Origin of the sequence: Parasutterella secunda, from assembly GCF_016901835.1 — a bacterium.
Classification (GTDB): Bacteria; Pseudomonadota; Gammaproteobacteria; order Burkholderiales; family Burkholderiaceae_F; genus Aphodousia; species Aphodousia faecavium.
The window spans coordinates 57,672-115,342 of sequence record NZ_JACJKX010000002.1 but is presented as its reverse complement, the minus strand read 5'-3'; the positions used below and the strand labels follow the sequence as shown (position 1 = coordinate 115,342).

Annotated in this window: 52 protein-coding genes and 4 tRNA genes (1 of these 56 only partly in view); 15 read left to right on the top strand and 41 right to left on the bottom strand. The window is 48.8% G+C overall.

Annotated elements, in window-relative coordinates:
- The 3 genes from H5985_RS01870 to thiM form a co-directional block, all read right to left on the bottom strand.
- A protein-coding gene (locus H5985_RS01870; RefSeq protein ID WP_205049625.1) for a DUF2868 domain-containing protein crosses the window boundary here: on the bottom strand, positions 1-1,412 show its 5' portion. It extends 40 nt beyond the left edge of the window; the window shows 1,412 of its 1,452 coding nt (coding positions 1-1,412); its start codon is at positions 1,410-1,412; its stop codon lies off the left edge, out of view.
- 76 nt (positions 1,413-1,488) lie between these two features.
- Positions 1,489-2,139: a thiamine phosphate synthase gene (gene thiE / locus H5985_RS01865; protein ID WP_205049624.1), complete on the bottom strand. Its 651-nt coding sequence runs from the start codon at positions 2,137-2,139 to the stop codon at positions 1,489-1,491.
- 13 nt (positions 2,140-2,152) lie between these two features.
- Entirely contained in the window at positions 2,153-2,941 is a 789-nt protein-coding gene (thiM, locus tag H5985_RS01860; protein ID WP_205049623.1) for a hydroxyethylthiazole kinase, read from the bottom strand.
- 98 nt (positions 2,942-3,039) lie between these two features.
- Here thiM and lgt point away from each other — a divergent pair, with 98 nt between their 5' ends.
- Entirely contained in the window at positions 3,040-3,828 is a 789-nt protein-coding gene (gene lgt / locus H5985_RS01855) for a prolipoprotein diacylglyceryl transferase (protein WP_205049622.1), read from the top strand.
- A gap of 1 nt (position 3,829) precedes the next feature.
- On the opposite strand, the gene H5985_RS01850 is transcribed toward lgt, so the two are convergent.
- Positions 3,830-4,423 (bottom strand): epoxyqueuosine reductase QueH, encoded by a 594-nt coding sequence (locus tag H5985_RS01850; RefSeq protein ID WP_205049621.1) that lies wholly within the window; start codon positions 4,421-4,423, stop codon positions 3,830-3,832.
- Between the two features lie 73 nt (positions 4,424-4,496).
- On the opposite strand from H5985_RS01850, the gene H5985_RS01845 reads away from it, so the two are divergent.
- A complete protein-coding gene (locus H5985_RS01845) occupies positions 4,497-5,192 on the top strand; it encodes a YggS family pyridoxal phosphate-dependent enzyme (protein WP_205049620.1) in 696 nt (231 codons plus the stop codon).
- A 9-nt stretch (positions 5,193-5,201) separates the two neighbouring features.
- The gene (proC, locus tag H5985_RS01840; protein WP_205049619.1) at positions 5,202-6,017 is read left to right on the top strand and encodes a pyrroline-5-carboxylate reductase; all 816 of its coding nucleotides are present in this window, start codon (positions 5,202-5,204) and stop codon (positions 6,015-6,017) included.
- A 47-nt stretch (positions 6,018-6,064) separates the two neighbouring features.
- Here the strand turns inward: proC and H5985_RS01835 are convergent, their stop codons facing one another.
- From H5985_RS01835 to H5985_RS01825, 3 genes are read right to left on the bottom strand one after another with little or no spacing between them, the layout of a single operon-like run.
- Positions 6,065-7,021, bottom strand: a complete 957-nt coding sequence (locus H5985_RS01835; protein ID WP_205049618.1) for a LysR substrate-binding domain-containing protein — start codon at positions 7,019-7,021, stop codon at positions 6,065-6,067.
- Entirely contained in the window at positions 7,022-9,076 is a 2,055-nt protein-coding gene (gene recG / locus H5985_RS01830; protein ID WP_205049617.1) for an ATP-dependent DNA helicase RecG, read from the bottom strand.
- Positions 9,077-9,093: 17 nt separating this feature from the next.
- Positions 9,094-9,471 carry a RidA family protein gene (locus H5985_RS01825; RefSeq protein ID WP_205049616.1) on the bottom strand — a complete coding sequence of 126 codons (378 nt, stop codon included), beginning with the start codon at positions 9,469-9,471 and terminating at the stop codon, positions 9,094-9,096.
- Between the two features lie 651 nt (positions 9,472-10,122).
- Between H5985_RS01825 and H5985_RS01820 the strand changes: the two genes are divergently transcribed.
- From H5985_RS01820 to H5985_RS01805, 4 genes are all read left to right on the top strand, one after another.
- Positions 10,123-12,108, top strand: coding sequence for a fumarate reductase flavoprotein subunit (locus H5985_RS01820; protein WP_205049615.1), 1,986 nt, complete (start codon positions 10,123-10,125; stop codon positions 12,106-12,108).
- Between the two features lie 14 nt (positions 12,109-12,122).
- A complete protein-coding gene (locus tag H5985_RS01815) occupies positions 12,123-12,929 on the top strand; it encodes a fumarate reductase iron-sulfur subunit (RefSeq protein WP_205049614.1) in 807 nt (268 codons plus the stop codon).
- A gap of 195 nt (positions 12,930-13,124) precedes the next feature.
- Positions 13,125-14,525, top strand: coding sequence for an aspartate ammonia-lyase (locus H5985_RS01810; protein WP_205049613.1), 1,401 nt, complete (start codon positions 13,125-13,127; stop codon positions 14,523-14,525).
- A 179-nt stretch (positions 14,526-14,704) separates the two neighbouring features.
- Positions 14,705-16,039 (top strand): anaerobic C4-dicarboxylate transporter family protein, encoded by a 1,335-nt coding sequence (locus H5985_RS01805; RefSeq protein WP_338124944.1) that lies wholly within the window; start codon positions 14,705-14,707, stop codon positions 16,037-16,039.
- A gap of 738 nt (positions 16,040-16,777) precedes the next feature.
- On the opposite strand, the gene H5985_RS01800 is transcribed toward H5985_RS01805, so the two are convergent.
- From H5985_RS01800 to H5985_RS01785, 4 genes are all read right to left on the bottom strand, one after another.
- Positions 16,778-19,114 carry an MMPL family transporter gene (locus H5985_RS01800; RefSeq protein ID WP_205049611.1) on the bottom strand — a complete coding sequence of 779 codons (2,337 nt, stop codon included), beginning with the start codon at positions 19,112-19,114 and terminating at the stop codon, positions 16,778-16,780.
- Entirely contained in the window at positions 19,101-19,718 is a 618-nt protein-coding gene (locus H5985_RS01795) for an outer membrane lipoprotein carrier protein LolA (protein WP_205049610.1), read from the bottom strand. Before H5985_RS01795 ends, H5985_RS01800 begins: the two co-directional genes overlap by 14 nt.
- A gap of 159 nt (positions 19,719-19,877) precedes the next feature.
- The gene (locus tag H5985_RS01790) at positions 19,878-20,357 is read right to left on the bottom strand and encodes a hypothetical protein (protein WP_205049609.1); all 480 of its coding nucleotides are present in this window, start codon (positions 20,355-20,357) and stop codon (positions 19,878-19,880) included.
- A 22-nt stretch (positions 20,358-20,379) separates the two neighbouring features.
- Positions 20,380-20,889 carry a glycine zipper 2TM domain-containing protein gene (locus H5985_RS01785; RefSeq protein WP_205049608.1) on the bottom strand — a complete coding sequence of 170 codons (510 nt, stop codon included), beginning with the start codon at positions 20,887-20,889 and terminating at the stop codon, positions 20,380-20,382.
- A 135-nt stretch (positions 20,890-21,024) separates the two neighbouring features.
- Here H5985_RS01785 and greB point away from each other — a divergent pair, with 135 nt between their 5' ends.
- The 3 genes from greB (at position 21,025) to H5985_RS01770 (ending at position 21,780) form a co-directional block, all read left to right on the top strand.
- On the top strand, positions 21,025-21,552 hold the full coding sequence (greB, locus tag H5985_RS01780) for a transcription elongation factor GreB (protein WP_205049607.1): 528 nt from the start codon (positions 21,025-21,027) through the stop codon (positions 21,550-21,552).
- A 64-nt stretch (positions 21,553-21,616) separates the two neighbouring features.
- Positions 21,617-21,692, top strand: a tRNA-Ala gene (locus tag H5985_RS01775).
- A 12-nt stretch (positions 21,693-21,704) separates the two neighbouring features.
- Positions 21,705-21,780 (top strand) — tRNA-Glu (locus tag H5985_RS01770).
- A gap of 87 nt (positions 21,781-21,867) precedes the next feature.
- Here the strand turns inward: H5985_RS01770 and H5985_RS01765 are convergent.
- The 7 genes from H5985_RS01765 to H5985_RS01735 form a co-directional block, all read right to left on the bottom strand.
- On the bottom strand, positions 21,868-23,196 hold the full coding sequence (locus tag H5985_RS01765) for a sodium-dependent transporter (RefSeq protein ID WP_205049606.1): 1,329 nt from the start codon (positions 23,194-23,196) through the stop codon (positions 21,868-21,870).
- A 149-nt stretch (positions 23,197-23,345) separates the two neighbouring features.
- The gene (locus H5985_RS01760) at positions 23,346-24,689 is read right to left on the bottom strand and encodes a sodium-dependent transporter (protein WP_205049605.1); all 1,344 of its coding nucleotides are present in this window, start codon (positions 24,687-24,689) and stop codon (positions 23,346-23,348) included.
- Positions 24,690-24,846: 157 nt separating this feature from the next.
- Positions 24,847-25,635 (bottom strand): ATP-binding cassette domain-containing protein, encoded by a 789-nt coding sequence (locus H5985_RS01755; RefSeq protein WP_205049604.1) that lies wholly within the window; start codon positions 25,633-25,635, stop codon positions 24,847-24,849.
- 18 nt (positions 25,636-25,653) lie between these two features.
- Positions 25,654-26,535, bottom strand: coding sequence for an ABC transporter permease (locus H5985_RS01750; RefSeq protein WP_205049603.1), 882 nt, complete (start codon positions 26,533-26,535; stop codon positions 25,654-25,656).
- 54 nt (positions 26,536-26,589) lie between these two features.
- Complete coding sequence (locus tag H5985_RS01745) at positions 26,590-27,576, bottom strand: ABC transporter substrate-binding protein (protein ID WP_205049602.1); 987 nt, start codon at positions 27,574-27,576, stop codon at positions 26,590-26,592.
- A gap of 302 nt (positions 27,577-27,878) precedes the next feature.
- Positions 27,879-29,213 (bottom strand): sodium-dependent transporter, encoded by a 1,335-nt coding sequence (locus H5985_RS01740; protein ID WP_205049601.1) that lies wholly within the window; start codon positions 29,211-29,213, stop codon positions 27,879-27,881.
- A gap of 73 nt (positions 29,214-29,286) precedes the next feature.
- Positions 29,287-30,630 (bottom strand): sodium-dependent transporter, encoded by a 1,344-nt coding sequence (locus H5985_RS01735; protein ID WP_205049600.1) that lies wholly within the window; start codon positions 30,628-30,630, stop codon positions 29,287-29,289.
- A 158-nt stretch (positions 30,631-30,788) separates the two neighbouring features.
- Here H5985_RS01735 and H5985_RS01730 point away from each other — a divergent pair, with 158 nt between their 5' ends.
- On the top strand, positions 30,789-32,120 hold the full coding sequence (locus tag H5985_RS01730; protein WP_205049599.1) for an MATE family efflux transporter: 1,332 nt from the start codon (positions 30,789-30,791) through the stop codon (positions 32,118-32,120).
- A 59-nt stretch (positions 32,121-32,179) separates the two neighbouring features.
- Here the strand turns inward: H5985_RS01730 and H5985_RS01725 are convergent, their stop codons facing one another.
- From H5985_RS01725 to dcuC, 12 genes are all read right to left on the bottom strand, one after another.
- Positions 32,180-34,447, bottom strand: coding sequence for a RelA/SpoT family protein (locus tag H5985_RS01725; protein ID WP_205049598.1), 2,268 nt, complete (start codon positions 34,445-34,447; stop codon positions 32,180-32,182).
- A gap of 126 nt (positions 34,448-34,573) precedes the next feature.
- The gene (gene rpoZ, locus H5985_RS01720) at positions 34,574-34,777 is read right to left on the bottom strand and encodes a DNA-directed RNA polymerase subunit omega (RefSeq protein WP_205049597.1); all 204 of its coding nucleotides are present in this window, start codon (positions 34,775-34,777) and stop codon (positions 34,574-34,576) included.
- Positions 34,778-34,822: 45 nt separating this feature from the next.
- Entirely contained in the window at positions 34,823-35,455 is a 633-nt protein-coding gene (gmk, locus tag H5985_RS01715; protein WP_205049596.1) for a guanylate kinase, read from the bottom strand.
- 41 nt (positions 35,456-35,496) lie between these two features.
- Complete coding sequence (locus H5985_RS01710; protein WP_205049595.1) at positions 35,497-36,123, bottom strand: Maf family protein; 627 nt, start codon at positions 36,121-36,123, stop codon at positions 35,497-35,499.
- 11 nt (positions 36,124-36,134) lie between these two features.
- Positions 36,135-36,602: a 23S rRNA (pseudouridine(1915)-N(3))-methyltransferase RlmH gene (gene rlmH, locus H5985_RS01705; protein ID WP_205049594.1), complete on the bottom strand. Its 468-nt coding sequence runs from the start codon at positions 36,600-36,602 to the stop codon at positions 36,135-36,137.
- Positions 36,603-36,652: 50 nt separating this feature from the next.
- Positions 36,653-37,084, bottom strand: coding sequence for a ribosome silencing factor (gene rsfS, locus H5985_RS01700; protein WP_205049593.1), 432 nt, complete (start codon positions 37,082-37,084; stop codon positions 36,653-36,655).
- Between the two features lie 47 nt (positions 37,085-37,131).
- Entirely contained in the window at positions 37,132-37,743 is a 612-nt protein-coding gene (nadD, locus tag H5985_RS01695) for a nicotinate (nicotinamide) nucleotide adenylyltransferase (RefSeq protein WP_205049592.1), read from the bottom strand.
- 47 nt (positions 37,744-37,790) lie between these two features.
- Positions 37,791-39,068, bottom strand: coding sequence for a phosphoribosylamine--glycine ligase (gene purD, locus H5985_RS01690; protein WP_205049591.1), 1,278 nt, complete (start codon positions 39,066-39,068; stop codon positions 37,791-37,793).
- Positions 39,069-39,093: 25 nt separating this feature from the next.
- On the bottom strand, positions 39,094-39,819 hold the full coding sequence (locus H5985_RS01685; protein ID WP_205049590.1) for a YebC/PmpR family DNA-binding transcriptional regulator: 726 nt from the start codon (positions 39,817-39,819) through the stop codon (positions 39,094-39,096).
- Positions 39,820-39,940: 121 nt separating this feature from the next.
- Positions 39,941-42,415 (bottom strand): excinuclease ABC subunit UvrA, encoded by a 2,475-nt coding sequence (locus H5985_RS01680; protein WP_205049589.1) that lies wholly within the window; start codon positions 42,413-42,415, stop codon positions 39,941-39,943.
- Between the two features lie 102 nt (positions 42,416-42,517).
- Complete coding sequence (locus H5985_RS01675; RefSeq protein WP_205049588.1) at positions 42,518-43,792, bottom strand: amidohydrolase; 1,275 nt, start codon at positions 43,790-43,792, stop codon at positions 42,518-42,520.
- A 137-nt stretch (positions 43,793-43,929) separates the two neighbouring features.
- The gene (dcuC, locus tag H5985_RS01670) at positions 43,930-45,207 is read right to left on the bottom strand and encodes a C4-dicarboxylate transporter DcuC (RefSeq protein WP_205049587.1); all 1,278 of its coding nucleotides are present in this window, start codon (positions 45,205-45,207) and stop codon (positions 43,930-43,932) included.
- Positions 45,208-45,515: 308 nt separating this feature from the next.
- Between dcuC and H5985_RS01665 the strand changes: the two genes are divergently transcribed.
- Together H5985_RS01665 and H5985_RS01660 are read left to right on the top strand one after the other, a co-directional pair.
- Positions 45,516-46,784: a Zn-dependent hydrolase gene (locus H5985_RS01665; protein ID WP_205049586.1), complete on the top strand. Its 1,269-nt coding sequence runs from the start codon at positions 45,516-45,518 to the stop codon at positions 46,782-46,784.
- Positions 46,785-46,828: 44 nt separating this feature from the next.
- A complete protein-coding gene (locus H5985_RS01660) occupies positions 46,829-47,500 on the top strand; it encodes a response regulator (protein WP_205049585.1) in 672 nt (223 codons plus the stop codon).
- A gap of 3 nt (positions 47,501-47,503) precedes the next feature.
- Here H5985_RS01660 and H5985_RS01655 read toward each other — a convergent pair whose 3' ends face one another.
- The 3 genes from H5985_RS01655 to upp form a co-directional block, all read right to left on the bottom strand.
- The gene (locus H5985_RS01655) at positions 47,504-47,851 is read right to left on the bottom strand and encodes a DUF4156 domain-containing protein (RefSeq protein WP_205049584.1); all 348 of its coding nucleotides are present in this window, start codon (positions 47,849-47,851) and stop codon (positions 47,504-47,506) included.
- 113 nt (positions 47,852-47,964) lie between these two features.
- The gene (locus H5985_RS01650) at positions 47,965-48,756 is read right to left on the bottom strand and encodes a fumarate reductase cytochrome b subunit (protein ID WP_239481529.1); all 792 of its coding nucleotides are present in this window, start codon (positions 48,754-48,756) and stop codon (positions 47,965-47,967) included.
- 301 nt (positions 48,757-49,057) lie between these two features.
- On the bottom strand, positions 49,058-49,705 hold the full coding sequence (upp, locus tag H5985_RS01645) for a uracil phosphoribosyltransferase (protein WP_205049583.1): 648 nt from the start codon (positions 49,703-49,705) through the stop codon (positions 49,058-49,060).
- Positions 49,706-49,923: 218 nt separating this feature from the next.
- Between upp and H5985_RS01640 the strand changes: the two genes are divergently transcribed.
- Positions 49,924-50,382 carry a hypothetical protein gene (locus tag H5985_RS01640; RefSeq protein ID WP_205049582.1) on the top strand — a complete coding sequence of 153 codons (459 nt, stop codon included), beginning with the start codon at positions 49,924-49,926 and terminating at the stop codon, positions 50,380-50,382.
- Positions 50,383-50,448: 66 nt separating this feature from the next.
- On the opposite strand, the gene H5985_RS01635 is transcribed toward H5985_RS01640, so the two are convergent.
- The 7 genes from H5985_RS01635 to H5985_RS01605 all read right to left on the bottom strand — a co-directional run bounded on the left by H5985_RS01635 (position 50,449) and on the right by H5985_RS01605 (position 54,885).
- A complete protein-coding gene (locus tag H5985_RS01635) occupies positions 50,449-51,102 on the bottom strand; it encodes a methionine ABC transporter permease (protein ID WP_205049581.1) in 654 nt (217 codons plus the stop codon).
- On the bottom strand, positions 51,099-52,148 hold the full coding sequence (locus tag H5985_RS01630; protein ID WP_205049580.1) for a methionine ABC transporter ATP-binding protein: 1,050 nt from the start codon (positions 52,146-52,148) through the stop codon (positions 51,099-51,101). The genes H5985_RS01635 and H5985_RS01630 overlap by 4 nt, the downstream gene beginning before the upstream one ends.
- A gap of 89 nt (positions 52,149-52,237) precedes the next feature.
- Positions 52,238-52,313, bottom strand: a tRNA-Thr gene (locus H5985_RS01625).
- Between the two features lie 85 nt (positions 52,314-52,398).
- The gene (locus H5985_RS01620; RefSeq protein ID WP_205049579.1) at positions 52,399-52,875 is read right to left on the bottom strand and encodes an EVE domain-containing protein; all 477 of its coding nucleotides are present in this window, start codon (positions 52,873-52,875) and stop codon (positions 52,399-52,401) included.
- 300 nt (positions 52,876-53,175) lie between these two features.
- On the bottom strand, positions 53,176-54,027 hold the full coding sequence (locus H5985_RS01615; protein WP_205049578.1) for an undecaprenyl-diphosphate phosphatase: 852 nt from the start codon (positions 54,025-54,027) through the stop codon (positions 53,176-53,178).
- A gap of 18 nt (positions 54,028-54,045) precedes the next feature.
- Entirely contained in the window at positions 54,046-54,768 is a 723-nt protein-coding gene (trmB, locus tag H5985_RS01610) for a tRNA (guanosine(46)-N7)-methyltransferase TrmB (protein WP_205049577.1), read from the bottom strand.
- Between the two features lie 43 nt (positions 54,769-54,811).
- Positions 54,812-54,885 (bottom strand) — tRNA-Gly (locus H5985_RS01605).
- A gap of 110 nt (positions 54,886-54,995) precedes the next feature.
- Here H5985_RS01605 and mscL point away from each other — a divergent pair.
- Positions 54,996-55,478: a large conductance mechanosensitive channel protein MscL gene (mscL, locus tag H5985_RS01600; RefSeq protein ID WP_205049576.1), complete on the top strand. Its 483-nt coding sequence runs from the start codon at positions 54,996-54,998 to the stop codon at positions 55,476-55,478.
- A 98-nt stretch (positions 55,479-55,576) separates the two neighbouring features.
- Here mscL and rbr read toward each other — a convergent pair whose 3' ends face one another.
- Positions 55,577-57,625 carry a rubrerythrin gene (gene rbr / locus H5985_RS01595; protein ID WP_205049575.1) on the bottom strand — a complete coding sequence of 683 codons (2,049 nt, stop codon included), beginning with the start codon at positions 57,623-57,625 and terminating at the stop codon, positions 55,577-55,579.
- Positions 57,626-57,671 lie beyond the last annotated feature (46 nt).

Below are 57,671 nucleotides of genomic sequence, written 5' to 3'. Positions count from 1 at the left end.
GTTTGTTGATCGGGGCGGACACCGCAGTGATAAAACACGACCGGTAAACCGATACTTTCGCAGAAGTTTCTCCAAAGTTCTTTTCGGGATTCAATTCGGTCTCCGAAATCACCGAAACGGGCCATGTACGATGACATGTCAACCAAAACCACCAGATGAACAGAACCTAATTTTTCTTTAACTTTTCTCAATGCCTCGCCTTGGACTTCCTGCTCGGGCGTCGTAGTGGCATTCATCAGTGCCCAAACCTGCTGAGACTGATTTTGGGCAGTGAGCGTGATCGGAGCATCATCAATTTCAGGGTTCCAATGATGCGTTTTGACTTCCGAGAGGTTAAAGCCGAGTTCTTCGGCAAACCGGTATACGCTTTCGATGTTGTGCGGATTGTCGCTGTGCTCGGAAACCAATACTTCAAGAGTCATCTCTTCAGAGCGCCAGGTGCGCAAAATGTCTGCGTAGTAACGGTCAGAAAGATCCAGCGGGAAATTTTTCTCCAGTTTTGAAATTTGCAGTGAGTGTTTCAGAGCCAAAGCCAGGCGCGGGATGGCAACGAAAACAGCCAACATAAAAATCATTCGCAAAAGCCATAAACCGGCCGAAATATCGACGGCATTGACGGCCAGGCGGTCAAAACGCATGTTGGCAATATCGAGAATGTTGGGCATCGGGCCCAGGAAATTGGTCAAGATGCCGTAGGTAAGAGCGATGATTTGGTAAACCACTTCAGGGTTGTTGGCAAACCAGGTGCTTTCCCACCCCACCGTATAAGCCGTTCCCACGCCACGCAGCAAAACGCTGGCGATCATGCCCAATACAAAGGCAAAGGCAGCAAAATGAAAAGCCCGTGCCACGAAATGCATGATGTACGGTTGCAGAAGTGAAGTGATCGATTGGGTCAGGCGGACCTGTTTAAAGGTGAGCGATTTTTCGATGATGCCCAAAACCGTCCGTAATCCCAAGAAATCCCGTTTTGACTGATGCCGCAGTCCTGAAATAAAGAGCATGACGTAAACGACAATGTTCCAAATCAAGACACCGAAAAACGGCAATGAGAGTAAGTTGATGCGCGAGCTCTCTGAGGCAATTTGATCGGTAAAAAGGCCCAGGAAAAAGGCAACGCCGATTAACGCCCCGTTTATCCAAGCTGGAGGTCTGAAATTCAGACTGATAGGTTTGACCGAAGGATTTTTTGCCACGATCATCTTTTCAACGATGCGGGCGCGAGCCACTAAAAAGGAGGCTGCACTGGCTTCTTCTCCGACAGCTAGTGCGGCTTGTCGTGTGGCACGATTGGCGTCACTGCTCTCCCAACTGAGAGAGGGATTCTCTTCGAGCAGCTTAGCCGCAGTGATCGTTTCCGCATCTTTGAGGGAAAGGCGACCCTGTTCAATGTTTTTATAGGCCTCAGTCATGTGTATCAAATGATTGAAATAGTTTATCCCGTTAATTTTAGCTGTTCATGCCGCATATAAGCGTCAAAGAAAAGAGCTATTTGCTCTCAGAATGTAATTTCCACAAAGAATAAAGGTTTCGGGCGCATTCTTTGGGCTGATCTTGTCCGCAAATGGCCGATACAACAGCCACTCCTTGGGCGCCGGCTTTGACAATGTGCTCAATGTGTTCAGATTTGATACCACCGATAGCCACTGCAGGGACGGGGCAAATTCGCATCAGCTGCTCTAAACCGTTTACTCCTATCGGAGCCTGAGCATCCGGCTTGGTACTCGTTGCGAAAATCGGTCCTACGCCGACGTAATTCACGATACTGGGATCAACCGACTTCATTTGATCTGCATTGTTAACGGATAAACCGATGATTTTTCCTTGTCCCAGAAGCTGTCCCGCCACATGAGCCGGCAAGTCCTGTTGCCCCACATGAACACCGTCAGCGTCACAAGCAAGGGCCACATCCACATCATCATCGATAATGAGCGGAATGTGATAAGGCTCAAGAACTTTTTTCAGCTCCAGTGCACATTCGTAGCGTGCTCTTTTCTTCCACTGAGGGGCGCGAAGCTGCACGACGGTGGCTCCGCCCTCTACAGCCAACCGCGCAGTTTCAGCCATGCCGATTTTTTCAGTCAGAATCGGATCAAGAACTAAATAAAGAGAGAGGTCCAAAACTTTGTTTAACTTCATAGTGCTAATAGTGCTAAAAATGATTGCGAGCCAGGCGATAGAGTGCATCCAGGTAAGCGGGGTGAAAGCTTCCCGGGCCCTGAGAGACTGAGGCTGCCGTTTCCGAAGCAAGCTTAGCCATCTTCAAAGCGGCCGCCGTTGCTTCAAGCGGACAATCGCTTTGTGCGCAATAAGCGGCCACTAGAGCCGATAATGAGCAACCGGTTCCGACAACCAATGTGCTCATTACATCACCGCCGGAGACACTCAGCAGGCGCTTACCATCGGTCACAAAATCCGTTTCACCCGTCACGGCAACAACACAGTCATAGCGTTTTGCCAGTGCTGCAGCCCCATTGACTGCATCTCGGCTGTCGTCTTTGCTGTCCACACCGTGTCCGCCTTGACCCATTCCCGCCAAACTTAAAATTTCACTGGCGTTGCCGCGAATCACCGTCGGTTTTTTCCGAGCAAGTTCTGAGACACGTTCATCTCGCCAAGGTAAAAGCCCTGCTGCGACCGGATCCAGAACCCAGGGTTTTGAGTGCCTGCAGCAGGCTTCAACGGCAAGCAACATGGCTTTGTAACGATCATCGGTCAGGGTGCCGACATTAACGAGTAAACAATCGGCAATCGCTGCAAAATCAGCGCTTTCGTGTTCGTCGATGATCATGGCAGGAGAGGCTCCTGCGGCTAAAAGCACATCGGCTGTGATTTCCTGAACCACATCATTGGTCATACAGTGAACCAGAGGATGGGTCTGCACGAGGTGTGAACAGTAGCGATCAAAATCGTCTTTAGAAAAAGTTTGGATGTTCAACATTTGGGGAAAACAAAACAGAAAAAATACCGATTGACGATACCACAAAGAGATTGGCTCGGTACAATGCTTGCGAAGAAATTTTGAAACAAAAAACTCTTATGTTGGTACACCCTCAATTCGATCCGATTGCCATCTCCATCGGTCCCTTGTCTGTGCATTGGTATGGTCTGATGTATTTGGTGGGTTTTGCTCTGTTTTGGTTTTTGGGCAATTGGCGCGCAAAAAAAGATGCCTGGCGCATGATGGATGCTCAAAAAGTGGAAGATCTTCTCTTTTTCGGTGTGTTGGGAGTTATCTTAGGCGGTCGTTTGGGGTATTGTTTTTTCTACCAACCGGAATTCTATTTTTCTTATCCCTCGCAGATCATTCGGATTTGGGACGGAGGAATGAGTGCTCACGGCGGCATCATCGGTGTGATTTTGGCAATGTTTTATTTTGCCAAAACCCGTGCGATGCGATTTTTGGATGTTGCTGACTTTGTGGTCCCCCTGGTTCCATTGGGACTGTTTTTCGGAAGAATCGGCAATTTCATCAATGGCGAGCTCTGGGGAAGAGTGTGTTCGGCGGATTTCCCCTTGGCGATGATTTTCCCGCAGGCAGCCGACGGTTTACCTCGCCATCCGTCTCAACTTTATGAAGCAGGGCTCGAAGGGTTGCTTCTTTTTGCTGTTTTGTGGATTTATTCAACAAAACCCAGGGCAAGAGGAACGGTGGCAGCATTATTTTGTCTGGGTTACGGAATCTGCCGCTTTGCCGTGGAGTTTTTCCGCGAACCCGACTCGTTTTTGGGCCTGCAGGCGCTGGGCTTAAGTCAAGGACAATGGTTGTCGTTACCCATGATTGTTTTGGGTGGATGCGTTTGGGGCTGGGCTGCCAGAAAACATTGACTTAAATTTCGTCGGGCGTTTGCTGCTTGAGAATCAACTCGCAGCTTTCTGCCGGTAGCCGCCTCATCGAAAATTCACAACCGCAGTAGAGTTGGTTGTAAAAACCGTTGATTTTCAGCAATTCGTTGCGACGTTGTTGAAGGCCGCCCTTTCTCCAATTTTTATCCCAAAATTGTGTCTGCGGATAAAGCGATTGCGCAGCCAATCCGGCCCGGTTGATTTGCTCGATATCTTTCCAACGGCTCGAAGCCAGGGTGGTCGTAAAAAGCTTGATTTTTTCCCGGTCTGCCACACGGGCCGTTTCTGTTAATCGGTAGTTAAAACAGACCTGACAGCGCTCACCCCTTTCGGGTTGCATCTCAAGACCTCGCACCGCTTCACGCCACTTACTGTGATCATAGTCGCCGTCTATGACCCGAATTCCCAAATGTTCAGCGTAGCGCTTTAATTCATTTTTACGAATCACGTATTCGGAATTCGGGTAAATATTGGGATTGAAGTAAAAGAGGGTCGGCCGATAATCATTTTGCATGAGCCACTCCAGTATGGCACTGGAGCAGGGTGCGCAGCAACAATGCAATAAAACATCAGTCATAAAAAGGCCCTACCTCGCAACGATTTCTTTGTCGCAATTGTATACTGCTGAAATCGACGGAGGTTTGATTTTTATGAGCAGTATTTCTGACAATATTGCCAGGATTCGGGAAAATATTTTTAAAGCGGCTCACGGGCGTGAAGTCAAGCTGTTGGCCGTCAGTAAAACGTTTCCCTGTGGGGCCATTGCCGAAGCCATAAAGGCCGGCCAATTGTGCTTTGGCGAAAATTACGCTCAGGAGGCGGTCGAGAAGGTGGATTTTTTCCACCTCAACAGTCCCACTGTACCGCTCGAATGGCACTTTATCGGTCCGCTTCAATCCAATAAAACCCGAATGGTAGCAGAACATTTCCAGTGGGTTCAGAGTGTCGATCGATTCAAAATCGCCCGCAGACTCAACGATCAACGTCCGCTTGATCTGCCGCCTTTAAACATTTTGGTTGAGGTCAATATTGATGAGGAAGACAGCAAAAGCGGTGTTTCGGTCAATGAGCTTGAAGACTTATTGCCGGAATTGATGACACTGCCGCGGCTCAGACTCAGGGGACTGATGTGTATTCCGAAAGCACAAGCATCGGAACTTGCAAAACGCAAAACATTTGCCAAAATGAAAACATTGTTTGACCGATTCAATAACCAAGGATTTAAATTGGATACGCTTTCGATGGGAATGAGTGCTGATTATGTCTGGGCCATCGAAGAGGGAGCCACACTCGTGCGTGTCGGCTCATCCATTTTCGGTCAAAGAAATTATTCTTCAAAAATTTAAGGAGTAGGAATGCAAAATCGAATTGCCATGATCGGCGGTGGAAATATGGCCGGAGCTTTGGTGGCGGGGTTAGTTGCGGCAAACTACCCCGGTGAGTTTATCGACGTGATGGATCGCAATCCTCCGAAGTGCGAGCGATTGCACAAAGACTACGGCGTTAACACTCATCTCGAAGCCGGCGATTGGTTAAAGTCGGCAGATATTGTTGTGCTGGCTGTTAAACCCCAGGGAATGCGTCAAACCATCGAATCGATTCGTCCTTTTTTAAATTCGAAGGCTTTATTCATCTCCATCGCTGCCGGACTACGCATTAAAGACATTGCCCGTTGGTTGGGCAGCGACAACTTGGTTCGTGCAATGCCTAACACACCCGCATTGGTCAAAGCCGGTGTCGTCGGACTGTATGTGCCCTCGGCTCTGGAAACGAAAAAAAAACTTGCCCAGTCGGTGCTCAGTGCCATGGGAGAAGTGATCAATGTCAAGAGCGAAGAAGAGTTGGATTTGCTCTCGACGGTTTCCGGATCGGGGCCGGCTTATGTATTTCGTTTCATTGAAGCATTGGAAGAGGCTGCCGTAAAGCGTGGCTTTGACAGTGAGGGTGCTCGCCGTATGGCCATTCTCACGGTGTTGGGTGCAGCAAAACTGGCTGTTTCCAGTACCGATTCTCCCGCCCAGCTACGGATTAATGTGACGAGCAAAGGCGGAACCACGGCAGAGGCTTTGCGTGTGATGCAGGAAAAAGGCTTTATGGAAATGATGGATGAAGCTGTCCAGGCTGCCTATGATCGCAGTCAGCAGCTGGCCGATGAGCTCGGGCGACTTTGATTTTTGACTGAAGCGAAACGGGGACCGGCAGGATCCCCGTTTCGTAATTAATTGACGGATGAAACAGAACTCACCGGAGGTAAATTCAGCGTCTTGCAGCCTTCCAAATTCAAGCTGTTAACGGCTTTCTTAATGGTTTCAATAGCCGGCATCCGATTAAAACTCTTTCGCCAGGCGATGATGACGCGACGAGTGGGGGCCGGTTTTTCAAAGGGAATGGCTTTGATCAATTCATCGCCATTTGTCTCCTTCAGAGCCGAGCTTGGCAAAACCGTGATGCCCAATCCCTGAGCCACCATATGGTGAATAGTCAGTAAAGATGAACCTTCGACTGTCCGTTGGAGGGTTGTCGCGCCGTTTTTCCTGGGAATGGACTCCGGACAGGCTTCAAGAATCTGATCGCGAAGGCAGTGCCCCTTACCCAAAAGTAAAAGTTTTCCGGAGCGGACCTCATCGCGGTGAATTTCAGAGCGCTCAGCCCACGGGTGATCATGAGGCACAGCAACCACGAAATCCTCATCATACAGAGGCATAAACATCAGTCCCGGTTCGGTGATAGGCAGGGCCATGATGGCAACATCGATTTCACCCGAACGAAGTTGTTCAAGGAGATTGGCCGTGTAGTTTTCCGACAGAATCAAAGGCATTTTAGGTGCCAGTTGAAGCATTTTATGCACGAGCCCCGGCATGAGATAGGGACTGATTGTGAAGATGGCGCCGAGCCGCAAAGGTCCGCAGAGAGGATCTTTACCTTGGATAGCCAATTCTTCGATACGGCGCACTTCTTCAAGAACTTTCTGGGCTTGTTCGACAATGTTTTCGCCTACGGGTGTAAGGGAAACTTCCTGAGAACGACGCTCGAAAATATGCACGCCCAGTTCTTCTTCCAATTTTCTGACCGCCACGGACAGTGACGGTTGGGAGATAAAACAAGACTCTGCCGCACGGCCGAAATGGCGTTCTCTGGCAACGGCAATGATGTATTTCAATTCTGTGAGTGTCACTTATGCCTCCAAAAACTCTTCGTAACCGCTAAACCAACGTTTGGCATGACGCTTGGCATTGTCGGAATCCTCTCTGAGCCACCGATCGGCAAAGTCTCGGGCTGATTCAAGCAATTTTGCATCGGTTTCCAAATCGGCAAAGCGCAAAAGCGGGACACCGGACTGGCGGGCTCCTAAAAATTCTCCGGGACCTCGGATTTCCAAGTCCCGTCGTGCGATCTCAAAGCCATCGTTCGTCTCCCGAATGACTTTGAGTCGCTCACGACCCGTTTCAGATAACTCTCCGTAGAGTAGCACACAAAAACTTTTTTCGGCCCCCCGACCGACACGGCCTCGCAATTGGTGCAGTTGTGCTAAACCGAAACGCTCGGCGTGCTCAATCACCATAAGTGTCGCGTTCGGAACATCCACTCCCACTTCAATGACGGTGGTTGCCACGAGTACGTCTAATTGACCGTCTTTAAATGTTTGCATGACGGACTGCTTTTCTTCGGCATTGAGAGCGCCGTGGACCAGACCGATTCGTAAATTCGGCAAATAGGAGCGCAACTCTTCGAATGTTTGCGTGGCAGCGGTCAGGTCGATTTTTTCACTCTCTTCAATGAGCGGACAGACCCAGTAGACCTGTCGGCCTTGACGAACCTGATCGTTAATGACCGACATGACTTCATTTTTACGATTCAAGCTGATGAGTTTGGTGGTAATGGGTTTTCTGCCAGCCGGTAATTCATCAATAACGGAGATGTCAAGGTCGGCTAAATAGCTCATGGCTAGAGTCCGAGGGATCGGCGTGGCAGAAAGCATCAGCAGATGCGGCATGAGGCTTGCGTGGTTTTGACGCAGTGCCAGGCGCTGTGCGACCCCGAAACGGTGCTGTTCGTCCACAATAGCCAGTCCTAAGTTGGCAAATTTCACACTGTCTTGGATGAGTGCGTGAGTGCCGACCACCAACTGTGCTTCGCCCGAGGCGATGCTCGAGAGAGCTTCACTGCGCTCTTTTGCCTTTTGTTTACCGGCTAGCCACACAATTTTGATTCCAAGGGGTTTGAGCCACTGAGAAATCTTTTCAAAATGCTGTTCGGCCAATATTTCTGTCGGGGCCATTAAGGCAGCTTGAAAGCCCGCATCCATACAAAGCGTTGCCGCAAGGGCAGCTATCACCGTTTTACCGCTTCCTACGTCGCCTTGAACCAGGCGGTTCATCGGGATGATTCGGGCCATATCGCTTTTGATTTCATCAAAAACTCTGACCTGTGCCCGAGTCAGTGAGAAAGGCAGTTGATCGAAAAGTCGATCTGTGCTCGGATGTAATTCGGGGGCCAACTGAGGGGCACGGTAGACTGATCTGAGCGAACGGGAGTATTTAAGTGCGATTTGTTGAGCAACCAACTCGTCGAATTTCAAACGTATCCAGGCAGGGTCCGTTTTTGCTTGCAATGCTTCCAGGCTTGCTCCGACCGGAGGATGATGGATGAAATGTAAAGCGTCTGAAAGAGTAGGAAGCTTCAATTCGGACAAAACAGGTCTTGGAATCAGATCCTTGATTTCGACATCGAGCAGAGCTCGGGCAATTCGCTTTCTCAGCCACGTCTGAGTGATACCTTCTCCGGCCGGATACACAGGGGTAAGGCTTGTCGGAAGAGCGGCGCCGGTGAGAGCGGTCCGAATTTTCGGGTGCATCATCTCCAACCCGAAATAACCTTCGCGAACTGCACCGTAGAGTCTTACTTTTTGCCCAACGCTCAACTGTTTGACTTGAGAGGGGTAAAAGTGCAGCAGTCTGACGTACAGGGAGCCTGTAGGGTCAGAGACCACTGCTTGAAGTTGTTCACCGGATGGCCGCCGAATTCTCTCGCAACGAATGACCTCTCCCTCGCACTGTTGAGTGCGGCCGGCCTCCAATCGGGCAATCGGAGTCAAAGAAGTTTCGTCTTCATAGCGAAGGGGTAGATGCAAAACGTAGTCCCAGTCCTTATTGAGTCCGAGTTTTGCCAGACGCTCGGATAAGGGAGCTAGTTTTTCACCTTTTTTTCGAGGATAGGTGGCCATCGGCATGAAAGTTCTCGCGAAGTTTAGACGCTGGCGATCGCTTCAACTTCAACGGCGCCGCCCTTAGGTAAAGCAGCAACGGCAAAGCAGCTGCGAGCCGGGTAGGGAGCGCGGCAGTATTGCTGCATGACTGTATTGACAGCGGGGAAATTGGCCATGTCTGTTAAAAAGATCGTGATCTTCATGACGTTATCCATTGTGCCGCCGGCGGCTTCTACGATAGCTTTGACGTTTTCAAAAGCCTGACGAGCCTGTTCGGTGAAATCTTCAGGTAATTCACCGGTAGCAGGGTTAATGCCCAATTGACCCGAGGTGAAAAGATTGGCGCAGCCCTTGGTGGCTTGAGAGTAAGGGCCGATTGCAGCAGGGGCCTTATCGGTATGAATGATTTCATGAGTCATGATGTTCTCCTAATAAATAGTTAGCGGTGACCTTTATTTTAGCGTTTGCAAACTGTGTTAAGTCGTTTGAAGAGGTACTGTTTTTTGTCAAAAAGTTTTGGGAAATTGATTTCGGACAGTGTGAACGTTCTACGTGTTTTTATAGTTTGGTGTAAACTTCGGGTTAATCCCAATGGGTGTCTTGTACGTTGCTCTCTAAACTGCAACCCGTTTTCGGGTGTTTTTGAGCCGCTGACGTTCAGGAACACGAATGGAGAAAGATATGTTTAGTCTTTAAGCATTATTTCGTTTCGGGCTTCTGAGTATGACCGAGACGTTCTGTTGTGCTTAAAGATCGGACCTATTTTTGTTACGGCTGACTCCACAGTGGATCCTGTTGCAAATTGACAACTTGTGACAGGCGGTTTCGGCCCAGTATTTGTCCGTGCTTAACACGTGAGAACCTGTCCCCTTCAAATGTGCCGAGGGTATTTGCAGATGTGAATGCTGTCGGTGAGAGAGAATGAGCATTCTCTTGGGTTTCCCGAGGTGGACGGTTCGGTAGTAACGGTTGAGACGAACGAGGGGAACCTTTTTAAGAAGACCCCTGCCGGTTAGGTTTTAGAGAAAACTCAACCGGTGGCCCTCTTGGATCAAGGAGACCAAGTAATTATGAAAATCATCTACACCGACGTGCTGGTGGTTGGTGCCGGCTTGGCTGGTTTGCGTATGGCAGTTGCTGCCAAGCGTCGCGGTCAAGACACCATCATCTTGTCGCTGGTGCCGCCCAAGCGCTCTCACTCGAAGGCCGCTCAAGGTGGTATGCAAGCATCTTTGGGTAATGTGATTAAAGGTTTGGGCGATAACGAAGACGTCCACTTTGCCGATACGGTTAAGGGTTCCGACTGGGGCTGCGATCAAGACGTTGCCCGTTTGTTCGTGAATACCTCTCCGAAGGCTGTTCGTGAATTGGCTGCTTGGGGCGTGCCCTGGAGCCGTATTACCCCGGGTGATCGTCAAGTGATCATCAACGGCGAACGCGTGACCATTACCGAACGTAAAGAAGCCGCCGGCTTGATCGGTCAACGTGACTTCGGTGGTACGAAGAAGTGGCGTACTTGCTTCGTGTCCGATGGCACGGGTCATGCCATGTTGAACGCTGTGAGCGATCGTGTGATCGCCGAACACATTCCTGTTGTGGAACGTGTTGAAGCCATCGCTTTGATTCATGATGGCAAGCGTTGCTACGGTGCTGTTGTCCGTGATTTGATCACGGGCGAATTGATGGCTTACGTTTCTAAGGCTACGGCTATCGCCGCCGGTGGTGCCGGTCGCTTGTTCCGTGTGACCACGAACGCTGTGATCTGCGAAGGTACGGGTCACTCCTTGGCTTTGGAAACCGGTGTTGCCACGTTGGGTAACATGGAAGCCGTTCAGTTCCACCCGACCGGTATTTTCCCGGCCGGTATTCTTGTGACGGAAGGCTGCCGTGGTGACGGTGGTTTGTTGCGTGACGTTGATGGTCACCGCTTCATGCCGGATGTGGAACCTGAAAAGAAAGAATTGGCTTCCCGTGACGTCGTGAGCCGTCGTATGGAAGAACGTATCGCTCAAGGTAAGGGTGTGAAGAGCCGCTTCGGTGAACACATCTGGTTGGACATCACCTTGTTGGGCGAACATCACATCAAACACAACCTCCGCGAAGTGTATGAAATCTGCCACTACTTCTTGGGTGTTGACCCGGTGAAGGAATGGATCCCTGTGCGTCCTGCTCAGCACTACACGATGGGTGGTATCCGCACGAACTACACGGGTGAAAGCCGTCAATTGAAGGGCTTGTTCGCCGCCGGCGAATGCGCCTGCTGGGATATGCACGGTTTCAACCGCTTGGGCGGTAACTCTGTGGCTGAAACGGTTGTGGCCGGTATGTTGGTTGGCGAATACATCGCCGACTTCTGTGAAAAGCCTGAAAACGTCATCGATATTCCGACGTCTATCGTCTATGACTTCATCAAGCGCGAACAAGCCAAGCTTGATCGCTTCTGCGACGGTCATGGTACGGAAGACCCGGCCAAGTTGCGTGCCCGTATGCAAGACATCATGACTTCCAAGATCGGTATTTTCCGTCGCGGTGCTGATATGGAAAGCGCTGTGAGCGAATTGGAAGATCTGTACAAGCGCTCCTTCAATTCTGCTTGTAAGTCTCAACTCGGTGCTAACACCGAATTGACCTATGTCTATCGTACGCAAAAGATGTTGCGTTTGGCCTTGACGATTGCTTGCGGTGCTTCCGCCCGTACGGAATCTCGTGGTGCTCACTTCCGTGAAGACTACCCGGTTCGTGACGACAGCAAGTGGCTCAAGCGCACGTTGGCTGCCTGGAAGGACGAAAACGACACGTTGCCGACGCTCTCTTACGAAGAACTCGACGTCAACAAGATGGAATTGCCCCCGGGCTGGCGTGGTTACGGTGCCAAGAATTACATCGATCACCCGGATACGGCCAAGCGTCAAGCTGAAGTCGATGAAATCCGTGCGAAGATGGAAGCCGAAGGCGCCGATCGTTTCGCTATCCAAAACGCTTTGATGCCGTACGCTCACCTCTTGCCGAAGCGCTTGCAAGGTAAGAACGAACGTATTGACGAACCCTTGGCCTAAGGAGCTGACGAAAAATGGCTGAAAACAATACCCAAAAACAACATCGTCTGCTCAAGATCAGCATCTTGCGCTACAACCCTGCTGATCCGGCTAGCGTGCCGCACATGCAGACGTTTGATTTGGAAGAATCTGATTCGATGACCTTGTTCATCGCGTTGAATGAAATTCGCGAAAAGCAAGATCCTACTTTGCAATTTGACTTCGTGTGCCGTGCCGGTATTTGCGGTTCCTGCGCCATGATGATCAATGGTAAGCCGGGTTTGGCTTGCCGTACGTTGACCCGTGACTTGCCGACGGAATTCACGTTGGCTCCGTTGCCGGCCTTCGAATTGATCGGCGACTTGTCCGTCAACACCGGTAAGTGGATGCGCAATATGAGTGAACGCATGGAAACCTGGGTTCACTTGAAGGAAGAAGAAGTCGATATCTGCCGCAAGGAAGAACCGATGGATCCGCAATTGGCCGAAGATATTTACCTCTTGGACCGTTGCGTGGAATGCGGTTGCTGTATCGCCGGTTGCGGTACGGTCCGTATGCGCCCGGACTTCGCCGGCGGCGTGGCTATCAACAAGATCGCCCGCTTCCGTCTCGACCCGCGCGACCATCGTAACGACGCCGACTACTATGAAGTGATCGGTGACGACAGCGGTGTGTTCGGTTGCATGTCCTTGTTGGCTTGCCACGACTTCTGCCCGAAGCAGTTGCCGTTGAAGACTCAAATTGCCTTCATCCGTCGTAAGATGGCTGAACAAGGTATCCGCGGCTATGATAAGGTTTTGCCGACCCCGAAGAAGGCTATTCCTATCAAGGTCGTGAAGTAATTCTCAAAACTTGAAAAAGGGAGTGAAGGATTGGCAACAGTGCTTCGCTCCCGATTGAGGGTTTTGAAACCCTACGGGAGGTCAATAGACCGACGATGCCCTTGACCGGGTCATCGATTGACATCACGTAGTTTTTAGAACGGAGACGCCTCAAAGACGCCTTCCTTAATTGATTTAACGAGGAGCAAAATAAACATGTCTCGTATTGAATATGACTTCCTTGGTGGCAAGGAAATTCCTGATGATTGCTACTATGGTGTGCAAACCCTTCGTGGCAAGGAAAACTTCCATGTGACGGAAATGTCCATGGCTCAAGAACCGTTCTTCATCATCGGCTTTGCCTATGTGAAGAAGGCTGCTGCTATGGCCAACAAGGAACTCGGCACGATCCCGGCCAACGTTGCTGACGCTTTGATCTGGGCCTGCGACCAATTGATCGCTGGCAAGTACCATGATCAATTCGTGACCGACTGGGTCCAAGGTGGTGCCGGTACGTCCACGAACATGAACTGCAATGAAGTCATCTGCAACTTGGCCGCTGAAAAGTTGGGTTCCAAGAAGGGTGACTACGCTTTGGTTTCTCCGAACGACCACGCTAACTTCGGTCAATCCACCAACGACACGTACCCGACCGCTTTCCACGTTGCCTTGTTGCTCCGCAGCAATGTGATGTTGAAGGCTGTTGAAGACCTCGTCGCTTCTTTCTACAAGAAGTCCGAAGAATTCAAGTCCGTTTTGAAGATGGGTCGTACGCACTTGCAAGACGCTGTGCCGATGACCTTGGGTCAAGAATTCCACGGCTGGGGCTTCACGATCGCCGATGAAATCAAGACGATTAAGGATGCTCAAGAACATCTTTATGTCGTGAACCTCGGTGCTACGGCTATTGGTACGACCGTGACGGCTCACCCGGATTATCCGGCCTTGGCTGTCAAGTACTTGGCTGAATTGACTGGCTTGCCGATGCGCAACAGCGAAGATTTGATCGCTGCTACCTCTGACTGCGGTAGCTATGTTGCTTTGTCCAGCGCCATGAAGAGCTTGGCCGTTAAGTTGACGAAGGTTTGCAACGACTTGCGCTTGCTCGCTTCTGGTCCGCGTTGCGGCTTCCAAGAAGTGAACCTCCCGCAAATGCAACCGGGTTCTTCTATCATGCCGGGTAAGGTCAATCCGGTTGAATTGGAAGCTATGAACCAAGCTAGCTTCATCGCTATCGGTTTGGACACCACGGTCATGTTGGCTGCTTCTGCCGGCCAACTCGAATTGAACGTGATGGAACCGCCGATCACGTGGGCTTTGTTCTTCGGTATGAAGGTCATGACCAACGCCATGAACGGCATGCGTACGAAGTGCATTGACGGTATCACCGCCAACGTCGAACGCTGCAAGGACTTGGTGATGGGTTCCTTGGGCATCATCACGATCTTGAAGCCGCACTTCGGTTACAAGACCTGCTCTGAAATCGCCCACGAAGGTTACCACACTGGTAAGACCTTGCATCAACTCATCGTTGAAGAACGTAAGTTGATGACGCAAGAAGAATGGGACAAGGTTTTCAATTTGCAAAACTTGATCGCTCCGAAGTTCGAAATGTAATTTTGAACCTAGGGAAAACTCCGTAGTGAAATTTTTTGCTACGGGGTAAAGTTCTCTCAGTCATGTTGGCGGCGGATTTATCCGTCGCCAATGTGAGTGGGTTCTAGATCGGTTAGGGGATTTCCTTCTCTGTTCTAGAAAATAAAAAAGATAATAACTACTCCGGTTTTGGGGGTAATATGGATCTGATGTTAATTCTTCAAATTATTGTCCTCTTGGCGTTCATCTTCATTGGTGTTCGCTTGGGTGGCATTGGTATCGGTTACGCCGGCGGTGTCGGCGTGCTGGTTTTGGGTCTCGTTTGCGGCATGACGCCGGGTGCGATTCCCTGGGATGTGATCTTGATCATCATGTCCGTGATCGCTGCTATTTCTGCTATGCAGTTGGCTGGCGGTCTCGACTACTTGGTTCAAATCGCTGAAAACATTCTTCGTAGCAATCCGAAGCACATCAACTACTTGGCTCCGATCGTCACCTATGTTTTGACGATTTTCGCCGGTACGGGTCACACGGCTTTCTCCATGATCCCGGTTATCGTTGAAGTGGCTAAGGAACAAGGCATTAAGCCTGTTTGCCCGTTGTCCATCGCTGTGGTCTCTTCCCAGATCGCTATTACGGCTTCTCCGGTGTCTGCTGCCGTTATTTACATGACTGGCGTTTTGGAACCGTTCGGCTGGAGCTACCCGACCTTGCTCGGTATCTGGATTGTGACGACGTTCGCTGGCTGCATGGTGACGGCTTTTGTCATGACCTTGATCCAAAACATGGACTTGAACTCCGACCCGGTTTACAAGGATCGTTTGGCTAAGGGCCTCGTGAAGGCTCCGCAAGGCGCTACCCATCGCGAAATCTCCGCTTCTGCTAAGAAGTCTGTTTGGATCTTCTTGGTCGGCGTTATCGCTGTGGTGTTGTATGCCTCCGCCATTTCTCCGGCTGTCGGTATCGTCTCTCCGGTTATCGTCGGCCGTGACGCTGCCATTATGGGCATCATGTTGACGATCGGTACCTTGATCACAGTTATGTGCAAGATCAAGGTTGACGAAGTTGCCAGCTGCTCCGTCTTCAAGAGCGGTATGGTCGCTTGCGTGTGCGTGTTGGGCGTTGCCTGGCTCGGTAACACGTTCGTCGCCGGTCACACGAAGGAAATCACTGAATTCTCGTCCACCACTGTGGCTCAAAACCCCGCTTTGTTGGCTGTGATCTTCTTCTTCGCTGCTATGTTGTTGTATAGCCAAGCTGCTACCGCTAAGGCCATTACGCCGGCTGTGGTTACGGCTTTGGGTATCACGGCTGCTAACCCTGGTGATTCCTACATGTTGGTCGCCACGTTCGCTGCTGTGTCTGCTTTGTTCGTTCTCCCGACGTACCCGACGTTGTTGGGCGCTGTTCAGATGGACGACACCGGTACAACCCGCATTGGTAAGTTCGTGTTCAACCACGCGTTCTTCCTCCCTGGCGTGTTGGCCATTGTCTTCAGCGTGGTGTTCGGCTTTGCCGCTTGCGCCGTGTTCTAATCAGAACATTAGCTGAAAGCAGATTAGGTACTTGAGTACCTAGTAAAAAATCAAAACGGCAAGTTGCTTCGGTAACTTGCCGTTTTCGCGACTGAAGAATCCCGAGATTTAGTCTTCGAGTAGTTTGCTTGTTTATCATTCTGAAATAAGGCGTCTCAATCTGTGTCTGTGGTTAATGGGCTATGACCTTTCAGACAATGATCCCGCGAGCCATCTTCGAAACTTCAGAGCAATCGTTTTTAATAATTGTATTTCCGATCTGAAGCATGGCTTTCAGTCATGTGCAAAATCCCGAAATATTTGTTCGTTAATTCAAAATAGCCGTCCAACAAAACTGAAAAAACGTGTTTAAAAAATGGGGAAAACGTTTTATATTGAAAGATAGGTACTTCTTGGAAATTACGAGCTCAAGTGGTCGTGGAATAAAGCGAGGCGCTGACAAGCGGCGAGTGCCTTATGTCGCAAAGCCACTTGACGGAGTCATAACAGTTAAATTTTGCGATGAGGATGCGTTTAACGAAGCGCAAAAACATATTCAGCTTAGCAACTTCTTATCGCAGAGGCTTATTAGGTATTTTTTAGATAAATATTTGGAATTTTGTAGCGGACGTTTAAGTGAGATAAACGGGGATGCGGACGGAAATAATGAGTCTATGAATCGGGATAGGCAAAAATCGTCAAAACACTCTTAATTAGCCTAATAACGGCCATTCGGTATCGCAGAACATCAGTATTGAATTAGTGATGAAGTTTGGGTTGAGGTCTGACCAAAAGGATCAAAATACCTGTACTTAATACACCGAATGCAGTGGTTAGTCCCAAGGTTTGAATAGCCGGAGTTGAACTCAAACCGATGAAACAGAATGAAAAACTCACGGATAAGAAAGCGAAAGTACAAAGACTGAAACTTAAGTCTTCGTTTTCCTCATTGGTGTAGTACAAAAGCGCAATGGCAATGCCTATACCATAGACCAAAACCATGGACATGGCGGTAAAAAGCGTAAAGGGCATGCTAAACCAAGCCGATAGTGAAACGGTACTGGCCACACCGAGCAATGACGGTACAACAATGCGCCAAGAGCGCAAGCCGTAGTGAAAAAGACTGACGGTGAAAGAGCAGACGACAGCCAAGATAAAGATGCCAACGAATATGAATCGGTACTGATCCAAAAAGTTTTTGGCATCACCCGTAATATCCACGAAAGTCACGCCGGCTAAATGATCGGCCAAATCATAAAGTGCTTCCATCTGATTCTCGGTCATCCCGGCCACTTGAACGATGGAGCTGTAACCCTGAGGAACATCGAGCCAGAGATGGCGGACCGATCGTGAAGAGGGAGAATTGAGCCAATCTTCAAAAGTGACATCTAATTGCACCGGGTGTGGTTTTTGCAGCGAATAACCCAAAATCTCAGACAGCGGCTCACGGATTCGTTCAAACATCGCTTCACGTAGCGTTTCGACATCGTGTTGACGAGTGTAGGAGGGGAACCATTTGGAAATGCATGTAGTGGTCATTTCTGTCTGGTTCATCCCACGTTGAACAAATCCTAACCGCAGTGCTTCCTCCGTCATTAAAACGTCTTGCTCGGAAGAGGCGGTCACAATGAAAAACTTGTCTGTACTGGGTAGACTCAGAAGCTGTTGAACCTGATTTTCTTCATCTCTGAGCTCTTCGGAGATATAGGTCATATGCTGAATGTTTTGAGAAAAATTCAGCTGCATGTAGCCTGAGAGCAAAATAACGGCCACCGTAATACCGATGGCAGAGTAATCGGTTGGCTTTTCTTGCCAGTGTTTTAGAGAAAATCGGGGGAAATAATGGCTGAAAGAGAGCATTTTTTTACTGAAATCACTTTCAGCAATCGGACCGGGATTAAAACTCGGGAAAATTAAAATAAGGGTAATTGCACAGCCGATAAGACCGCTTGCCATGAAAACGGACATCTGTCTGACCGAGGGCAACGGTACCAGGTAAAGCAGTAACAAGGCGATGGATATAATGAAAATAATCCACAGCAGCGGCTTTAAAATCCGATCGAAAACTGTGACAGGGGACAATAACGAGTAGTATCGGTGTTCCAGTAGGAAATAGCCCACCAACATGACAACAAATCCCGTTAATGCCGATGCGCAGACGATGGTCCAAAGGGAGACCGTTCCGAATAAAAAGATAACGGTTGAAAAGCCGGCTACGTAGCTGGAAAGCACGCTGAAAACAACCAGTGTCGGAAAACGGTTCGAGGGTGACCAACGGCGAATCAATCCGCCCAGAAAAATGATGATGAACATGGCAATGCCGGACAGCTCGAGCATGTGCGTGTGCGCCACGGAAACGCTCACATAGGGTTTGCCGTGAATGAGGACTTTTGCCTCCGGTGCAATCTCCTGACTGAGTTGTTTTAACTCTTCAATGCAATTATTGAGTTCGAAGGGTGACAGTCCTTTGAGATCTTCAGGAACTTCATAAACGAAAATAGCCCAGACGCGATTGTCGGCATAAAGTTTGAGCGTATCACCGCTGGAAACCACAGTGCTTTTGGGAAGTCGTTTTTTAGCCCATCGATCGAAAAAACCGAGAGGGTCATCAGCTTTCGGAATAAGGCTGGGCTGACCGACGCCGGTGAGACTTTCCAGGGCGCGAGCCAATAATTCATCATCGGAAGAGGCCGCCACCGTATGCTGGTCAACCAAATTCATTAGTCGGTTGGAAATGAGTCGATAAAAGGAAAAATACTCATTGATTTCCAGCCCTTCCCAGTTGACCTTTTTCAGACTTGGCGGTACGTGCCACTGGCCTTTGATTTTTAAAACATTGTCATCAAAGGAATGAGCCGTGTACTCTGGAAATCCGACCATGAAAAGCAGTCGGTAATTGGCAAATGGCGAAAGATTTTTTTGGGCCGCAGTGTGCGCATCATCCACGACACTGATCGGATACAAGTGAGTCTGATCGTAATCAAGCCCGTTTTTTAACAGAAAGTGTGTGGTAAAGCCTAGGGACAAAACCAACATCAGGACCCAGGTCACGGCAAGCACTTGCCAGGAGGCGAGAATGATTTTACGGATTCGCAAGTTCATTCTCCTGGCGGCTTGAAGAGGTTTCCGAAAGTTTGATGTCGCTGATCACGAGAGTCGTGATGTCATTGGAAAAGTTCTCGACAACAATTCTTTCCGGGATTCGGTTGCCGGTTACTGAAATATGCTTGACAATACTGCCGGTCATATTACTTTTAGGGAAAAAGTCCATTCGCCAACCGTTTTCATTATTCTGAGTGAAAATTTGAAAATCCAATTCCAGAGCCGTGATATCGGTTGAGAGCAATCCCCATAAGATGCGATTGACAACGTTGGTGACCGATGCAGAGGAATTTTCAATTCGTTTACCGTTCAGGTGAATGTAGGTTTTAAAAGTTTTGTCGTTATAAAGGGAAGTGGTGGCGACCGGAAATTTTGTTTTCCAAAGTAAAACGTCGTTTTTCCAGAAAATGAAAAAACCTTCACACTGAAAGGGCTGGGGAATTAAGACCAGTTTTTCTGTCTGAACAAAATGACCTTCAATGACCGGTGCCACATCTAAACGTTCGGCGATATCCATGGGAGAAGCCCACACAGAAGTCGCAACAGCCAATGAAGCCGCAGCAGATAAAAACTGTGAGGGTAAGAGTCTGAAGGTCATTGAGTAATCCGGGTAGCAATGTCGCCTCTATTGTAATCGACGATAAGGCGAATTTGGTCCCCAAAGCATTTTAAGAGGCCTAGGCAGACAACAAAAAGCACAAACCAACCCGATACTCCTTACGGCGCATCAGGTTGGTTAAAGAGCGTTTTGTACACTTTAAGGCGCAGAGGACTTCAGAGAATCAGATTGTTGTTGAAGACTTTGCACTTTGGCACGTGCAGCATCCAAATCGGCCTGAACAAATTCATCGGCACGATTTGCTTTGGCTTCGATCATCTTCTTTTCAAGGTCAAGCTTGGCTTTTTTCAACTCAATGTCCAAACGCTTGGATTCCAGTTCCAATTCACGAGCTTGATCATCGTAGGCCTGAAGTTTCTTCTGACGATCTGCTTTGGCTTTTTGCTGAGCAGCAAGCGCCTTCGCCCGAGCTTGGTCAGCGCGTTTTTTAATGTCAGCAGCCTTTTTTTCCGCGGCCAAACGCTCCTGTTCCTTGGCAGCATCCAGGGCCTGAATTTCCAATTCTGCCTGATGGATTCTGGCAATTTGCTCATCCATTGACATGGAGCCCACCTGAGCCTGAGCGCTCGGCATCATGACGGCGGCTGACGCTATTGCGATCAAAGAATATTTAAGCATCTGAGACTCTCCTTAACGGGCGTTATTGACCGCATCCGCCGGGATTATTCGGTTGGATACGAGTTTCTGTCGGCGTTGTGGAAATCATCACGGCCAATCCCGGTTTAAATTCACAGATGCGACCGACTTGAGCAGAGTTATAGAGCTTATTGTTGTAGCGGAAAGTCAGTTGTACACCGTCGACGTAGCTGGTGCGATCACCGGCTACTGCGCCGCCGGCAATATTACCAACTGCACCGCCGGCTAAACCACCCAAAACACGGGAAGTGGTATCGTGATTGTTATGACTGCCGATGGCAGCACCGGCAATCGCTCCGATAATCGTGCCGATGGCTTTCGCATCAGAGCGGTTATCGGAATTGGATACGGCCACTCGTGCGGTGCCGATAGCGAGAATTTCTACAGTTCTAACTTGTTGAGCTTGATTGACGCCGCTTGCTTGATAAGTGTCCGAGCGATAGTAACGACCATCATTGGCACAACCGGACAGAACCAAGGCGGCGACAGCAGCAGCGAGAGCGAATTTCTTCATATTTAGGCATCCTATAAATCCCATGCTTTCACTTTACAGCAAATTAGCTTTTACTGGTGTTTTTTCAAAGCGCTAAAATACAAAGTTTGGAAAAAAGTGTAACGATGTCGACACGTTGCCGAAAGGATTCTGACAATGAGCTCCACAGATGAAGACGATGAAGAGGTAGGTTTGCCTGCCTTGCCGCATGGTACAAAAAACTATATGACTCCTCAGTGCTATCGTCGTATGCTCGATGAGCGCGAGCATTTGGTTCGCGTAGAACGCCCCGAGATGGCCAATGTTGTTGCCTGGGCGGCCAGTAATGGAGATAGAAGTGAAAACGGCGATTACCTTTACGGTAAACGTCGATTAAGGGAAATTGATCGCCGTATCCGTTTTCTCAGTAAACGGATTGATACGGCTGAGGTCGTCGATCCTGCCACACGTCCTGCAACGGACCAGATCTTTTTCGGGGCGACTGTGACCTATGAGGACGAAAAGGGCGAAGAGCACACCATCCGTATTGTCGGTATTGATGAAGCGGATGCTAGCGTAGGGGATGTCAGTTGGATCAGTCCGATTGCACGGGTCTTTTTAAAAGCTCATGAAGGCGATACCGTGGCGCTGCCCACTCCGTCCGGTCTTCAACACCTGGAAATTGTTGAAGTGAAGTATTGCTGAATTTTTTTTTTTGAAAAAGGCTTGCATTTTTTTTAAAGGCTCTATACAATGCGTTCTCTCTTTCGGGGGTATAGCTCAGTTGGTAGAGCACTTGCATGGCATGCAAGGGGTCAGCGGTTCGAATCCGCTTACCTCCACCAAAATTAGATTGCGTCTCCATCGTCTAGAGGCCTAGGACACGACCCTTTCACGGTCGGTACCGGGGTTCGAATCCCCGTGGGGACGCCAATTTTCCATGAGCAACCTTATCGGTTGCTTTTTTGTTGCCTTCTGAAACGAAAAGGGCCGCTTGTGCGGCCCCGACAGTCATGTTCGTCAGATACTTCTGGCCACGACCGTGATAATCACAATGGGAGAGACAATCCCGATTCCCAATCGAATGGCAGTCAGCATAGCCGGTGATAGAGAACACGATACGGTCAATTGTTTACGGGTTTCCGGCCAATTTACCCAGGCAGAAATAATGGCCAGACCCAAAGCCGTCAGCGGCATACCGACGTTACTGGTTAGGTAGTCAAGCAGATCGAAGACGGTTTTACCGAAGATTTTGAAATCAGCCAGAGGCCCGAAAGACATCGTGCAGAATACACCGATCACCATGATAGAGATGAAAGCAACCGGAACGGCCGTACGACGCGAAATATGTAAGTCACCCATAGCGGCTACAACCGCTTCAAAGATACTCACCGAACTGGTGATCGCAGCCACGATCAGGCACACATAAAAGAGTACGGCAAAGAAGGCGCCGAAGGGCATGTGAGCAAAAACCGCCGGCATGGTCACAAAGGTTAAACCGGGACCTGCGGTCGGCTCCAGACCGAAGGCAAATACCGGAGGCATCACCATCAGGCCGCCTAAAAGCGCGGCAAGAATCCCTAAAAAGGCTACCCAGGCCGTGGAATGGGGCAGGTTGGCATCTTCAGATAGGTAAGAGGCGTAAACGATCAAAGTACCGGCGCCGACGGATAAGGAGAAGAAGCAAAAGCCCATGGCGTTAAACAATGAGTCGGCGTTGAAGTCTTCCCAGTTGAAACTGAACATGAATTCCACGCCTTGCCAGGCTCCGGGCAAAGTTAACCCGCGGATAATCAAGACAATCATCAAAATGAAAAGCGTCGGCATCAGGTATTTCGCCAGTCGTTCAATACCGGCTTGTACACCGAAGATGACCACACCGGCCGTCATCACCATGAACACAATCTGATAGAAGATCCCGAGAACGGGGTCACTGGCAAAGTTGTTGAAATGCGTACCGAGCTCAGACAGATCGGTGATGATGCCGTTACCCATGGCCGCGTCAACCGCGTAGGCCACACACCAGCCGCCGATTGTTGAATAAAAGGTCAAAATCAGAAAGCCGGTGGCGATACCGATCGTGCCAAAAATTCCCCAGAATTTAGAGCGTCCGACACGAATCATACTGTTGATGGAAGCTGCTCGCCCTGCACGGCCGATAACCATTTCGGCCAGCAACAAAAACATGCCGAGCGTAAAGCAAAAGAGAATGTAGGGAATAATGAAAGCCGAGCCGCCGTTTGTACCCGCCATGTAGGGAAACTTCCAAATAGCACCTAAACCGACAGCTGCACCGGCGCTCGCAAGAATAAAGCCTAAACGAGAGGTCCATAAATCCCGAGAAGCCATAATGAATACCTTTATGTTTTTAATACAAGCTCGTTATATTTGAAAATACTTTTTCCGATTAAAGAGCTTAATTTTTCGAAAAAAACGATACTGAAGCTTCCTCAGCCGGAGGGAAGGCGCCACAGCTCCTTCCCTTAAGAGTGAGGAATTTAACCGAGAAGCCCTGCGCCTGCGATGATGACAATGACGCAGGGCACAATAAATCGAATTAAGAAATGCGTAACGCCTAAAATTTTATCGTTCATGGGGTGGGTGAGAGTCAATTGTTTTTTCATCACCGGCCAAACAAGATAGCCCCCGACAATTGCAATACCCATGGCTCCTATCGGCATGCCGACGTTGCTGGTCAGAAAATCAAGCAGGTCAAAGAATGTTTTTCCTGCGATTTTGAATTCCGACAGCGCTCCGAAACTGAGTGCGCAGATAATGCCCAAAACGGATAAAACAATTGTATTAACAGCGATACTGTTTTTTCGTGAGAAATGGTATTCGTCAACGAGAAACTGTACGCTCATCTCCAGGATACTGATGGCACTGGTTAATGCCGCCACTACCAAGCAGATGTAAAAGAGGATAGCAAAGGCTTGACCGAAGGGCAATTGGGCAAACACCGCAGGCATAGTGACAAAAGTCAAACCCGGACCGGCTGCCGGGTCTAATTGGAAAGCAAACACAGCCGGCATGATCATCAAACCACCCAAAATAGAAGCGAGCACGGCTAAAAACGATATCCATGCTACCGATGTCGGTAAATTAACCTTGTCGGAGAGGTAGGAGCCGTAATTCATCATGGAGCCCGAGCCCAAAGACAGCGAGAAGAAGGCAAAGCCCAAGGCGTTTAAAAGAGAGGATCCGTTGAAGGCTTCAGGATTGAAGCGGAACATGAAAGTAAAACCGTCCCAAGCTCCGGGTAAGGTTAATCCCCGAACAATCAGGCACAGCATCAGAACGAAAAGCGTTGGCATCAAAAGTTTGGAAATTCTCTCAATGCCTTTTTCTACCCCAAAGAGAATCACGCCGGCTGTGAGTGCCAAAAATGCCAATTGCATGAAAATTGCCCGAGGACCGTTCGTGACGAAACTGTCAAAGTAAGTCCCGAGCGCAGAGGTATCGGTAATTAATCCTTTACCGATGCAGGCATCGAATAAATAGTTCAGGCACCAACCGCCGATCACCTGATAAAAAGACAAAATCAGAAAACCCGTCAACACACTGATTTTTCCGATCACGGCCCAAAACGGACCGCCGAAGTGACCGAGCGCGTGGGCCGCTCCTCCGCGGGAAGCACGACCCAAGGCCATTTCAATCATTAAAACGACAAAGCCGATCGCAATTGTCAAAACGATGTAGGGCAAGATGAATGCCGAGCCGCCGTTGGTGCCTGCCATGTAAGGAAATTTCCAAATGGCGCCCAAGCCCACCGCCGAGCCTGCACTGGCCAGAATAAAACCTAATCTTGTTCCCCAGACGGAACGTTCAGAAGATGTAGTCATGAGTGTGTTTCTCTATTTGTTCGTAGCATGAGATGGTTGAGCCGGAGACCCGTCAATGAAAAAACAACCATCAAGCTTTTATTTAAAACTGTCGACTTATTTTAGAAGATAATTTCAACAATAATTCCCCAGAAAAAACAGCTGAAAGTACCTACCGCTAAGACAGAAGCATTTCGTCAGAGACTTCTCCTGCGCCCTTTTCAAATAAAGCTAAAAGATCGGGTACATCCAGATGAGCCTTTTCTTCTGCCTTTACATCAACAACAATCCGTCCCTGGTGCATCATGATGAGTCGATTGCCGAATCTGAGCGCATCACGCATATTATGCGTAATCATCAGAGTGGTTAAATGGTTTGCTTTAACGAGGCGTTCGGTCAACTGCAAAACTTTTTCAGCAGTTTTGGGATCAAGGGCGGCCGTGTGTTCATCCAGAAGCAGTAACTTGGGTTTAACCAATGTGGCCATGAGCAGTGTCACGGCTTGTCGCTGTCCGCCGGAGAGCAGTCCGACATGAGCACTCATTCGATCTTCAAGCCCTAAGTCCAATTCCTTGAGCGCTTCTTTAAACTGAGCGCTTTGTTGAGCCTGAAAACTCCAACGAAGTCCGAGCCGTTTGCCTCGCCAGCTCGCAAGTGCCAGATTTTCCTCAATCATCATCTTGCCTGCCGTCCCTTTCATGGGATCTTGAAATACCCGGCCGATGTATCGAGCACGTTCATGTTCGGGCATTCGGGTGACATCCACACCGTCGATCTCAATGCGGCCTTCATCGATAAAAAAGGTACCTGCAACTGCATTTAAAAGGGTTGATTTGCCGGCGCCGTTTGAACCGATAACTGTCACAAAATCGCCGTCTTGCAAGGTCAGGTTCACGCCTTGAAGGGCACGCTTTTCGTTCACACTGCCCGGAAAAAAGGTTTTATGAATATTGTCAATAATGAGCACGTTTTTCTCCGGAAGTGACTACGATCGGGTTTGACGCTTACGCATCTTTTCTCGAATTAAAGGCATGGACAGTGCTACGGCAACCAGTAGAGCCGTAAAAAGCTTCAGATCATTGGGAGGCATACCGAGTTGCAACACAAGGGCGATCACCAACCGGTAAACGATTGAGCCCAAAATGACCGAAATCAGACAATTTTTAAAACTTCTTGTTCCAAAGAGGACTTCACCGATGATGACGGAAGCCAAGCCGATCACGATGGTGCCTGTTCCCATGCCGACATCAGCAAAACCGTTAGATTGAGCGACTAAGGCGCCGGACAGGGCAACGAGCGCATTGCTGATCAGAAGCCCCAACACAATCATTCGATTGGTATTGACCCCTTGAGCCCGCGCCATTTGATCGTTACAGCCGGTGGCACGAATGGCGGTGCCTAATTCAGTACCGAAGAACCAGTACATGGTGCAGCCGATAAACACCGCCGCCACGATACCGACGGTGAGCATGGCTAAAGACGTATTCAGGCCGAAAGATTCCGCATAGGTGAAAATGGTGTCGATACGCAGCAAGGCGACATTGGCTTTACCCATGACATGAAGATTGACCGAGTACAAACCGATCATGGTCAGAATGCCTGCTAAAAGAGCAGGAATACGCAGTTTTGTAGTAAAGAATCCGGTCACTATGCCGGCCAGAGCTCCGGCCAGAGCAGCCAGGAAAAAGGCAACGATCAGACCGTGTCCGTTTACCAAAGCCGTCGCGGCGACGGCAGCCCCGAGTGGGAAGCTGCCTTCAACTGAAAGGTCGGCAATGTCTAAGACACGAAATGTAATGTAGACACCTAAAGCTAACAGAGCCCATAAAAGACCTTGCGCAACGGTGGGTATCAAAATATCAATCATTTACAGGACATTCGCCCCGAAGGGTGGACCCGCGGGGCGAAACTCTCCAAAGCGTTAATAACGAACCAATTCCGCGTTTTGACTGACAGAGGTCGGAATGGTAATCCCTAATTGTTCAGCAACATTGATGTTGATCTTCGATTTGAATTCCGTCTGATAACGAATGGGCATCGTCTGCGGTTGAGATTTCCCCTCAAGAATATCAGCCCCCATTTCGCCGGCGATTCGACCCAAGTTGTAGTAATTCACACCGACCGTCGCCAGTCCGCCTCCTTTGAGCAAGCCTTCTTCACCGACAATCACGCCGATTTTCGCTGCGCTTGTGATCTTAGTGAGAATAGGCATGGCCGAGGCAATGATGTTGTCAGTCGGTACGTAAATGACATCGACTTTTCCGATCATGCTTTGGGCGGTCTGCTGAACATCATTGACCGATGAAACGGTGAATTCAACCAGTTCAAGATTTCGTTTCTGAAGCTCATTTTTAAGAATCTGAGCCTGAAATTGTGAGTTAATCTCGGAGCTATTGTAGATTGTCCCGATTCGTTTGGCAGAAGGGATGATTTCGAGCATCAGTCGAACCTGTTCGGCCACAGGATTGAGATCGGAAGACCCCGTTACGTTGGTGTCCGGTTTTTGATTGGATTTAACCAATTTAGCCACTTCAAAATCCGTCACGGCCGTGGCAACAATCGGGGTTTTATCCGTGGCGTTGGCGACAATCTGAGCCGCAGGCGTGGCAATCGCGAAAATCAGGGGATACTTTTGACTGACAAAACGCTGGGCAATATTACCGAGATTGGATTGGTCAGCCTGAGCATTTTGTTGATCAATTTGAACATTGAGCTTTCGATCTTTGAGGGCATCTACAATGCCTCGGTTGGCTTCATCAAGAGCCGGATGCTCAACAAGTTGGACGAGTCCCACGGTTACGGAGCCATTTGTCTGAGCCGACGGAGCGCTTTTTTCTTCTCCACAACCGCTCAAAGCAAAGAGAGCGGCCGCTGCGAAAGCAGCCAAAGCAGTTTTCCTGATTTTCATGATGCCTATCCTTTGTTTTAGGTTCGATCCGGTGCGATTAATGCGAAAAAAGGAGAAAGGGAGCACCGTCCGATTTTTACGGTAAGCCGACGAGTCGGCTTTCAGGCGCAGTCAACCACCCTTTATAAGGTGACTGCATTGAATCATGTTAACACGAAAGAAAGAAGCTTCTTTTTTTAAATCCCGTGAGGCTACGCAGGTTTGTGTAGTCAGGACGCTCTGTTAAGGGAAAACCTTAATGTGTTAATAATTGGAGAGAATTCGGGTGTTGACCGGTGAAAACGCCGGTCAACACCCACAGATTAAATGCCGGAGAGTAAGACAGTAATAACGAGGATGGGGGCAAAAATGGCGATGCTCCATCTCAACACGGTATAGGTGCTTTCGCTGTGCAGGTGCGACTGATCACCGGCAATAAAAGGTTTGACTTTCGGCCAGGCAAGCCAACTCGAGAGTACGGCAATCATCAACCCTCCGATAGGCAAACTGATGTTACTCGTGAGGTAGTCAATCCAGTCAAAGAACGTTTTGCCCAACCACTTGTGATCAGCGAGCGGTCCGAAAGACAACGCACTGAAAGAGCCCACAATCATTAAAGCGACGGTGGTCACAACGACAGCCTTGGGGCGGCTCCATTTCCATTCATCGTGCAAAAAGGCAACGTCAATTTCGAGCATGGAAACGGAACTGGTGATGGCCGCAACCAACAGACAGGCATAAAACGAGATGGCAAATAAATTGCCGAAGGGCATCTGGGCAAAAATAGCCGGCATCGTGACAAAGGTCAGACCCGGTCCGGCGCTCGGATCCAAGCCGAAAGCAAAAACCGAAGGCATCACCATGAGTGCGCCCAAAACAGAGCTCACGATGGTTAAAAAAGCAATCCAAGCCGAAGAACCGATTAAATCGACTTTGCTGTCAAGGTAGCTGCCGTAAGTGAGCATGCAACCGCTACCCAAACAAAGCGAGAAAAAGGTAAAGCCCATGGTGGATAAGAGTGCATCAAAAGTGAACGCTTCCGGATTCCAGCTAAAGAGGTATTCAATTCCCTGAAAGGCTCCGGGCAAGAAAAGGGAACGCACAATGATGATGAGCATCAAGATGAAAAGTAGGGGCATGAGCACTTTGGACAGTCTCTCGATGCCGCTACTCACACCGTAGGCCACTACCCAGGCGGTAATGATTAAAAAGAGAGCCTGATACCCGATAGCTAGCACCGGGTCACCGGATATGGCGGCAAAATGGGCGCCCAGTTGTGCTTGATCAGAAACAAGGCCGGAGCCCAGACAGGCGTTGACAAAGTACGCAATCGTCCAACCCCCGATCGCCGAATAAAAACTGAGGATTAAAAAACCGGTGATTACACCCAGGTAACCTGCGTAACCCCAGCCCTTACCCCCGAGCTTTCTGAATGCGGTGACGATACAACCTGCACCTGCCCGACCGACCGTCAATTCTGCGATTAACAACACCAAACCGATGGTGAACGTCAGGACAATAAAGGGGAAGAGGAAAGCCGAACCTCCATTGGAACCCACAAGGTAAGGAAATTTCCAAATGGCACCTAATCCTACGGCCGCGCCTGCACTGGCCAGAACAAAGCCTAAGCGGGATCCCCATGTAGAACGATTACTCATAAAACCAACCCAAAAAAATCAAGCGCCCGTCAACGGTGGCGCGGGCGCTTCCGAGAATTTTCTCTATTTTAGCCTAAATGCCCGAAATCAAAACAACAATGACGAGGGCTGGTGCCAACACAGAGATGGTCAATCGAATCCAACCGATTGTGAAAACGGAGTGGGGACGAATGGCAAGCATTTGCTCTTTCATAACCGGCCAGGCTTTCCAACCTGCGAGTAAGGCGATGCTTAACCCACCCAACGGCATCAGAATATTCGAGCAGACGTAATCGGAGAAATCAAATAGCGACATGCCGTTGAATTCCACCCAAGACAGTGAGCTAAACGAGAGGGCTTGGATGCTTGCAAGAATGAAAAGGGTAATCCAACAAAGAGCGGTGGCCGAGCGTCTTCTCATGCCCCACTCATTGATGAGATAGGCTACAACCACTTCAAGCAGTGAGACCGAACTCGTGATCGCGGCGATAAAAAGACAGACGTAAAACGCAGCGGCTAACACATCGGCTAACGGCATATGTTCAAAAATCATCGGAATGGTGATAAACACCAGACCGGTGCCGGCAGCCGGATCCATGCCGAAGGCAAAAACAGCCGGAATAATCATTACGCCCGCTAAAAGTGCCGCTTGTGTGGATAAAAAGGCTACCCAAACGGAAGAGCCGGGGATATCCGTGTGCGAACTCAAATAAGAGCCGTAAGTCACCATGATGCCGGCACCGAGCGAGAGCGAGAAGAAGGTAAAGCCCATGGCATTTAAGATGGTTGCGCCGCTGACCTGTTCCCAATTAAAGGAGAAAAGAAATTGCATGCCTTCCCAAGAGCCGGGCATCATAAGAGAGCGGATAATGATGAAAATCATCAGAACAAAAAGCAGAGGCATCAGGTACTTGGCTACTTTTTCAATCCCTTTTTCGACACCCAAAGCCACGACAGCACAGGTGGCTGTCAGGTATAGGAACATGAAAAAGACGTTGACAGTGCCGTTGGAAACCAAAGCGTTAAAGTGATTAGAGAGGATTTTCGGGTCACCGTTAACGACATTACCGATAAAGGAGTCGGCCATGTAGGAGACGCACCAGCCGCCGATCACCGAGTAGTACGTCAAAATAATGTAGGCATTTAAAACGGCTATACCCCCGACAATACCGAAGACCGGACCACCCACGCGTTTTAAGGCATGAACGGCAGAACCTCGTCCGGCTCGCCCCATGGCGCACTCGGCCATGACCAATACAATGCCAATGGTGAAAGTGAAAATTAAAAAGGGAACAATGAAAGCGGCACCGCCGTTTGTGCCGGCCCAAAAGGGGAATTTCCAAATCGCACCCAGACCGATTGCGGAACTGGCCGATGCTAAGATGAAGCCTAAACGGGAACTCCATACGGTATCGGCAATTGTATTTTCTGAAGCCATTTTGTCTCTTAATTTCTGAGGGAGATAGAGCCATACATTCTAGAGAAGAGAGCTGCTTAAACGAAATTTACTCTAAGCGTTTTTGACTACTTGGATAGTTCAAGAGAAAAAAACATTAGAATGCCGACGACAAGCAGACATATTTTTCAGATTGAGCGATGCGCGAAATTTCTACAGATTCCGGAACCATTTTTAAGCTTTCCATTCCGATGCTCATGAGCCTTATTTTGGAACAGATCATCGGACTGACAGACATTATCTTTTTAGGGCGAGTCAGTGAGGTGAGTGTGGGTGCAGCAGCCATCGGCGGTATCGGCTTTTATCTTTTAACGATGATCGCCTTTGGTTATAGCATTGCCTCCCAATCGCTGATGGGTGAAGCAAACGGAGCGAAAAAAGCGTCTGAAGTGGGAAACATTTTTCGACAAAGCGCTGTGTTTCTGCTGATTTTTTCGTTACTCATCCTTTTGGCATTACCATTTTCAATGCGGCCTTTGTTCTCTCTTTTGGTGTATTCCTACGAAGTCAGAGAGCAAGCTCAGGACTATTTCTTCTGGCGCACGATCGGTATCGTTTTTGCCATGGGGGCGATTCTTTTTCGCGGCTTTTTTATGTCGATTTTAAGGCCCCGAGTTTTAACCTATTCCTCGATAGCGATGGTGCTCGTTAATTGTGTACTCAATTACATTCTGATTTTCGGAATGGGGCCCATTCCTGCGATGGGAATCGCCGGGGCAGCTATTGCTTCAACGTTGGCAGAAATGGCGGCAGTGTTATTTTTCTTTGTCTACGTTTTTAAGTACGACCTTCATCATCAATTCGATCTTTTTCGCTGGAGCGGTTTTGATCGTAAGCTTCAAATTCTGCTCTTTAAGCTCGGACGCTGGATGATGCTGCAGGAAGCGGTCATTATGACAACGTGGCTGCTCTTTTTTGTCTGGGTGGAGCACATGGGTGAAAGAGCGTTGGCCGTCAGCAATATTGTGCGTTCCGTATCCAATCTGCTCTTCATTATTGTCCATGCATTCGGGGCAACCTGCGGAGCAATCGGAGCCAATTTACTGGGAGAAAATCGCTCTGGTGAAATCGATCTCATGATGAAGCGCGGTTTTGTGCTTTCTTTTTGTGTGACCATTCCCTGTTGTGTGTTGATAGGTTTTTATCCCGAACCGGTGCTGGCGCTCTTTACCGATATTGGGGAACTTTCCCAAGCCAGTGTTGCTTCAATTCGAGTGATGTTGCTGGGTTATCTTTTGTGCGTGCCGGCTATTCACTATTTTTCTGTTTTTGGCTATTTAGGTTCTACGCGAGAATCCATGATTGTATCCATCATCGCATCAGTAACATACATGTTCTATGCTCTTATCGTTTCCCGAATAACGACTGAAGTCGCTTGGGTTTGGACAGCTGACAGTTTCTACTATTTTGTTTTGGGTGTACTGGTGTGGTACTTCTGGAAAAACGCTCGTTGGCGCGCTCAAATTGCATGAATACAAAATCGGCAAGTTTCTCAACGAAGGAACTTGCCGAGAGTAGGTTGATCGTGAGATCAGAATGACGATTCAAAGCGCCGTTTGACGTCTTTAACGTTGGTCACTTGCTTTAAGCTTCTCATGACACGCATTAATTGAATGCGGTTGTCGACCTGAACCAAAAGCTGCAGCTGGGGGTCATTGAGATCGTCCGGAATATTCATTCCGACAATGGACGAACCCTCCTGGGCGACCGCCTGAGTCGCTTGCAAAATAGCCGGGCGGATATCATTGACTTTAATATCGATAGGAACGGTGAAATGGTGGCCGGAATTGTCTGCCCAACGGGCATCTTCCCATCGTTCAGCATTGTTGTTGCGTCCTTGCTGAGCGTGGACACAGCTGGCTCGATGCACGGTGATGCCGTGACCGGCTCGTTCGAAGACGCAGATCTCGTCACCCCAGACCGGATGACAGCAACGGGCAATCTGAGCTTCTTGGCGTTTGCCGTTAACGAGTACTTCGATATCGCCTTTTTCCTGTCCGAGTTCTTCTTTTTCTTCAAAAAGGGACAACAGTCGATGCAGCACTACCACGTGGCTGGCCTTGCCGGCGCCGACCAATTCAAAAAGCGAAGCCCGTGAGTCTACGCCTTGTTCCTTGATCACCGCATACCAGATGTCATCGGGCAGCTCATCGAGTGCCAGATGCACTTTCGGGGCTTCTTCCTCGAGCACTTTACGGCCGATTTTGACCGCGCTGTCAAAGTCAAGAGAGCGTAAATACTGTCTGACTTCGGCACGAGCTTTACCGCTTTTGACAAAACCCAACCAACGGGGATCGGGATGCGATAAGGAACTTGTAGCGATTTCCACCATATCGCCGTTAGACAGTTTCGTGTTGATGTCGCAAACCTGACCGTTAATACGGCACTCACGGATGTGATTGCCCACGTCAGAGTGAATCTGATAGGCAAAGTCAATGGCAGTGGAATCCTGAGGCAAAGAGATAATTTTGCCTTTCGGTGTGAAAACATAAATTCGATCCGGGAAGAGGTCGGCTTTGATGTTTTCGTAAAATTCGCTCGTGTCCGAAGACTTTTGCTGAAGATCCAAAAGCGACTGCAACCAGGCATGGGTAAGGGTCTGAATATCGCTTTCACTGCCACGGTTGAGCCAGTGAGTGAGAATGCCTTGTTCGGCGATATCATTCATTTTTTCAGTACGGATCTGAAATTCAACAGGTGTTCCCTGAGGGCCGATCACCGTGGTATGAAGGCCCTGGTAGCCGTTACTTTTCGGAATGGCGATAAAGTCTTTAAAGCGCGACTGCACGGGTTTGTACATCATATGCAGGGCGCCCAGCGTGCGGTAGCAGTCTTCACGGGTGGTGACGATCACGCGGAAACCGTAAAGATCGAACACTTCCGAGAAGGAAAGCTTCTTGATTCGCATCTGGTTGTAGATACCGTAACAGGTCTTCTCTCGACCCAGCACTCGGCCTTTAATATTGGCACGCTCGAGCATGCGCTTGGTGTCGTTGAGAATTTCTTCGAGTGCCGGGCGGCGGTTAATGCGCGCAGCTACGAGCTCTTTGTAAAGTACTTCATAGCGCAACGGGTAATAATTCTGCAGACACAGATCCTGCAGTTCACGAAAAGCGTGGTTAATACCCAGGTGGTGAGCCATTGGCACATAGATATCAAGCGTTTCTTTCGCAATGCGGCGGCGTTTTTCAGGGCGCATCACCCCCAACGTTCTGAGATTATGAAGGCGGTCGGCAAGCTTCACGAGAATCACACGAACGTCTTTACTCATGGCTAAAAGCATCTTTTTAAAGCTTTCAGCCTGGGCAATTTCGTTTGAGGAGAATTTCAGTTTATCGAGCTTGGAGACTCCGTCGACAATTTCAGCGGTGACGATGCCGAACTTTTTGGCCATCTCGTTTTTCGAGTGGCCGGTGTCTTCGAGCACATCGTGCATGAGGCCGGCTTGGATAGCGGCGCAGTCTAAGTGCCACTCGGCAAGAATGCTCGCCACCGCAATCGGGTGGGTAATATACGGTTCGCCGGATTTACGAAATTGTCCCAAATGGGCATCATCTGCGTAGCGGTAGGCTTCTTTGATTCTTTCGATATCAGCCGAGCTCATGTATTTCGAACAGATATCGATTAAGGAGGCTGCCGTGGCGATTACTGCTTTTTTGGGAGCAGTTATCAAAGGCAACTCTGTCTGATCGTCTTTGGGAGCGGGCGGTTGTACAGGTTTCGATTCGCCTTTGAGAACGGATTGACGAATCGAGGCGAGAATATCGGTTGTCCCGGTTTGTAAGTATCTGGGTACCATACAGCACCTCTTTGTTGACTCGCCTCTGCCCGCAATAGTTTGCCTATTGATACGCGGCAAGCAGAAGTTCAGAAAACAAAAAAGCGAAGCTGGGCCGCGGCCGTCACTTCGCTTTTTTCAACAGCATTAAGAAATGCGCTTGAACATTTCGTCCTTGGTGATTTCGCCGGCAGCGATCTCACGAAGAGCAAGAACCGTGGGTTTGTCTTTAGCATCCACGCGTGCAACGGCGCCGGAAGAGAGTTGGCGGGCACGTTGCGCGGCAGCTAAAACCAATTCAAAACGATTCGTAATTTTTTTCAAGCAATCTTCAACAGTTACACGAGCCATATTTCGTTTTATTGTAAAAATTAAAAATACAACACGCCGCCTCTTCTACAGAAGCGGAATGCCTAAATGTATGAACGTTTTACGTTCACGCACGGCTTGAGTTTTAAAACTCAAACGCGACGCACGCACAATAGCGATCAAATCACCGGTTGCGCGATCAAAATCATCGTTAATTATAACGTAGTCGAACTCACCCGCATGAACCATTTCAGCGCCTGCCCCTGCCAGACGTCTGGCAATCACTTCGTCGGAATCGGTTCCGCGCTTGTTGAGTCTTGAACGCAGGGCTTCAACAGAAGGCGGCAAGATGAAAACACCGACCACGTCCGGGAATAAACGCTTGACCTGAAGAGCTCCCTGCCAGTCAATTTCGAGCAAAACGTCATGGCCTTTTTCCAACTCTTCGGCAATCCATTTTTTGGAGGTGCCGTAATAGTTACCATGAACGTAGGCCCATTCCAAAAAGGCATTTTCTTCCTTGAGATGCTCAAACTCTTCGACGGTGACGAAATGATATTCGCGACCGTTTTCTTCTCCCGGGCGAGGAGCACGGGTGGTGTGCGAGATAGACAGATGCACTGTCGGATCTGCCTTCAAAAGAGCGGCAACCAGGGACGATTTCCCGGCTCCGGAAGGAGCGGTAACTAAAAATAAACGACCGGCTTTTTGTTCCAGCATAGATAATGGCCTCTTGGGTTAACTTATTAATTTTAGCCCAGTTAATCGGCAAAAAGGTCAAGACCGAACGATTTCAGCAATTCACAGGTTTCAAAAACAGGTAATCCCATGATGCCGCTGTAAGAGCCGTGAATTTCACTGATAAAGGCTCCTGCCAATCCTTGGATACCGTAGCCGCCAGCTTTATCATAGGGTTCAGCCATTCTGACGTAGGAGCGGATTTCAGTCTCAGTTAATGCTTTAAAACGTACGGTTGAAATACTGACCCTCATGAGAAGATTGTCAACGTCGGTACCGACACAGACAGCCGTGCGAACTTCATGCTCTTTTCCGGAGAGTCGTCGCAGAAAGTCTTGCGCTTGGGTTTCATCATCGGGTTTTCCTAAAATCAAACCGTCGGCGATGACCGTTGTGTCAGCGGACAACACTGGCAGTAAGGGTAGGGCCTGAGCCTGAATTTTTCCCAGTGCAATGACGGCTTTTTCGCGAGCGATTCGCTCAACGTAGTCTTGAGGAGTCTCGTTAGGCAACTGAACTTCATCACCTTGGAAATTACGTAACGTGTGGTCATTGTTGGCCAGTACAATCGGATGAAAACCCAATTGCTCAAGAATGTCTTTTCTTCTGGGACTTTTTGAAGCCAGATAAAGGGAGAGGTCACAAGCCATACAACGATCCTTTATGCACGATGATAGGGGTGATTGGTGAGGATACTGAAGGCACGGTAAATTTGCTCGGCAAGCATCACACGGGCCATGGCATGAGGCAGAGTCATCGACGAAAGCCGCATCAGCATTCTGGCCTGAGCTTTGAGTTCCGGATCCAAGCCGTCAGCGCCGCCAATCAAAAAGCACAGTGATTCGCCTGCATCGCGCCAGGCACGAATTTTTTTCGAAAAATCGACGGTCGTCAAATCTTTCCCATGTTCATCCATGGCGATTATGAGGCTGTTATGCGGGATGGCGGCCCGAATACGTTCGGCTTCAATTCGCATGATATTGGCCGTGCTTTGCCCGGCTCGCAACTCCGGTTTAACGGCTTTAACCGTAACGCTCCAATCTTTGGGAAAACGATTTAAATAATCTTCGACGGCGCTGTCAGCCCAGGCAGGCTGACGCAGACCAACGGCAACAATGGTGATTTTCATAATAAAAAATGCAGGCCGTTGTTTAAGCCTGCATTGCAAGAGCAAAGGGATTAATCCTCGATGATTTTAACAGTCTTACCGCGGATGACGCGGGGGCGACGGGCGGCCGTTTGGGTAGGACTCTTTTCTTGCTTTTCAGAGGCCAGTTTGATATTGACTTTTTTTCCGCCCCAAACTTCTTCAAGGTTGTAGTACTCGCGCATGGCCGGTTGCAGAATATGCACAATGGCTTGACCGCAGTCGACCAACACCCATTCTCCGGTGTCCGTTCCTTCCATGCCGATCACTTCTCCGCCGGCTTCTTTGACCTCGTGGCTCACGTTGTAGCCCAAAGCACGAGTTTGACGATTGGAAGAGCCCGTCGCGATAATCACGCGCTCGAATTCTGAGGTGAGGTGCTTAGTGTTATAGACCACGATGTCCTGCGCCTTCACGTCATCGAGTGCATTGACAATAATGCGTTGTAATTTACGAATATCCATAAAGTTTTTTCTCTATTTAATCAGTTGTATCAACACCAGAAATTGTATCAGTCTTTTGTTCTCTCTTTTTTCAGGTATTCGAGCACACTTTCAGGAACAAGAGTCGCTAATTTCAAGTCCGTTTGATGACAGCGGTTTCCATTTAAAAGAAGACGAATTCGAGACGATTCGATATCCAAGGCCGGCATCGGCAGGTGCAAAACCTTAATTTTTTGTTCTTTGATGTAAGCACTGACTTCATCGGAACAATGTCCGCATCGGTTATTTCTGGTAAAAACGACCAATGCCACGTAATTGAAAATATCTTTCCAATCTTTCCAGGTGTGAAAGTTCGTCCATTGATCGGCGCCGATCAGATAAAAGCGCTTATCTTTTGGATAAAGTGCAGCCAGTTCTCGGACGGTGTCAATGGAGTAGGAGACCGTTTTGCGATCGAGTTCACGGGTATCAACAGACATGGATTGTCGATCGGTAATCGCCAGGCGTAAAAGCGCCAATCGTTTTTCTTTTGGCATCAGATCAGCAGCATTTTTTTGCCAAGGGTTGGCCGGTAACCAATAAAGATGATCGAGTTGCAGAGCTTTCATGGCAGCATCGGCCAAAGCCAGATGCCCCAAATGAACAGGATTGAAAGTGCCGCCGAAAAATCCTAACCGCATAAAGAAAAAGCGGGAAAGGGGAGCCTTTCCCGCATGATAAAAAAGGATTATTTCATTGCACGGTAGCCGATATCGGAGCGATATTGCATACCGTCAAAATGAACGTGCTTGACACCGTCATAGGCTTTGGCGGCGGCCTCTTTAACCGTATCACCTAAGCCGACGACACACAGAACCCGACCGCCCGAAACAACAGTCTGTCCATCGACCGACTGCGTGCCGGCATGGAAAACATGTAAAGACTCGCTTTCTGCGGGCAACATCGTGATCTGAGCACCTTTTTCAGGTTTTTCAGGGTAGCCGCGTGCAGCACAAACCACTCCCAACGCAACACGTTCATCCCACTGAGCCTGAACCGTATCGAGTTGCCCTTCAATAGCAGCCATGATCATATCCACCAAGGAAGATTTCAGGCGACTCATGATGGGCTGAGTTTCCGGATCCCCCATGCGGCAATTGAATTCAAGCGTTTTCACTACATTTTTGCCCGCTTCATCGCGGTCGATCATGAGGCCGGCGTAAAGAAAACCGGTAAAGGGAATGCCGTCAGCGGCCATGCCTTCAACGGTCGGACGAATGATTTCACGCATGACTTGGTCGTGAATCTCAGGGGTCACAATCGGAGCAGGAGAGTAAGCGCCCATGCCGCCTGTGTTCGGTCCCATATCGTGATCGAGCAATCGTTTATGGTCTTGGCTGGAGGCCATCGGCAAAATGTTTTTGCCGTCAACCATGACGATGAAACTGGCTTCTTCACCCTTGAGGAAGTCTTCAATGACGACTCGAGCACCGGCTGAGCCAAATGCATTGCCTTCGAGCATACTGTCGATTGCCTCATGGGCTTGTTGAAGATCCATGGCGACGATGACGCCTTTGCCGGCCGCTAAACCGTCAGCTTTAATAACGATCGGAGCGCCTTTTTTATTGACGTAGGCGTGGGCGGCATCTGCATCCGTGAAGCTTTCGTAGTCAGCCGTGGGAATCCCGTGGCGTTTCATAAAGGCCTTGGCAAAGTCTTTTGAGCTTTCCAATTGTGCGGCCGCCCGAGTCGGCCCGAAAATCTTCAGGCCGCAGGCGCGGAAGTGATCCACAATGCCGGCCGCCAGCGGAGCTTCGGGCCCCACAACCGTGAAAAGAACATCGTTGGTTTTAACAAAATCGGCCAAGCGTGAAATATCGGATTCGGGGACATTGACCAATTTGTCAGTCAAGGCCGTACCGGCGTTACCCGGAGCCACAAAGACGGTTCCAACTCTTTCGTCCTGGGCCAAGCGCCAAGCGATCGCATGCTCACGACCACCACTGCCGACAACGAGGATTTTCATGGTGTGTTCTCCTTAGGCAAGGATGTTAGTCTTCAAAAACAGCCGTTGTGTAAACCTGTTGAACGTCATCCAAATCTTCAAGAGCATCAATTAAACGCTGCATGCGTTCAGCATCTTCTCCGCTCAGAGACGTTTCGTTTAAAGCCTTCATGGTCACTTCTGCCATTTCGGGTTTCATACCGGCCTTTTCAAAAGCATCATTGACAGCTTCAAAGGCTTGGGGATCACAAATCACTTCAATGCCGCCTTCATCGTCGACGATGACGTCATCGGCTCCGGCGTCCAAAGCGACAGTCATTACGTCGTCTTCAGTGGCCGTACCCGGAGCAAAGAGGAACTGACCGCAGTGTTTAAACATAAAGGAGACGGAACCTTCAGCGCCGAGGTTGCCGCCGTTCTTGCTCAAAATATGGCGAACATCGGCCACGGTACGGGTGCGGTTGTCGGTAGCGGCATCAATGATCAATGCAGCACCGCCTACACCGTAACCTTCGTAACGGGCCTCTTCAAACTTAACGCCTTCCAACTGGCCGGAGCCCTTGAGGATCGCGTTTTTAATTGTGTCTTTAGGTACGTTACCGGCGCGGGCTTTCAAAAGAGCAAGGCGCAGACGGGAGTTACTGTCAGGGTCGGCGCCATTGCGGGCAGCCACCATGATTTCGCGAACGAGCTTGGTCCACAGGTTGGAACGCTTGGCGTCTTGACGGCCTTTTCGGTGTTGAATATTGGCCCACTTAGAGTGTCCGGACATGGGAATTTTCCTTTCAAAAACAATCAATCAGGTAACAGGCTTGTCAATCGGACAAGCAGGTGTAAAACCCAAATATTTTACTCGGTATGAACTTCTTTGTCTCGTTGTCAGCGATTCCTTCTCAAAGGAAGCGTCCTGTAATGCTCTCAGGATTGGAGCGGATGTCCTCAGGAGTGCCGCAAGCAACGATTTGTCCGCCCTCATCACCGCCACCCGGGCCCATGTCAATGATGTAATCAGCGTTTCTGATGATATCGAGATCATGTTCAATCACAATGACCGTAGCTTTATTGGCAATTAATCGATCAAAAACTTTCATCAAAACCTGAATATCCAGAGGGTGCAGCCCGATTGTCGGCTCGTCAAAAATAAAGACGCTTTGTGATTGCGGCTTGCCCATTTCGCTGGCTAATTTCAGTCTTTGTGCTTCGCCGCCCGATAAGCCGGGAGTTTCTTCTCCGAGCGTCAGATAGCCAAGTCCCAATTCCTGAAGTGTCTTTAATCGTTGAGCGATCAATTTTTGCTTGCCGGCGATGTCCAGAACGCTGTTAATGTCCATGGCCATCAGATCCGGCAGTGAATGCCCGTCAAAGAGATCTTTTGAAAATAAATTCTTGGCCTGTTCTGTGTAGCGGCTTGCACCGCACTGCGGGCAGGCAATCGTGACATCGGGCAGAAACTGAACATCAAGGTTGATTTGACCGGTTCCATCGCACAAGGGACAGCGCAGCTTGCCGGTGTTGTAAGAGAAGTCTCCGGCTTTCAATCCGGCCTCTTTGGCCCTGGGGATTTTTGCGAAAACTTTTCTCAGCTCATCGTGAACATTGGCGTAAGTGCCGACTGTTGATCGAATGTTGATACCGATCGGGGTGGCATCGATCAGTTTTACGTCGGCGATGTCAGGGGCTTCGATTTGCCTGACATGTTCTGGCAACTTCTTTTTGTTGATTAAGGCGTTCAGAGCCGGGACCAGACTTTCCAGAATAAGTGTGGTTTTACCGGAACCGGATACGCCGGTCACAACCGTTAATTTACCTTTGGGAATTGTGACACTGAGCGGTTTGACTGTATGAATGGCACTTGTCTGAAGCCGGATTTGCCCGAATTCAAATAATTGATCGACCTGACTTCTCATTCGCTTCGGTCGAGCCGATTCTTGATCCAGGAAAGGACCGATTTGAGACTGTTCGCTACGGATCAAATCATTGACGGTTCCTTGTGCGATAACTCGCCCTCCCTTGGCTCCGGCCACCGGCCCCATTTCAATAAGCCAATCAGCCGTGCGAAGAATCTGAGTGTCATGATCGACTAAAACCACCGAGTTGCCGTCGGCAATCAGATCATGCATCACGGAAATTAAACCCTCGATGTTACTGGGATGAAGACCGATCGAGGGCTCATCGAGTACATATAACACACCGGTAGTTCGGTTGCGTACTGCTCGAGATAGTTGCATGCGTTGCCGTTCACCGGTTGACAATGTCGAGGAGGTTCGATCCAATTGCAAATAGCCCAATCCCAAATCCAAAAGACGTTTAGCGACGCCTTGGAATGAATCAATAATACTTTTTGCCATGGGCCGCATCTCTTGCGGCAATGTGGAGGGGATTGTCTGAACCCAGTCCGTTAATTGGGATAGGGTCATGTGAGAAGCTTCATCGAGAGAAAGGCCGTTTAATTTCGGCGCTCTGGCCTGTTCACTCAAACGAGAGCCGTGGCAGTCGGGACAGATATCGCGTTTGAGAAATTTCTCTACGCGTTTCATTCCCTTTTCGTCTTTGACTTTGGCTAAGGCATTTTCGACCGTGTAAACCGCGTTGTAGTAAGTAAAGTCCAACTCGCCTGCCAGTTCGGTGTTTTTGGATTTATAGAAAATGTGTTTTTTAACGGCCGGTCCGTTAAAGACAATATCTTTTTCCCTATCGCTCAGGTCCTTGAACGGAATATCGGTGCGTACCCCCATTTCGCGGCAGACATCTGTCATAAGAGACCACATGAGTGACTTCCAGGGAGCAACCGCACCCTCATCGATACTCAAGGATTCATCAGGTACGAGTGTTGAACGATCAACGGTTTGAACAAATCCGGTACCGGAACATGTTCGACAGGCTCCCAGACTGTTAAAAGCCAACTCTTCAGCACTCGGAGCATAAAACTCGGCCCCGCAGATCGGACAGCGTAATTTTTCTCCGGCTGCTACAGCCAAGGACGGTTTTACATAGTGACCGTTAGGACAACGGTGACTGGCCAGACGGGAAAACATTAAGCGAAGACTGTTGAGTAATTCAGTTCCGGTTCCGAACGTGCTACGTATACCCGGAACGGCCGGTCTTTGATGCAAAGCTAAAGCGGCCGGAACAAAAAGAATTTCGTCAACTTGAGCTTTGGCCGCTTGAGTCATTCGACGGCGTGTGTAGGTGGATAGGGCTTCAAGGTAACGTCTCGATCCTTCAGCATACAAAACACCCAACGCGAGAGAAGACTTCCCCGAACCCGACACTCCGGCAATTCCCACGATTTTATTGAGCGGGATGTCGACATCAATATTTTTGAGGTTGTGAACGCGAGCACCTCGAACTTTAATGCAATCGGTCATTTCGCTATCCTATTTTTTCTGTCATTATCGTAGCGAAAGGATCAGATTACAAAAAGGCCCGCGATAGAAAACTAACGCGGGCCGGGTTGGTATCCGAATAGACTACTTCATCAAGCGTTTGAGCATTTCAGAGTAAATATTCAAACCGATGTCCAACGAGTTTTCATCAATATCAAAGTCGGACGTATGGTGACCACCCGTACGGTCGGAACCCAATACGAAGTAAGCGGCCTTGCCTCCATGGGCTTGAACACGACGAGCAAGAATCGTGGCGTCTTCCGAACCGCCGAAATTCACTTCATGGAGAACCTTCTTGACGCCATCGGTGTGAGCGCACACATCATCGAGCATATCGACCAATTCTTTGTCATTGAAAAGGTCAACGGCTTCGCCCATTTTTTCGATGTGATATCCGACCGAGAAGCTCTTAGCGACGCCTTCGACGATATTTTCGGTTTCACTGGCCATAAATTGGTTGATTTCACCGGTTTCACCACGTACTTCCATCACGAGTTTAGCGTTGACAGGAATCACGTTGCGGCCTTCACCGGCGGTGATCTTACCGACGTTTACGCGGGTCATGCCGGCGCCATGACGCGGAATACCCAGAAGCTGAGTGACGCAGTGGCAAGCAGCAGCCAGTGCATTGCGGCCGGCATTCGGTTCAATGCCCGCGTGAGCCGGACGGCCCTTAAAGGAGATGTCGTATTTGGTTGTGCAGAGGAAGCCCACGGGGCTCGTGATAATTTCTCCGCTCTTGGCCATCATGGCAATGTGGCTGGAGAGGAAGTAGTCGCAATCATCAACAATGCCGCTGGCAGCAACAGCAGCTGCACCGCGAACACCTTCTTCAGCAGGTTGGAAGACAATCTTGAGTTTGCCCTTTAATTCATCCTTGTGTTCCATGGCCCAACGGGCAATGGCCAGACCGGAGGAAATATGCGAGTCGTGGCCGCAAGCGTGCATTAAACCGGGGCGTTTGGAAGCCCAACCTTCTTTACTTGCGCGATGTTCTTCTGACGGATTTTCCTGAACGTTGTTGCAGTCGATATCAAAGCGCAGTGCAACCGTGGGGCCGGCACGACCGGTATCCAACACGGCTACGCAACCAGTCAATTCCTGCATTTCATCGAGCAGAGCCTGTTCAACACCACGAGCTTTAGCCGTTTCAATGGCTTGAGCAACCAGTTTTGGGTCGCGTCCGAGGCAGTCCTTGCGGGAAACCACCTTCTCACCCATCAAGACTTCGTAGCCCAATTCTCGAAGGTGTTTAACAATAAATGCGGTTGTGCAGAATTCTGTCCAGCCTTCTTCAGGGAATTGGTGCAATTGGCGACGAATGCTGATGAGTTGATCGTGATAAGCACATTGAGTCATGATAATTAATCTCCCTAACCAAGATAGAACGCTGAGAGGATGGACCTCTCTTTCATCAAAAATTGTAGTCTCAAAAAAAGAGAGGAAGACATGAATCTTCCCCTCTTTTGAGCTTAGTTAAGTTCAGTCAGTTCAGACTAGACCATGAACAAAGCGAGCATGAACACTGCAACCGTGCAGGGCAGAGCCGTGCGCTTAGCAACGTCCATCGGGTTAGCCATAGCGATACCGGAGACAACAACCATAGCACCGGCAATCGGGCTCATCGTACGACCCAAGGCACCGGTCAAGAAGGCCAAGGCACCCAAGGACTTGATTTCCATGCCGAATTCAGGAGCATGCGGCGTCACAGCTTCGTTAAAGGCCATCGTGGCAGCGTCACCGGAACCGGTGATGGTACCCATGATCCACGGACCGAGAGAACCGCCCCAACGAGCGATGTCATTGGAGTGCTTCAAGACGTCAACGAACGTATCGATCAAACCGGTAGCACGCAAACCGGCAGCAAACACACCGGCGGCGATGATGATACCCATCACATCAGCGTAGCCCTTGCCCATACCGTTGAAGAAGCGCTTGGAGAATTCTTGCGGGTCTGTACGGTCAACAGCAAAGGAGAGCAACAAGGTGATCACGGCACCCAAGACCATGGCTTGTGCCACACCCATCTTGATGACAGGCAACCAGACGTTACCGACAACGAGGATCGTGATCGGAACGAGCGGCATGATAGCCTTAAGAGCATTCGGCTTGAAGGGTTTTTCTTCCTTCTTAACTTCGTCAGTGGCTTCAACCTTTTCACCCTTGTGGTCGCCCAAAACCATGCAGACGATGAGCAAACCGACAACCAGGATGGCGCCGCAGAGCAACGACCAAACGGCGTGGTAGGAGATGAAGTCCATCACGTCAATGCCGGCCATTTCAGCAACGAACGGGTTGTGAGACGTACCCGGAGAGAGGTAAGAACCGATCGTACCACCCATCACGGCAGCGGCAGCGGCGGCAGGCTTAATACCGGCACGCAACATCACCGGGATCAACGTAGAACCCACGGCAGCAGCACAACCTGCGGCAGACGGAATAGCGATGTTAATGAAGAAGGTCACAGCCGTGCAGATCGGGATCAGGAAGACGCCCAAACCGCGGATCGGAGCGGCCAAGTAGTGAACGAGACTGCGGTCACATTCGGTGTAATTTGCAATGAAAGCAAAACCCATCGAAGAGCAGATTGCCATCACCAAAGAATTATTGGTCATGGACTTAGCAAACGAATTCAAAGCGCTCATCGGGTCCATAGACACCAAGCAGAGCACGAAGCCAGCGGTGAAGAGCACGAGGCGCGTTTCCAATCGTTTGATCAAGGCATATACCGTTAGAATCGTAACAGCTATTGCCAACCATTCAAGCAACGACATGAGAAATTCCTTTATAAGGTTGAAAAACACGAGAAATTGCCGCTCTTATCGGCGGTTTCCTCACTGAGCTAAGTATCCTACACTTTTGCAGGTTTTGCCCATAGGGGATTCCCTGAAGTGAAAGGCGTCAAAGCAAGAATTTTGTAAATTTCAAGTCTGATTTGACTCAAGGCAACAAATATTCGGTGAGATAAGGTGAGAATTGTCTAACTTATTGATATAAAAGAATTTAACGAATTCTTAAGATTGCCTTTTAATAATGAAAATACATACAATTGTCCTGTTTGTTTATTTAATGGAGATCAGCCATGTCTGAATTGCAGCAAAAAGGTTTGGAGTTTGCCAAAAAGATTTTTGATGATGTGCGGGAAATGAGTCGCGATGTTCAAGGCGTGACTCGTCAGGCTTTTTCTGCCAAAGAAACACAGGTACTTGAATACCTCACTCAAATCGGTCAAAAACTCCAATTGGAAATTCAACCGGATAGAGCAGGCAATGTCTGGATGACACTGCCCGGTAAAGATCGTACATTGCCTGCATTTGTGGCTGGCTCCCACGTTGACAGTGTTCCGCAAGGCGGCAACTACGACGGTCTGGCCGGTGTTACGGCAGCTCTTACAGTAGCCTGGTGGATGCGTGAGACGGGTTTTGTTCCCGAACGTGATTACACCGTTTTGATGATGCGTGGAGAGGAAAGCTCCTTTTTTGGTAAAGCCTATATGGGCTCACTCGGTATGTTGGGTAAGCTCACTGCGAAGGACCTTGCTTTAAAGATTCGTGATGGCTCCTGCACGTTGGCGCAAGCCATGCTGTCTTGCGGTATAGATACAGAGGCTGTATCGGGAGGTCAACCTTTGGTGGACACCGATCGTATTGCTGCATTTGTTGAATTGCATATTGAACAAGGACCGACACTTGATGCACAAACCGAGGCCCGTGCTGGTATCGTCACAGGTATTCGCGGCAACATTCGTCATAAAGCCGTACGGATTTTGGGTGAAGCGGCACACTCTGGCGCAACCGATAAACAGTATCGTCACGATGCCCTGATGGCTTTTACCGATTGGATGCAACGCATTGATCGTGCTTGGGATCGCTGGTTAGTTAAAGGCGAGGATTTGGTCTTCACAGTCGGTGTTTTGAAGATGGCTTCTAGTGCAGCTATTTCGGTGATTCCCGGAGAAGTGACGATTTCCGTGGATATTCGCAGTCTGAGTGCCGACACTGCTCATCGTTTCCACGAGCTGATGCAAAAATACGGAGAAGAAGTGGCAGCCGAACGCGGCGTGACTATTGAGTATGATCCGGCCTTATTGACGGCTCCGTCCGGTGTCGATGCAGCGTTGAGCGATCGGCTTGAAGCCAGTGCCAAGGCTGAAAATATTCCTTGTATGCGTTTGGCTTCCGGTGCCGGTCACGATTCTGCTGTGTTGGGCAATAACGGTATTCCGGTTGCCATGATTTTTGTGGCCAATCAATTGGGATCTCATAATCCGCATGAAGCCATGAAGATGCAAGACTTTATGCAAGGCACGGATATTTTGTGGGCTGCCGTGTCGCACTACGACGACAAATAACCCGTTAGGGAGTGGGGCGTACTGAGGGTGCGCCCTTTTTTAAAATGCTTATGACTCAAGCAGACGAGAACAGTAAAAAATTTTGTGTAGTCATAGTTGACGGTTCCCCCCTGTTTAGGGAGGCACTCGCTCAACTTTTGCATGAAGATGTCGAATTCGGCAACGTGGCTGAGACCGGTGATAAGCAGTTAGGCATGTTTTACATTGATAGACTCCAACCCGATCTGGTTATGGTTGATATGCACATGAAGAAGGGCTCTGCTATTGATGTTCTTCGCTATGCAAAAAATCTTCACCGTCCTGCTAAAGTGGTGATGATGACGGACAGGGATGACAGTGAAGAGCTGATGGCAACGGTCCAATTACAGGCTGAAGGGTATCTATCAAAATTGATTGAGGTTCCGGAGCTATTATCCCAAATAAAAAGGGTCTGTCACGGAAAAGTAGTGGTGAGCAATCGCCTGATGGGCGCTCTGACACGTGCTTTCCGTGAGGATACGGGTGAAGTTGATCGGGATTTAAATTGTCTGACCAGTCGTGAAAAAGATGTCCTCAAGTGCTTATCAATCGGGATGAGTAATCAGCAGACCGGGGAATACCTGTCTATTCAGCTGGGGACCGTCAAAGTGCACGTGAAGCATATTCTCAAAAAGATGGGATTTGCTTCTCGTACACAAGCAGCTTTGTGGGCCCGTGACAGAGGGGTAACTATCTGACGATTAGCGGCAGCTGTATGCTCGGCCGACGTGAGTAATGTTTTCAAGCGAATTTTTCTCGTCAGTTGAATTGATAGTTTCTGCGATCACCACAACATTAGCGCCTAACTTCGCAGCTTCATTTCTCAAATCGTTTCGGGCACCTAAGGCCAAATTGCGATTGGTTGTCCAGCCTCCGGTGAGCCAGTTGCCTTGAGAGCCTACAACTTCACCTTTATAAGTGCATTGGTATTGAGTGGGCAAACTCTGAACAATAACAACTTTTTGGCCTTGTTCCGTGACGGAATTGGCTACACAACCGGTCATCAGTGCGCTGATGGCACTTGCAATTATCAAAAAAGAAACACGCATATCCAGTCCTTTTAATTTCATCAAAAAAGAGTGTACCGAAAAAAATATGCATATAAAAACAAACGCGGCCCGAAAGCCGCGTTTGTAAGTATTTATTCAGTTAACCCTGAATCTTACTTCCACCAGTTGTTAACCGGTTCGTACTTAACGATCGGTTCACCGCTTTCAACGAGAGCCTTACCGTTGCTGTAGTACGTCCACATCGTCATAGAACCGCAGGCGATCATCAGAACGACCACGCAGTACATGATCTTGCGAAGAGCTTCACGATTACCGGCGAACACGTCCCACTTCACGCACAAGCGATACAGACCGATCATACCGTGCAATTCAGTGGCCACCAAGAAGATGAACGTCCAGAGCAAACCGTTGTGATAGGTATGAACAGAGGAGAAGTTCGGGCCGATGGCTTCCGGATCGAGAATCATCGGGGTGACGTGCGGGAAAACCATACCGGTCAAGATCACAGCGGTCACGATTTGGACGATCCAAAGCGTGGTGTCGCGGTGAGCAATGAATTGATATTGGCTCTTGATGTTATGGAACATGCGATAGCTCGTCGGGAAACGACGCAAAGCCATCAAAGCGTGGATGATGACCAAGAGGGTAATGGCACCGATCAAAGCCACGTGCATCCAGGCATGTTCTTCGCCGTCAAAAATATAACCGCCGGAGAAGGCGACCAAGTTCCAGAACACATCCTTGCCCAATTGAATGGAGCTCGTGAAAGCCATGTGGCAGAACAGGAAGATACCGAGCAACAAGCCTGTCACAGACTGGGCGACGTCGCAGTAAGCCGGCCATCTGCTCTTGCGCTTGGCATTACGCAATTCCACACCGGCGATGACTTCTTCAGAAGTCGGGGTGTTGGAATATTTTTCTTGATCAGAGGTATACATCGACATGATGAAATTCAACCTTTTATTAAGAAGTTATGTCCTAAATTCAAAACGCGGTCCAAGCGCTTTGATGAGTTTTTTAAAAACACAAACAGACAGAACGCTTCTGCGTTCCGACATGCGTATCATCCTCCATTTTTATGTAAAAAGGTTTGAGTTATGTCATATGTTTTGCTGATTTTTCAGATTAAATTAAGTTTTCTTAAGGCAAAAATTAGGGTTAACCCTTAATAAAATATTTCGCAACTGTAACAGTTAAGTGAAATATTGGGGTTAACCCTTAATTTTATGGTTTGAAAGAAAAACGTTAAAGTGTGCCGTATAAGCGGTCACCCGCATCACCTAAACCGGGAACGATGTAGGCTTTTTCATTGAGATGATCGTCAAGGCTTGCCGTATACACTTCAACATCCGGATGCAGTTTTTGGAATGTTTCCATCCCTTCCGGAGCACAGAGCAAAGACATAAAGATAATATCTTTGCCTTGAACACCTTGTTTTTTCAAAACATCGACCCCATGGGCGGCAGAATAGCCGGTGGCAAGCATCGGATCGACTAAAAAGAACGTGCGGCCTTCCAAATCGGGGAGTTTGACTAAATACTCTACCGGGCGTTTGTTTTCATCACGATACATTCCGATGTGACCCACACGAGCTGACGGCATCAGCTCTAAAAAGCCATCGGCCATACCCAGACCGGCTCTCAGAATCGGGACAATGACGGGTTTTTTGTCTGCCAGTACCGGTGCATCAAAGCGGCAAAGCGGCGTTTCAATGCTGTGTGTGGTCAAGGGCAAATTTCTGGTTACTTCGTAACCCATTAAGAGAGCAATTTCGCGCAAAAGTGCACGAAAATCTTTCGTACACGTATTTTTATCACGCATAATGCTTAACTTGTGCTGGATCAGGGGGTGATCAACGATGTGCAGACGGGGAAAACGAGAATCGTGTTGCATGAAACGTACTCCTTAGATCAAATCTTCATCATCTTAGTCGTTTTCGCGATAATGGAAAAGTTCTTTTTCAAAATTTAGTCTCTCAGACCGTTGGCTCGTGTTAGAGTTAAGGGATCGACAAACTGTTGTTGAGATCTGTCATGCATTTAAGAACTGTTTTTTTATTATTACTCTTTGTCCTTTGCTCTGTTTTCCTGGTTGTGAATTGGGAAGGCGTGATGGCTGATGTCACCGTTAACCTGCTTTACACTGAAATCCAAGCTCCGTTGGGATTGATTTTATTGTTAGGTCCGGGGCTGGTTATCCTGATTTGTTTGGTTTACGGTTTTGTTCAACAGGCTGCGCTTTCGATGGAATTACGTCGGGTTAACAAACTTTTGCAGCAGGCAAGGGACTTAGCGCAAAAGGCCGAGCAATCGCGTTATGTTGAGCTCAAGAGCGAGATGCAAAAGCAGATTTTAGAGTTGCAAAATCAAAGCGCCTCTCGTCATTCATCCTTAATGGCTGCGGTCAACGGCCTGCAGTCAGCAGTTGAGGGAAGTGCTCATGAGACGGTGAATTCTCTTTCGGCCAGTGTGGGAGAAGTGGAGGATCGATTGACTCAACTTGTTGAGATGGCAGCGGGGAAGGATTTTGAGATTCGTGAAAAGAAAATCGAATCCAACCAGAAGCAATAAAAAGAAGAGCTTTGAAATGATCAGACGGCGGGCTTTCAGCTAAATTGAAAGCCCGCTTATTATTTGTTAGCGCTTGGAGACTTTTCTGACGCACCAATCTCCGAAACTTTGAATGACCTGTACAAAAACAACAAGAATCAAAACCACAGTCCACATAACATCAGGCATATAGCGGTTGTGACCATAGCGGATGCCGATATCACCTAAACCACCACCGCCGATCGCTCCGGCCATAGCGGAGTATCCGACCAGTGTCACGATAGCAATGGTGACACCGGCTACGATGCCGGGCATAGCTTCAGGAATCAGTACTTTGGTAATGATCTGCATATCTGTGGCTCCCATGGATTGAGCCGCTTCAATGAGTCCCCGATCAACTTCTCTCAAACTGGTTTCTACCAGGCGAGCAATGAAAGGCGCAACGCCGATCACAAGGGGAACCAGTGTTGCCGTAGTGCCGATCGTCGTCCCTACGATAAGACGGGTGAGCGGGTAAATTGCCACGAGTAAGATAATGAAAGGAGTGGAGCGAATAGCGTTGACAATCACTCCGACGATAGCATTGGTGGCCAATTTCGGCATAAGACCGCCTTTATCGGTGACATGCAGCAGAACACCTAACGGAATACCGATGATGCTGCCCAGTACACCGCTACCGATTACCATAATGACGGTTTCAATAAATCCTTCGCCTAGAAGGGCAACGATATCAGCATTCATAGTTCAACCTCTTCAAATTCGACCTGATTGTCTTTGAGGAACTGCAAGGCAGCTTCATAATTGTCTTGGTTGGGGCTTTCAGCAAGAATGGTAAGCATGCCGAAACTGGTTCCTTTTAACTCTTCTACTTGGCCTTGCAGGATATTGAAATCGATCTCGTAGCGTCGGGTGATGATGGACAAAACCGGCAACGTGACTTCTGAGCCGACAAATGTTAATCGCAAAAGTCTGGAAAAGCGTCCGTTTTCTGTAGCGACGTTGATTCGATCACGAACGGTGTCGTAAATGCGTTGAGGCATATCGTGAACGACAACGTCGGCCAGCATGGCTCGTGTCGTGGCATGCTTGGGATGACGAAATACTTCAAGCACGGTACCGGCTTCAACAATCACACCCTTATCCATCACAACGACACGGTCACAAATTTGTTTCACGACTTCCATTTCGTGAGTGATGAGTACGATGGTTACGCCTAAGGTCTGATTGATCTTGAGCAATAAATCCAAAGTGGCTCGTGTGGTTTCGGGGTCAAGCGCACTGGTGGCCTCATCAGAGAGCAAAACCATCGGATCGTTAGCCAAAGCACGGGCAATACCGACACGCTGTTTTTGACCGCCCGAAAGTTGACGGGGATACTTATCTTTGTGTTCAGTCAGCCCCACCAATTCAATCAAATGATTGACCTTCCGGTCGATTTCTTCTTTTGCGGTGTTATGCAACTCAAGCGGCAAGGCAATGTTGTCAAAAACCGTACGAGAACTCAGCAAATTGAAATGCTGGAAAATCATGCCGATTTTCGAGCGGATCGTTCGGAGTTGCTCAGCGTTGAGTTCATTGAGTTTTTGACCGTTGACTGTAACAGTGCCCTCTGTCGGCCGATTCAAAAAGTTAATGGTTCGCACCAACGTAGATTTGCCGGCGCCGGATCGACCGATAATGCCGAAGATTTCCCCTTTATTAATGTGTAGAGACACGTCCTTGACGGCATGAACTGTTTTACCGTCCGGGGAAGTGAAAGCCTGTGAGAGGTGACTGATATCAATCATACGAGTACCGAAAACAAAGAAATGTAAAGCCTAACACAGAAAAACAGGCGTAGAAACAAAAAAACTCGTCAGATGACGAGTTTAGGAGATGGTGCCGGTTAGAAGACTTGAACTCCCGACCTTCGCATTACGAATGCGCTGCTCTACCAACTGAGCTAAACCGGCTTACCATTTTCAGTCTCCCGTTTCGGGAGAAGCAGAATTATGCCGTAGTTTTTTTTGATTTGCAAACTATTTTTGAAAATTTCTCTTATTTTTTCTTTCGGACCAAATTGTTCAAAATGAAGAAATATTCATTTTCAGTCAGCGGCGTAATGGAAAGACGGTTACCTTTTTGCAGGATTTTCATTTCGGTCAGTTCCGAATATTGCCTGAGGGTGGCCAGATCAATCAATTCCACGGCTTCATCGGCCGTGATGTCAACACACACCCAACGAGGGTTATTTCTATCTGATTTCGGATCAAAATATTCACTGTCGGGATCAAACTGCGTCGCGTCAGGGTGGGCTTTTGTCGCCACATGTGCAAGACCCACGATGCCGGGCTTAGGACAAGAGGAGTGATAGAAATACACCGCATCACCGACACTCATCTCATCGCGCATAAAGTTTCTTGCCTGATAGTTTCTGATTCCGAACCAATCAATGGTTTTATCCGGTCTGGCTAAGACACTTTCAAAAGAGCATTCGGAAGGTTCAGATTTCATTAACCAGAATTTTTTAGTCATGGGATATCGGTGTAAGGATATTCGGAAAAATAAAAAGAAAACGTTCCCGATAGGGGTTGCCTTGCATCCTGAGTCCGAAGAATCAAGAGTGGTCGCCTCTGAGGCGGGTTTCGGGGAAGCAACACGTGCCTCCGCACAGCCGGCCCCAAGCCCAGCAACCGGTTGGGTTAAGCATTGGAACAAGGAATCTTAAAGCAACTTATCGCCTACCGGGAACAAGTTAATTTTGGATCAGAATGAACAAAATTACAAACAAAATGACAGCGGTACTGAAAAAGAATGTTTCAGTACCGCCTCAGACTACCATTGCACCAGCCCGCTGTAGTGCGTACCGAGGATGACAAAGCCGAAAATAATGCGATACCAGCCAAATGATTTGAAATCGTTGCTGGAAACATAGCGCAATAACCACTTGACGACAATGAGTGCACTGATGAAGGAAACCACAAAGCCCACGATAAAGCCGATTGTCATGTCAGTGGTCCATACGAAACTATGCTCGTTAGAGACACGTAGGAAAATTTTGGCTAAGGAATAGACAGTCGCGCCGAAAATCGTCGGAATCGCTAAAAAGAATGAAAATTCTGTGGCTGCTTTTCTGGATAAACCCAATACCAAGCCACCGATGATTGTCGAGCCCGAGCGGCTTGTACCGGGAATCATGGCAATGCACTGCATGCAACCCACAAGAAAAGCATCCTTGACGGTCATATCATCCATGTTTTGCACGCGGGGAGCATACGTGCGCTTGGCATGCATATTTTCAATCCAAAAAATAATCAGACCGCCGATAACCAAAGCAATAGCAACAGTGATCGGATTGAATAAAAGCTCTTCAATTAAATCGGCAAGTAATACGCCCAAGATCGCTGCCGGTAAAAAAGCCACAACAATATTAATCGCTAACTGCTGATCCTTACCCCGTTCAAATAAGTGAATGAGGATATTCCACAATTTGACTCGGTAAAACCAGCAGACAGCAAAAATAGCCCCCGCTTGAATGGCGATGCTGAACGTATTGACCTCAGGACCGTTGAAGTTGAGCAAATCCCCCGCAATGATCAGGTGACCGGTTGAAGAGATCGGTAAAAATTCGGTCAATCCTTCTACAATTCCGAGAATAAAAGCTTTGATTTGGTAGACGATATCCATACTGAAACGATCCATCGGTTATTGACGTTTAAATACCAAATCCCAAACGCCATGTCCCAAACGTTCTCCACGAGCGTGGAATTTCGTCATCGGCCGCTCGGTGATGGGATTGGCCATAACAGGTGAGTAGCCCTCGTACATATTTTTAAGTAAAGGTTCTCCTGTTAGCACTTCAAGCATTTGCTCAGCATAATTTTCCCAATCGGTAGCGCAATGAATATAGCCGCCCGGTTTAATTCTTTGGACAAGCTCGTGAATGAACGGTTGTGCGACAAGACGGCGCTTGTGATGCCGTGCTTTACGCCAAGGATCCGGGAAGTAAATATGCACGCCGTCTAATGAATCCGTCGCAATCATGTCTTTGACGACCTCAACGGCATCGTGCTGAATAATCCGAACGTTGGTCAATGACATTTCGTCCAAACGTTTGGCAAGAGCACCAACGCCGGCGGAAAAGACTTCGCAGCCCAGGAAATTAACTTCAGGATGCATTTGGGCAATGGCGGCGGTTGTTTCTCCCATACCGCAGCCGATTTCCAGAACCCATGGAGCTTTCCGTCCGAAAATCTCTTCCGGGTTCATAAGGTTCTGAGTGTATTCAACCGCATAATGGGGTAGCAGTTCTTCTAAAGCACGTTTTTGGGCTTGGCTGATATGGCCGCGACGCAGGGTAAAACTGCGGATATGCTTTTTCTTGAACGCTTCAATTTCTTCGGCGGTCAGGATTTTTCTTTCGGTCATATTAAAAAACGGACTCACAGGTCCGTTGCGATCAATGTAGAAGTGGAGCGGATGAGGGGAATCGAACCCCCGTCGTAGGCTTGGGAAGCCTCTGCTCTACCATTGAGCTACATCCGCGAAACAGGATTGTCATTTTAATGAATTTATTCGGAAAATGGTTTTTCAAATTCCAGAGTAGAAAAATAAACTTATATAATCGGCTAAATTTTTTGCAAGGAAATTTTTCTATGAAACAATTTATTTCGGATTTTCAATCTTTTATCAGTCGAGGCAATGTGATTGACATGGCCGTTGGTGTGATTGTCGGAGCGGCCTTTACAGCAATTGTCAATTCCATGGTTAAGGATGTGATCAATCCAGTTCTCGGTGTTTTAATCGGATCACAGGATTTCTCAAACTTTTTCCTTGTTCTTTCAATGCCGGAAAACTACACCGGTCCGATGACTTATGAGGCTCTTACAAAAGCCGGGGCAGCGGTGTTCGGATACGGGGCATTTTTTACCGCGGTTTTTCATTTTCTTTTGATGGCTTTAGTTGTTTTTACGTTGGTACGTGTTGTCAGCAAAGTTCGTGCTGCCGCCCAAGCCAAGCTTCGGGTCAAACATGAAGAAGAGAGAAAGGCTGCTGCCGTTCCTGCGCCCACTCCTGAGGATATAGCTTTGCTCAGGGAAATCCGCGATCTGCTCAAACAACAGCAAAATCATCGTTGAGCCGACGAAGCAGGCTTTAATTAAAGTACAAAAAAGGACCATTCCGATCCCGGTCTGGTCCTTAATGGTTTTGTCTAGCTCTTTAGAGTGCGACAGGTCTAGTAGTTTTCAGCACGTACTTCGAAGTAGCTTTGTGCGTAACCACAAACCGGGCAAGCTTCAGGAGCTTTCACGCCCATAACGAGGTGACCGCAGATACGGCATTCCCACATTGTTTGACCGGCCTTTTCAAAAACCTGCTTCATTTCGACATTCTTCAAGAGCTTGCGATAGCGCTCTTCGTGGGCTTTTTCAATGGCGGCAACGGCGCGGAATTTAGCAGCCAATTCCGGGAAGCCTTCTTCATCAGCTTCCTTTGCAAAGCCGTCGTACATATCCGTCCATTCGTAGTTTTCACCATCAGCGGCAGCACCTAAATTCTTGGCAGTGTCTTGGATCCAACCTAAAGCGTCACACCACAAGCGGGCGTGTTCTTGTTCGTTGCGAGCCGTTTGCAAGAAAATAGCGGCAATTTGTTCATAGCCTTCACGCTTGGCTACTTCAGCAAAATAGGTGTACTTGTTGCGGGCTTGAGATTCGCCGGCAAAAGCGGTCATCAAGTTCTTTTCGGTCTTCGTGCCGGCTAATTTGCCGCAACCTTGTTTGGGTTCTTCAACCAATTCAAAAAATTCGACACCCTTTTTGCAGATCGGGCAGATGTAGTCGGCGGGCAATTCGCCATCGCATTCATGGATAAAACCGCAAACTTTGCAACGGTATTTCATTTTTTTAACTCCTAAAGATGCACTACGGTCCGTGTAGTGCGTGTGTAAAAGCTTTTCGGCCAGTTCAGAAAGGGGATGGCCGTAAAAACGTTCATAAATTTTCTTGATTTCTTCATTGTCGTAACTGGTACGATGGATAATATCCATCGAACGGTCACGAGTGTAAAGCGCATCAATTCTTTGTTGACGGGTCAGATCTTCCTGTCCCCAATTCAGTTTGGGTTGGCCGCCACCTGAGATACACCCGCCGGGGCAAGTCATCACTTCAACGAAGTGATACTGTTTTTCGCCGCGATTGATCTGCTCAATCAGTCTGCCAGCATTGGCTGTTCCGTAGACAACCGCCACATTTAAGGTCAGATCACCGATTTGAGCCTGAGCTTCCTTAACGTCCGTTAAGCCTCTGACGGGTTGAAGGTCGAAAAATTCTGTCGGGGCAGCTGTTCCTGTAATCAAGTAGTGTGCGGTACGTAAAGCCGCCTCCATTACCCCGCCGGTGTTACCGAAGATCACGCCGGCTCCGGACCCTTCTCCCATTAGGTTGTCATAATGAGAGGGTTCGATATCATCAAAGCCGATGCCTTTGGATTGGGCCCATTCCGCTAATTCCGTCGTGGTAATGACAAAATCCGTGTCTCGGATAGCGGGATCACCGTGATAGCGGCCGCTGCTGTTGAATTCTTCACGACGAACTTCAAATTTTTTAGCCGTGCATGGGGCCAGTGCCACATGAACAATCTGCTTGGCCGTCAGGGCTTTTTCACGGGCAAAGTAGGTCTTAACCGTTGCACCTTGCATCCCGATGGGACTCTTTGCACTGGAGATATTCGGAATGATTTCCGGGTGAAACGTTTCGGCATATTTCACCCAAGCCGGACAGCAACTTGTAAACTGAGGTAAAGGAGCCGTTTTTTTGGTAATTCTCTCAACCAATTCGGAGGCCTCTTCCATAATTGTGAGGTCTGCGGCAAAGTTGGTATCCAAGACATAATCGGCACCGAGTTTACGCAGAAGGCCGATCATTTTTTCTTCTTCAAAACGTCCAGCCTCTAATCCAAAAGCCTCGGCTAGGGCCACTCGCACGGCCGGTGAGGTTGAAACCACAACAATACTGTCGGGATCATCAATGGCTTGTTGTACCTGAGGATATTCGTTTGGCGTAAAAAGGCTGCCGGTGGGGCAAACATTGATGCATTGACCGCAATGAATGCAAATGGCTTTGTCGCCTGTCTTAGTCAAATCATAGTGTCCATGTACGCCGATATAGTCTTCGCAAACCTGACGGCACATGGAGCAATTGACGCATAAGGCCTCGTTGCGCGCCAACGCCGGATTATCGGGTTCCACAGCAACCCGAACATCCATAGACTCGTGTTTAGACATAGTTTCTCCCAAACTCTAGTGTAGAGCTTAAAGGGGTCAAAAAGGG

What these genes read in the sequence shown, in the direction of transcription:
- thiE (WP_205049624.1), bottom strand. Translation starts at nt 2,139, where the DNA reads ATGAAGTTAAACAAAGTTTTGGACCTCTCTCTTTATTTAGTTCTTGAT.
- thiM (WP_205049623.1), bottom strand. Translation starts at nt 2,941, where the DNA reads ATGTTGAACATCCAAACTTTTTCTAAAGACGATTTTGATCGCTACTGT.
- lgt (WP_205049622.1), top strand. Translation starts at nt 3,040, where the DNA reads ATGTTGGTACACCCTCAATTCGATCCGATTGCCATCTCCATCGGTCCC.
- H5985_RS01850 (WP_205049621.1), bottom strand. Translation starts at nt 4,423, where the DNA reads ATGACTGATGTTTTATTGCATTGTTGCTGCGCACCCTGCTCCAGTGCC.
- H5985_RS01845 (WP_205049620.1), top strand. Translation starts at nt 4,497, where the DNA reads ATGAGCAGTATTTCTGACAATATTGCCAGGATTCGGGAAAATATTTTT.
- proC (WP_205049619.1), top strand. Translation starts at nt 5,202, where the DNA reads ATGCAAAATCGAATTGCCATGATCGGCGGTGGAAATATGGCCGGAGCT.
- recG (WP_205049617.1), bottom strand. Translation starts at nt 9,076, where the DNA reads ATGCCGATGGCCACCTATCCTCGAAAAAAAGGTGAAAAACTAGCTCCC.
- H5985_RS01825 (WP_205049616.1), bottom strand. Translation starts at nt 9,471, where the DNA reads ATGACTCATGAAATCATTCATACCGATAAGGCCCCTGCTGCAATCGGC.
- H5985_RS01820 (WP_205049615.1), top strand. Translation starts at nt 10,123, where the DNA reads ATGAAAATCATCTACACCGACGTGCTGGTGGTTGGTGCCGGCTTGGCT.
- H5985_RS01815 (WP_205049614.1), top strand. Translation starts at nt 12,123, where the DNA reads ATGGCTGAAAACAATACCCAAAAACAACATCGTCTGCTCAAGATCAGC.
- H5985_RS01810 (WP_205049613.1), top strand. Translation starts at nt 13,125, where the DNA reads ATGTCTCGTATTGAATATGACTTCCTTGGTGGCAAGGAAATTCCTGAT.
- H5985_RS01805 (WP_338124944.1), top strand. Translation starts at nt 14,705, where the DNA reads ATGGATCTGATGTTAATTCTTCAAATTATTGTCCTCTTGGCGTTCATC.
- H5985_RS01795 (WP_205049610.1), bottom strand. Translation starts at nt 19,718, where the DNA reads ATGACCTTCAGACTCTTACCCTCACAGTTTTTATCTGCTGCGGCTTCA.
- H5985_RS01790 (WP_205049609.1), bottom strand. Translation starts at nt 20,357, where the DNA reads ATGCTTAAATATTCTTTGATCGCAATAGCGTCAGCCGCCGTCATGATG.
- H5985_RS01785 (WP_205049608.1), bottom strand. Translation starts at nt 20,889, where the DNA reads ATGAAGAAATTCGCTCTCGCTGCTGCTGTCGCCGCCTTGGTTCTGTCC.
- greB (WP_205049607.1), top strand. Translation starts at nt 21,025, where the DNA reads ATGAGCTCCACAGATGAAGACGATGAAGAGGTAGGTTTGCCTGCCTTG.
- H5985_RS01765 (WP_205049606.1), bottom strand. Translation starts at nt 23,196, where the DNA reads ATGGCTTCTCGGGATTTATGGACCTCTCGTTTAGGCTTTATTCTTGCG.
- H5985_RS01760 (WP_205049605.1), bottom strand. Translation starts at nt 24,689, where the DNA reads ATGACTACATCTTCTGAACGTTCCGTCTGGGGAACAAGATTAGGTTTT.
- H5985_RS01750 (WP_205049603.1), bottom strand. Translation starts at nt 26,535, where the DNA reads ATGATTGATATTTTGATACCCACCGTTGCGCAAGGTCTTTTATGGGCT.
- H5985_RS01745 (WP_205049602.1), bottom strand. Translation starts at nt 27,576, where the DNA reads ATGAAAATCAGGAAAACTGCTTTGGCTGCTTTCGCAGCGGCCGCTCTC.
- H5985_RS01740 (WP_205049601.1), bottom strand. Translation starts at nt 29,213, where the DNA reads ATGAGTAATCGTTCTACATGGGGATCCCGCTTAGGCTTTGTTCTGGCC.
- H5985_RS01735 (WP_205049600.1), bottom strand. Translation starts at nt 30,630, where the DNA reads ATGGCTTCAGAAAATACAATTGCCGATACCGTATGGAGTTCCCGTTTA.
- H5985_RS01730 (WP_205049599.1), top strand. Translation starts at nt 30,789, where the DNA reads ATGCGCGAAATTTCTACAGATTCCGGAACCATTTTTAAGCTTTCCATT.
- H5985_RS01725 (WP_205049598.1), bottom strand. Translation starts at nt 34,447, where the DNA reads ATGGTACCCAGATACTTACAAACCGGGACAACCGATATTCTCGCCTCG.
- rpoZ (WP_205049597.1), bottom strand. Translation starts at nt 34,777, where the DNA reads ATGGCTCGTGTAACTGTTGAAGATTGCTTGAAAAAAATTACGAATCGT.
- gmk (WP_205049596.1), bottom strand. Translation starts at nt 35,455, where the DNA reads ATGCTGGAACAAAAAGCCGGTCGTTTATTTTTAGTTACCGCTCCTTCC.
- H5985_RS01710 (WP_205049595.1), bottom strand. Translation starts at nt 36,123, where the DNA reads ATGGCTTGTGACCTCTCCCTTTATCTGGCTTCAAAAAGTCCCAGAAGA.
- rlmH (WP_205049594.1), bottom strand. Translation starts at nt 36,602, where the DNA reads ATGAAAATCACCATTGTTGCCGTTGGTCTGCGTCAGCCTGCCTGGGCT.
- rsfS (WP_205049593.1), bottom strand. Translation starts at nt 37,084, where the DNA reads ATGGATATTCGTAAATTACAACGCATTATTGTCAATGCACTCGATGAC.
- nadD (WP_205049592.1), bottom strand. Translation starts at nt 37,743, where the DNA reads ATGCGGTTAGGATTTTTCGGCGGCACTTTCAATCCTGTTCATTTGGGG.
- purD (WP_205049591.1), bottom strand. Translation starts at nt 39,068, where the DNA reads ATGAAAATCCTCGTTGTCGGCAGTGGTGGTCGTGAGCATGCGATCGCT.
- H5985_RS01685 (WP_205049590.1), bottom strand. Translation starts at nt 39,819, where the DNA reads ATGTCCGGACACTCTAAGTGGGCCAATATTCAACACCGAAAAGGCCGT.
- H5985_RS01680 (WP_205049589.1), bottom strand. Translation starts at nt 42,415, where the DNA reads ATGACCGATTGCATTAAAGTTCGAGGTGCTCGCGTTCACAACCTCAAA.
- H5985_RS01675 (WP_205049588.1), bottom strand. Translation starts at nt 43,792, where the DNA reads ATGACTCAATGTGCTTATCACGATCAACTCATCAGCATTCGTCGCCAA.
- dcuC (WP_205049587.1), bottom strand. Translation starts at nt 45,207, where the DNA reads ATGTCGTTGCTTGAATGGTTGGCAATAGCTGTTACGATTCTAACGGTA.
- H5985_RS01665 (WP_205049586.1), top strand. Translation starts at nt 45,516, where the DNA reads ATGTCTGAATTGCAGCAAAAAGGTTTGGAGTTTGCCAAAAAGATTTTT.
- H5985_RS01660 (WP_205049585.1), top strand. Translation starts at nt 46,829, where the DNA reads ATGCTTATGACTCAAGCAGACGAGAACAGTAAAAAATTTTGTGTAGTC.
- H5985_RS01655 (WP_205049584.1), bottom strand. Translation starts at nt 47,851, where the DNA reads ATGCGTGTTTCTTTTTTGATAATTGCAAGTGCCATCAGCGCACTGATG.
- H5985_RS01650 (WP_239481529.1), bottom strand. Translation starts at nt 48,756, where the DNA reads ATGTCGATGTATACCTCTGATCAAGAAAAATATTCCAACACCCCGACT.
- upp (WP_205049583.1), bottom strand. Translation starts at nt 49,705, where the DNA reads ATGCAACACGATTCTCGTTTTCCCCGTCTGCACATCGTTGATCACCCC.
- H5985_RS01640 (WP_205049582.1), top strand. Translation starts at nt 49,924, where the DNA reads ATGGCTGATGTCACCGTTAACCTGCTTTACACTGAAATCCAAGCTCCG.
- H5985_RS01635 (WP_205049581.1), bottom strand. Translation starts at nt 51,102, where the DNA reads ATGAATGCTGATATCGTTGCCCTTCTAGGCGAAGGATTTATTGAAACC.
- H5985_RS01630 (WP_205049580.1), bottom strand. Translation starts at nt 52,148, where the DNA reads ATGATTGATATCAGTCACCTCTCACAGGCTTTCACTTCCCCGGACGGT.
- H5985_RS01620 (WP_205049579.1), bottom strand. Translation starts at nt 52,875, where the DNA reads ATGACTAAAAAATTCTGGTTAATGAAATCTGAACCTTCCGAATGCTCT.
- H5985_RS01615 (WP_205049578.1), bottom strand. Translation starts at nt 54,027, where the DNA reads ATGGATATCGTCTACCAAATCAAAGCTTTTATTCTCGGAATTGTAGAA.
- trmB (WP_205049577.1), bottom strand. Translation starts at nt 54,768, where the DNA reads ATGACCGAAAGAAAAATCCTGACCGCCGAAGAAATTGAAGCGTTCAAG.
- mscL (WP_205049576.1), top strand. Translation starts at nt 54,996, where the DNA reads ATGAAACAATTTATTTCGGATTTTCAATCTTTTATCAGTCGAGGCAAT.
- rbr (WP_205049575.1), bottom strand. Translation starts at nt 57,625, where the DNA reads ATGTCTAAACACGAGTCTATGGATGTTCGGGTTGCTGTGGAACCCGAT.